Raw genomic sequence first — 56,345 nt, 5'->3', positions numbered from 1 at the left:
GGCAGCTTCTACAGGGAACGCAGAAGCTTCCAGAGGCTGCGATCTTTTGATTTTTAAAGAATGGCCGCGTTACTGCGCTGTGCCTGCTTGAGGTAGGCGGTCAACTCACGCGCCGGCAGCGGTTTGCTGTAGTGGTAACCCTGACCTTCATGACAGCCTTCGGAGATGATGTAAGTCTCCTGCTCGGCGGTTTCCACGCCTTCGGCAATCACCTGCATGCCAAGGCTCTTGCCCAGTTGAATGATTGCCCGAACGATGGTCGCGTCGTCGTCGTCATCGAGCAGATCCTGGACGAAGCTCTTGTCGATCTTGATCTTGTCCAGCGGCAGGCTTTTCAGATAACTCAGCGATGAATAGCCGGTGCCGAAGTCGTCGATGGCAATCAGCGCGCCGGAGCGACGCAGGCTCAGCAAGTGCTGGGCGGCGGTGCTGATGTCTTCCATCAGGCCGGTTTCGGTGACTTCCAGCTCCAGGCTGCGCGGTGGCAGGCGATACATCTGCAACAGATTGTTGACCACTCGCGGCAGCTCGGCGTGGTGCAGTTGCACGGTCGACAGGTTGACCGCCATGCGCAGGTCGACGAAGCCTTGATCGTGCCAGTCGCGCAGCTGTTTGCAGGCCTGATCAAGCACCCATTCGCCGATGGCGATGATCGTACCGTTCTGCTCGGCCAGCGGAATGAACAGGTCCGGCGGCACCAGACCGTGCTCCGGGTGTTGCCAGCGAATCAGCGCTTCGACGCCGACCACGCGGTGATCGCGATAGCTGATCTGCGGCTGGTAGACGAGGTAGAACTGATCGCGCAGCAAGGCATCGCGCAGGTCTTTTTCCAGTTCGCGACGGCGGCGCATCTCGCTGTCGACGCTGGCGATATAGAACTGATAGCGGTTGCGCGAGCGGGTCTTGGCCAGCGTCATGGTCTGCTCGGCTTTCTGCAGCAGCTTTTCAGTGCTGTCGCCGTCCTCCGGAAACAGGGTGATGCCGATGGTCGCGCGCAGGCGGATTTCCTGATGATCGAGGGCAAACGCCGCTTCCAGGTCATCGAGAATGCTTTGTGCCAGTTCGGCGGCTTCGTACGGCTGCTCGATGTCCGCCTGCACCAGCGCAAACTGGTCGCCACCCAGACGGGCGAGGGCGCCGAGGCGGCCGCTGTGGGCACGCAGGCGATCGGCCAAGGCCAGCAATAACTGGTCGCCGGTCTGGTAACTGAACTGCTCGTTGATGCCTTTGAAATCGTCCAGCCCGACGCACAAGACCGCGACCCGGCGCTGTAACTTGCCGGCATCGACCAGAATCTTGTCCAGTTGCTGCTGCAATTGCTGGCGGTTCGGCAGGCCGGTGAGGAAATCGTACTGGGCCATGCGCAGCAGGCTGTTTTCCGCTTCGTGGCGCAGATGGGTATTGCGCTCGATGGATTCGAGCAACTGGTTGGCCGTGTTGATCCATAGACCGAGCTCGTTCTTTTCGTGGCCCTTGAGCTGGGGGATTTTGTGTTCGCTGGGGCGGTCCGGGTTGATTTCGGTCAGGTGCTCGATGATCCGCGACAGCGGTTTGGTCAGCAGCCAGTGATAAACCAGGTACAACACCAGACCCATGGCCAGGGCCCGCAGAACGCCGGAAATGAAGATGATTACCGAGCTGACGATAAAACCTTCGCCATAAGTCGCGGTGTCGAGGGTGATGCTCAGGTCGCCGTAATACTCGCTGTACGGGCCACGGCCCACCAGTTGCGTGGTGAACGTGCGCTCCTGGCCGAGGATCAGGTCGGTCAGCCAGCGGCTGTTGGAATGCTGCAAGTCGCGGGATTTTTGCGCGAGCATGGCTTCGTTGGGGTGGCCAATGGAGGCCTGGCGCACGGCGTCGTCCTGGAACAGGCCTTCGATCACCTGCATGCCCATCTCGCGATCCAGGCTGTAGACCGCCTGGGTGGAGGGATCGCGGAACATGTCGAGGATCCGTTCGGCGTCGTTGGCAACGGCCTGACGGGTTTTGTAGGCATCGAAAACAATCTGCGCGCAGCTCAAGACCACGCCGACGATCAATGCCGACAGGAGCACGACCCGGAGCAACTTCACCGACAAGCTGTTCTTGAGTTCCAGCTTCAAAGGGTTATTCCTTGTTCCGTGCGGGTAGCATCAAGTTGCCATGAGTATTGGCAATCCCGAGTTGGCAGTCAAAGGGACAATCAGGCCCAGGATCATTTGCCTTTAGCCTTGGCCAAAATGCTGCTGTCTGGAGTATTAGCCCTAATTGTACTGTGTCGGTAGTTTTGGCCCTCAACTTGAGCGGCGCGGAACAATTTTCCCAATGTTTTGATGTTAGCCCTCCGTAGCAAGGCAGCAAGCGGCTTGAAGCTGCATTTTCTGTGGGAGTAACGCCATCCCGATGTAGGAGCTGCCGTAGGCTGCGATCTTTTGCTTTTGATCGTTCCCACGCTCAGCGTGGGAATGCCTCAAGGGACGCTCTGCGTCCAGTGACGCGGAGCGTTCACGGTATGCATTCCCACGCAGGAGCGTGGGAACGATCATCAAAAAATCGCAGGCATAAAAAAACCCGGCAATGCCGGGTTTTTTGACTGGCGCGTAGCTTAAGCGGTGAAGGTTTTGCCTTCGAACTGCTCAGCAACAAACTTCCAGTTGACCAGGTTCCAGAACGCTTCGACATACTTCGGACGAACGTTGCGGTAGTCTATGTAGTAAGCGTGTTCCCAGACGTCGCAGGTCAGCAGCGGGGTGTCGCCGCTGGTCAGCGGGTTGCCGGCGCCGATGGTGCTGGCCAGAGCCAGGGAGCCGTCAGCCTTTTTCACCAGCCAGCCCCAGCCGGAACCGAAGGTGCCGATCGAGGTTTTGCTGAACTCTTCCTTGAACTTGTCGAACGAACCGAAGGCTGCGTTGATGGCTTCAGCCAGCGCGCCGGTAGGTTGACCGCCGGCGTTTGGCGCCAGGCAGTTCCAGTAGAAAGTGTGGTTCCAGACCTGAGCGGCGTTGTTGAAGATGCCACCCGAAGAAGTCTTGACGATTTCTTCCAGGGTCTTGCCTTCGAACTCGGTGCCTGGCACCAGGTTGTTCAGGTTCACGACGTAGGTGTTGTGGTGCTTGTCGTGGTGAAATTCCAGGGTTTCCTTGGAAATGTGCGGCTGCAGGGCATCGTGTGCGTAAGGCAGCGGCGGCAATTCGAAAGCCATGATGATTCTCCTAATCAGGTCTGTTGCGGTGAGCGCAAGGCCGATCACGGGCGGCCAGAAATGCACCGGCGAGTTTTTACTCTTTGCGGCGCAGGGTTCGGATCATAGCACCGGGGTTGCGGCTTAACCACGCAACAACTGTGTGGGATAGAGGTTCCAGAGCCGTTTGGAATAAATCAACTCGCGATAATAAGTTGTCCCGCTACGGTAAACATCATCAGCGCGACCACCAGATCGAGAATCCGCCAGGTACTCGGGCGAGCCAGCCAGGGCGCCAGCCATGCCGCGCCCAGCGCCAGAGTGAAAAACCACAACAGCGAAGCGCTCGCAGCGCCCACCACATACGCGCCCGGCACCGATTGTTGCGCGCCCAGCGAGCCGATCAGCAGCACGGTGTCCAGATAAACGTGCGGGTTAAGCAGAGTCACCGCCAAGGCACTGAGCATCACGGCACGCAAAGAGCGCACGGTCTGGTTTTCACCCTGATCCAGACTCTGTTTCGAGAATGCTCGGCGCAGCGCCTGGCTGCCGTACCAGATCAGAAACACTGCACCACCCCAGCGAGCCACCGCCAGCAGTGTCGGGTTATGCGCCAGCACCGTTGCAAGGCCGAACACTCCGGCGGCTACCAGCAGTGCATCACAGACCACGCACAGCGCGGCAACCGGCAGGTGATGCTCGCGACGCAGGCTCTGCGCCAACACAAAAGCGTTTTGCGTACCGATCGCCATGATCAGCCCGAACGCCACCAGCAGGCCGTTCACATAGCTTTGCCACATAAGGTTTACTCCGCGTTGGCTGCGAGATCGAGCAGCACATGCATGGCGCGTTCGGCGTCGGCCTGACCGACAAACAGATGATCGTGGTAGTAACCGGCAATCACGTTGCAGCTGATCCCGGCCTTGCCCAGTGCGCTGGCGAATGCCGCAGTGAGGCCGACCGCATCCAGCGCCGAATGCACGTTGAGGGTGATCCAAGCAGCGACGTAATCGAAACTGAAACCGGCCTGTTCGGCGTGGGAACGTTCGAGAATCACCGTCAGACCTTCCTGCTCGCGGAAGCTGCCGACAATCTCCAGCCCGCTCGGCATCTGACCGTCGTGCAAGGTGCAGAACACGTATTCGCCGGCATTGAGTTGCGGGCTCATGCTGCGCAACAGGGTCGTGAGTGAAGTTTCGCCAGCCATGAAGGTATTCCTGAACAGAGAGGGTGCTTGCTGGCTATTCTCCGGTTGAACGCTGTATAAGAAAAACCAATAGTGCTGATCGCTCATTAGGAAAACTGATGTTCGACTACAAATTGCTTTCCGCTCTGGCCGCCGTGGTCGAGCAGGCCGGATTCGAACGCGCCGCGCAGGTGCTGGGCTTGTCGCAGTCGGCGATTTCGCAGCGGATCAAACTGCTCGAAGCGCGGGTCGGCCAACCGGTGCTGGTGCGCGGCACGCCACCGTCGCCCACTGAAATCGGCCGGCGTCTGCTCAACCATGTGCAGCAGGTACGTCTGCTTGAGCGTGACTTGCAGACCCTGGTGCCGGCATTGGACGAAGAGGGTGTGCCGGAGCGCCTGCGCATCGCGTTGAACGCCGACAGCCTGGCCACGTGGTGGGCGCAAGCGGTGGGGGATTTCTGCGCCGAACAGCATTTGTTGCTCGATCTGATCGTCGAAGACCAGACCGTGGGCCTTAAACGCATGCGCGCCGGTGAAGTGGCCGCATGCCTATGCGCCAGTGAACGGCCGGTGGCCGGCGCGCGCAGTATGTTGCTCGGCGCGATGCGTTATCGCGCGCTGGCCAGCCCGGCGTTCATCGCGCGGCATTTCCCCGATGGCGTGCGCGCCGAGCAACTGCCGCGCACGCCGGCGCTGGTGTTCGGCCCGGACGACTTTCTGCAGCATCGTTACCTGGCGTCGCTCGGCGTCGATGGCGGTTTCGAGCACCATTTATGCCCGTCTTCCGAAGGTTTTATCCGCCTGACCGAAGCCGGCCTGGGCTGGGGCCTGGTACCGGAACTGCAAGTGCGCGAGCAATTACAGCGCGGTGAGTTATGCGAGCTGTTGCCAGATAAACCGATCGATGTGCCGCTGTACTGGCATCATTGGCGCAATGGCGGTCAGTTGCTGGGCTTGCTGACCGAGCAACTGGTGCGTTCTTCGGCGCAATGGCTGGTGCCCTGGAAGCAGCTGTGAGCGTCAAGCTGCAGGCGGCAAGTCAAGCGCTGTGCGCCGTTTTAAACTTGCAGCTAGAAGCTTGACGCTAGTAGCTGCTTTTTGTTGGAGCTATACATGAAAATTCTGGTCACCGGCGCAAGCGGCTTCATTGGCGGACGCTTTGCGCGTTTCGCTCTGGAGCAGGGCCTGGACGTGCGGGTCAATGGTCGCCGGGCCGAGAGCGTTGAGCATCTGGTGCGCCGTGGCGCTGAATTCGTCCCCGGCGATCTGACGGACCCGGACCTGGTGCGCGAACTCTGCAGCGACGTTGAAGCCGTGGTGCATTGCGCTGGCGCCGTCGGGCTGTGGGGTCGTTATCAGGACTTTCATCAGGGCAACGTGCAAGTCACCGAAAATGTCGTCGAAGCCTGTTTGAAGCAACGCGTGCGGCGGCTGGTACATCTGTCGTCGCCGTCGATCTATTTCGATGGCCGCGACCACCTCAACCTGACCGAAGAACAAGTGCCAAAACGCTTCAAGCATCACTACGCGGCGACCAAGTATCTGGCCGAGCAGAAGGTCTTCGGTGCGCAGGAATTCGGTCTCGAAACCATTGCGCTGCGCCCGCGTTTCGTCACCGGTGCCGGCGACATGAGCATCTTCCCGCGGCTGCTCAACATGCAGCGCAAGGGGCGGCTGGCGATCATCGGCAATGGCCTGAACAAGGTCGATTTCACCAGCGTGCAGAACCTCAACGAAGCCATGCTCAGCAGTCTGCTGGCCGCCGGTTCCGCGCTGGGCAAGGCCTACAACATCAGCAACGGCGCGCCGGTGCCGCTGTGGGATGTGGTCAATTACGTGATGCGCAAGATGGAAGTCCCACAGGTCACCAAGTACCGTTCCTACGGACTGGCCTACAGCGTCGCGGCGCTCAACGAAGGCGCGTGCAAACTCTGGCCCGGGCGCCCGGAGCCGACGCTGTCGCGCTTGGGCATGCAAGTGATGAAGAAAAATTTCACCCTCGATATCAGTCGCGCCCGGCATTATCTGGACTACGATCCGAAAGTCAGCCTCTGGTCGGCGCTGGATGAGTTCTGCAGCTGGTGGAAAGCTCAGGACATTCGTTGAAACGAATCGGCCGGCCGGCAATGAACCGCACCGCAGGTTGAGGGTCAATCCCTGCGGCTGTGGGGTTTATACTTCGCGCCAATCTGCCATCACCGCGTTCCACAAAGGTTGCCTCAATGTCCATGCGTAATGATGCCCACGACGATTTCGACGATGTCCCGAGCCTGCGTGCCGACACCTTCGACGACGATGACATTCCGACCACCGCCCGCACCTCCGTGCACTCGCGCACACCGCCTGTGGTCAAGGTCAAGGCAGCGAGCACCGGGCCATTGTGGGCGCTGGTCGGTGCCTTGTTTTTTGCCTTCATCGGCCTTGCCTGGTGGAGCTTTCAGCAGATTTCGCTGATGGAGCAGCAACTGGTTGCGACCCAGGAAAGTTTCGCGCGCATCAGCGAAGAAGCAGCGGGGCGCTTGCAGGACATTTCCGGCAAGGTCGTCGCCAGTCAGACCAACGTCAGCAGTGACAGCGAAGCCTTGAAGCTGCAGATCAAACAACTGGAAGGCAAGCTGCTGGATCAGAGCAAACAGCAGCAGGGCGTCGCCGGTCAGGCCAGTGATCTCGACAAGCGTCTGGCGCAGATGACGGCGCAGACCACCGAACAGCAGAACGCCAATAACCAGTTGCAGGCGCAGGTCAAAGCCTTGAGCGCGGAGTTGGCGGCGGTGAAAAGCACGTCGGGCGACACCAGCAAGGTCGACGCTCAGCTCAAGGGCTTCGATGCGCAGTTCAAGAGCCTCGGCGCCGATATCGCCGCGTTGAAGAAACAGGGCAACCCGAGCGCGGCGATTGATCGTCTGGAACAGGACATCGTCGTCCTGAAAAGTCAGCAGGACAATCGTCCGGCGGCCCCGCAGGGCGGTGGCAATACGGCTGAGTTCGATGCGTTCCGCGGGCAGATGACCCGCAACATCAACACGCTTCAGGCGCAGATCCAGAACTTGCAGCAGCAGATCAATTCGCGCCCATAAACGCCGATCTGTCACCGAGTGCGCCATCGTGGTGAGGGGATTTATCCCCGTTGGAGTGCGAAGCGCTCCCCAGCATATCTACAGTGCTACCGAGTACTCAGGTTTTGGGGGCTGCTTCGCAACCCAACGGGGATAAATCCCCTCACCACAGGAAAGCGACTAGCCACAGGGTTCTGCAATCCCCTGCATCATTCTGAATATCCATACATCCGCGCATCCCGTCTACGCTCTTGAAACACCAACAAGAACGAGGGATGCGTCATGGGGTTTTTGCACAAAATAGCCTGGCTTGGCGTGATGTTATTGGCCGGTTTCGGTCAGGCCAGCGCCGCCACAACAACCAAAGATGACAGCCAGGCCGCCATTGCCTTGCTGGAAAAAGCGCTGGCCTACTACCACGACAATGGCGACAAGGCGTTCGCCGCGTTCAGTCGCCAGGGCGAGTTCGTCGATAAGGATCGCTACGTGTTCGTGGTCGATACCAAAGGCGTGATGCTCGCCAGCGGCGGGCCTTCATCAGCGTTGATCGGCCGCGACGTCACTGAAGTGCTCGGGCCGGACTTGCAGAAAGCGTTCAAGGAAGCGCTGCTGGTGCCCGAAGGCAATGGCATTCAGCAAGCCGAGTACCGCTGGCAGAACCAGGCGGACGGCAAGGTCGAGCGCAAGCATGTGTTCTACCAACGCATCGGTCAGCGAATTCTGGCGGTCGGTTATTACCTGCCGCGCGCCTCCGCTGAACAAGCCAAAGCCCTGCTGGACAAAGCAGCGACCGATCTGACCAAGGATGAAAAGGCCACGCTGACCGCGATCAACTCGCTCAAGGGCGGGTATTTGCAGGATGATCTGTACGTGTTCGTGGTCGATCTGGACACCCAGCGCTACGTCGCCCATGGCACCAATTTGCGTTTGATCAACACCGACTTCGGCAAGGTCAAGGACCCGGAGGGCAAACCGGTGGGCGAGCCGATTCTGGCGCTGATCGCCAAGCAGGACGCCGGTGAATACGAGTACCGCTGGAAGAACCCGGTGACCGGCAAGATCGAGGATAAACATGCCTACCTGAAGAAGGTCGGGCATTTCCTGGTGGCGGTGGGTTACTACAGCCCTTGAAGATCAAAAGATCGCAGCCTGCGGCAGCTCCTGCATGACTGTTCCCCTGTAGATACCGTCTTGCCCCTCATCGGGCAAGTGCAAATTTCGGGTCAAATGGTTGGCCCGATTTTAGAACGGCGTAAACGAAATGCAGCAGCTTGCGCATCGCTGCACAGATGATCTGCTTGGGAGCCTTGCCGTTGGCCTTCAGGCGATCCTTCATGGCGATTATCGCTTCGTTGTGCTTCAGCGCCACCAAGCCTGGCATGTACAGACCAGCCCGAACCCGTGCCGAGCCGATCTTCGAAATCACAGTTCGCCCCTTGAGCACCCCTGAGTCCTGAAGCTTTGGGTTCAACCCAGCGGCAGCGACCAGTTTGCGAGGATCGTCATATTTGCGCAGGTCGCCCAGTTCGGCCAGCAGCCGTTCAAGCGTTTTCTGTCCGATGCCGTCGATGGTGACGATCAAGTCACGCATCTGGCGCATGTCCGGGTCATCGTCGATGTGTTTTTTGATCGCCTTGTGCGTTTCAGCGATCTCTTTTTCGATGTGGCGCAGCACAGAGTTGATCGAGTCTTTGACCTTCTCGTCGGACACATCCAGTCGATTGAGCTCCATTCGCTCCATCTCCTGAAGGTCGTCCAACCGCCGCACCATCGCCTTTAGCTGGCGATACTTCAACGGCTCCGGCGCCCACAGTTGAAGCTTCTCAGCCTTTTCCCGAGCAAAGTCAGCGATCAGTTTGGCGTCGCTTTTGTCGGTTTTGATCCGGCGTAACTCGCTGCCGGCGTAAGCGCTGGTCGTGGACGGATTTACAACACAGACCCGGTAGCCCCTGTTGTAAACAAACTCGGCAAGTTCCAGGTGATACACGCTGGTGGCTTCCATCACGATCAGGGACGAAGGCTCGACCTGCTTGTTCAGCCAAGCTTCAAACTCTTTGAAACCCTTCGGGTCGTTGGCCAGTTTGGCTTTGGTTTTGTGTTTACCGTTTGGCAGGTGAGTGGCGATATCAAAGGTGTTTTTAGCGATATCGACGCCGACGAAATTGGACATGACTGTCTCTCCATTGATCCGTTTTCGATCATCACTGCACTCTGTCCAACCTTGCGAATGCGGGCTCTCGCCAAAGACGGGCCCAAGATACCGTTCGAACTATATGAGTGAGTGTGGAGGGCAGGAGCACGATCTACATCACAGGCAAAAAGCCTAAGGAGCTGCACGGCTTCCAAGTCCCTCCCTCGATGATCAGTCGAGAACTATCGCTCCTGACGGAGCGATAGTCGAGATACAAGGAGCTGCCGCAGGCTGCGATCTTTTGCGGTTTTATTTGGCGCCGTGTTCACGCCCGCGCAGCAGGCTGTTGGGCATCGCAATCGCGGCCGCCAGCCCGAGCAACGACACCGCCGCACTGACCCATAGCAGATGCCGGAACGTTACCGCGAGTTCCGCACGCAAGGCGTTCTGCGCATCCCCCGGTGCCGCGTTCAAACCATCAAGCAAAACGTTGCCCGAATGCCCCTCGCTCATCAGCGAACTGCTCGCCAAGTGAGCAAAACTCGAATCCTGCAACAACGCCAGCAACAGCGCCGACATCAACGCGACACCGACCGCACCGCCCAGCGAGCGGAACAGGTTGGTGGTGCTGGTGGCCACGCCGATGTCGCGCTGCTCCACCGAATTCTGCGTACCAACCAATGAGGTCGGAAACTGCATGCCGCTGGAGATGCCGCTGAGCAACATGAACAACCCGCTGACCAGCGTCGCCTCCGGTGGGCTGAACGCCATGCCGAGAATCGAAATCGGCATCAGCATCGCACCGGTCAGAATCTGCGGCTTGTAGCGCCCGGTGATCGAGGTGCGGCGGCCCGCGAAAAAGGCGCCGATCGGCAACCCGATCGCCAACGGCAGCAAGTGCAGTGCCGCACTGTCGGCGCCGCCACCGGTGACACTCTGAAAGCGCAGCGGCATCAGCACGATCAACGAAATCGCCTGGAAACTGGTGAAGAAAATCGTGCACCAGCACAGCAAGGCGTTGCGGTTGGCGAACAGGTGCATCGGCAGCAACGGCTCGCGCGCGCGGCGTTCATGCCAGACAAACACCGCCAGCACTGCGACAGCGCCGGCCAGCAGACCGAGCACTTCACCGCTGCGCCAGGAATGGCCCTGACCGACCTGCGTGATGCCGAGCAACAACGCCGTCAGGCCGATGATCATCAGTACGGTGCCGAGGTAATCGATGATCGGTTTACGATTGGGAATCGGCAGCCCGCGCAAATTGCGCTGGGCGACCCACCAGGCGCCAAGACCCAGCGGCAGGTTGATCAGAAACACCCAGCGCCACGACAGATATTCCGTCATGTAGCCGCCGAGCACCGGGCCGGCGACGCTGGCCATCGCATACATGCTGCTGAAATAACCCTGGTAGCGACCCCGTTCGCGCGGCGGCACGATATCGCCGATGATCGCTTGGCTGACGGAAATCATCCCGCCTGCGCCGATGCCCTGAACGATTCGCGCCAGCACCAGTTGTTCCATGTTCTGCGCCATGCCACAGAACAGTGAGGCCAGGGTGAACAGGCCCATGCCGAACAGCATCAATTTGCGTCGCCCGTACAGATCACCGAGTTTGCCGTAGATCGGCACCGCCACGGTCATCGCCACCATGTACCCGGAAATCACCCAGGCCAGCAGGCTGACATCTTTGAACTGTGCGGAGATGGCCGGCATCGACACGGCGACGATGGTCTGATCCAGCGCGCCAAGAAAGATCGCCATCATCAGCGCGACCAGCACGCTGCGAATGGCCGGTTTGGGCGTTTCGGGGTGATTGAGATTGGTCACGGGCAAGCCTGCGGGCAGTGATTGACCCGCACAGCCAGGGCGCGCGGGTAGGTGCTCGCCAGTGTAAGTCGGTAGCAGGCTATTCGATAGCCTCATAAGGAAGTCCGACGTAATTTTCTGCAATGGTTTTTCGGCCCGCTTCTGAACTGACGAAGTAGTCCAGTTCGGAGGCGCTGATGCGCTGGCTGAAATCATCCTGATCGTCGAAGCGATGCAGCATTGACGTCATCCACCAGGAAAAGCGCTCGGCTTTCCAGACTCGGCGCAGGCAGATCTCGGAGTATTTCTCCAACAGATCGGTGCGGCCGTCGCGATAGGTCTTCAACAGAATATTGAACAATGTGCTGACGTCACTGGCCGCCAGATTCAGGCCCTTGGCGCCGGTGGGCGGGACGATGTGGGCGGCGTCGCCGACGAGAAACATGCGCCCGTACTGCATCGGTTCGACGACAAAGCTGCGCAGCGGCGCGATGCTTTTTTCGATGGAAGGGCCGGTCACCAGTTTTTCTGCGAGCTGCGCAGGCAAGCGGCTTCTCAGTTCATCCCAGAAACGCTGATCACTCCAGGCGTCGACGTTTTCATCTGCCGGCACCTGTAAATAGTAACGCGTGCGCGTCGCTGAACGCATGCTGCACAAGGCAAAACCACGTGCATGACGGGCGTAGACCAACTCCTCATGCACCGGCGGCGTGTCGGCGAGAATCCCTAACCAGCCAAACGGATAAACCCGCTCGAATACCTTCAGACAGTCCGCCGGAATCGACTGCCGCGCCACACCGTGGAAGCCATCGCAACCGGCGATGTAATCGCAATCGACGCGCCAGGTTTCGCCGTCCTTTTCGAAGGTGACAAAAGCTTCGTCGCTTTTCATGCCGTGAGGAACGACATCACTCGCTTGATAAATAGTCACTGCACCGGCCTCCCGACGAGCGGCCATCAGGTCGCGAGTGACCTCTGTCTGGCCGTAGATCATCACGCTCTTGCCGCCGGTCAATGCGTGCAGATCGATGTGTACCTGACGCCCGTCGAGGGCCAGATCGAAGCCGCCGTGAACCAGACCTTCGGTGTCCATGCGCTGACTCACGCCAGCCTGACGCAACAGCTCTACCATGCCTTGTTCAAGCACCCCGGCGCGGATGCGGCCGAGCACATAATCGGGCGTCTGGCGTTCGAGGATGAGGGTGTCGATGCCGGCGTTGTGCAGCAACTGACCGAGGAGCAAACCGGAGGGGCCGGCGCCAATGATGGCGACTTGGGTTTTCAGCGTTTTCATTGTTTTTATGACTCGCAAGCTTCACGCGGCAAATGCCGGCGAATGTTTTTTATGGATCGAGTGCTTGCATTTTTCCCTTGCGGGTCTGTCAATTGAAGGTGAAAACTGAGCCGATACCTGTACATTCTGCCAATCGGTGCGATTATCGCCCGCAACCTTCGAGGCCTGGATGAAGTGATGAACAAGCCCGAGCTGCCTTCCATTCCGGTGTTCAAGCTTTACGGTGAAAGCCTGGACTGGCCGACCCCTGACTTGCTGCACTGTGAAACCATTTCCTCACGCAGTCGCGAACATCAATGGGAAATCAAACCCCACCGTCACGCCGATTTATGCCAGCTGCTCTTCGTCCTCAAAGGTCAGGCAGAGCTTGAGATTGAAGGTCAGCGCACACAACTCCAGACCCCCGCTATTCAAGTCCTGCCACCGTTATCGGTGCATGGCTTTCGCTTTTCCGAAGACGTCGAAGGATTTGTCGTCACGCTCGCAACGCCACTGATCAACCACTTGCAGGCGCAACTGGGCGATGCGGTGCATGCGCTCGCCAGAGCCGAAAGCTATCCGGCAGGCCATGACGGCGATTACCTGAACAGTCTTTTTTCAGCGTTGCAGGCTGAGTACAACGGCCATCAACCGGCGCGGGAAATGCTCATGCACTCGCTGGTCAGCGTGATCATGGTCTGGGTCAGTCGGCAGGCCATCGTGCGCCATAACGCCAGCCAACGGCCGCAACGTCAGCGCGAATACCTCAACGGTTTCATTCAATTGGTGGAGGAGACTTACCGCCAGCATGTGAAGGTCGAGGATCTGGCCCATCGGCTGGGGATTTCGGTCTCGCACCTCAACGGCACGTGCCGTGAACTGGCCGGGCAACCGGCGTTACAGATCATGCACGAGCGTCAGTTGCTCGAAGCCAAGCGTTTGCTGACGTACACCAGCATGACCATTTACGAGATGTCGGAATTGCTGGGGTTTTCCGATCCGACCAACTTCACGCGCCTGTTTCGGCGTCGGGTGGGGATCTCGCCAAAGGCGTTCCGCGATCGTCTGAAGACCGAGCAGTAACCTCAAATCACCGCTGAGCCCTGCAAGTCAACGCAGGGCATTCAGCGTGGCGTTGTGCGGAATGCAGCGCTCGAAGTTACAGCTCGCGTATTCACGCGGCAGTTGTCGCAGTTGCTCGACCCGCCAGGCAGCGGTGCCGTACAGCGCCAGCGTGGCGGCGCAGGTGATGAAAATCGCGAAGTACCTTCTTGTTTTGATGTTCATGGCGTTCACCTCTGAACGAAATACCCTGCGGTATTACTTTCAGCATAGGCCAGCGCCGGGGAGTTGCCAGCGAGTACGCCTGAGGATGTACCCCGCCATTCAGAACATTGATGAACCCTTGCAGGAGCAGAGCTTGCTCGCGAAGGCGGTGTGTCATTCAGAGCATGTGCTGACCGACCCGCCGCCTTCGCGAGCAAGCTCTGCTCCTACAGAAGGCAGGGTGTTTACAGATCTGCGTTCCACTCCGGGTTCGCGAGCAAGCTCTGCTCCTACAGAAGGCGGGGGGGTTATAGATCTGCGTCCCACTCCGGGTTTTCGGGGAATCGAAGTACCAGAAAATCCAGCATGCTGCGTAACGCCGCCGGCATGTGTTTGCGTGAGGCGTACACCGCGTAGATGTTCATCTGCCGTGGCTCGGCATCCGGCAGTAATCGAATCAACTCTCCCGAATGGATATGCACACCGGCCTGATAGGTCGGCAGCATGGCCACCCCTGCGCCGGCCAACGTTGCGCGCAATAACGTACTGGCTTCGTTAGCGCTGATATTGCCCTGCACCGGCACTGATACCGGCTCGCCGTCCTCTTCGAAATGCCAAAGGCTCTTGCCGAAATACGAGTGAGTCAGGCAGTTATGCCGGCTCAGTTCCTCAACCCGTTGCGGCGCGGGATGTTCATCGAGATAGGCCGGCGAAGCGCAGACGACCGAGCGGCAAACGGTCAGACGCCGGGCGATCAGGTTTGGATCGAGGTCATTGCTGGTGCGGATCGCCAGATCGATCCGTTCATCCACCAGATTCACCGTGCGATCAAGCATCTGCAGGTCGATGCTCACGCCGGGGTAGCGCTTGACGTACGCCGCCATCGCATCGGCCAGTTGCGCTTGACCGAACGAAGTGCTGACGCTGATCCGCAGCAATCCGCGCGGTGCATCGTGGGGTTCGCTGACGGCGGCCTGCATGTCGCTGGACAGTTCGATCATCTGCCGACAGCGCGGGAGGATTTCACTGCCGGCGGCAGTCAGGCTCAACTTGCGCGTAGTGCGGTGCATCAGACGTGCGCCGACCCAGTCTTCGAGCTCCGCCAGATAGCGCGAAACCACTGGCCGTGACAGGTCGAGGTGATCGGCGGCGGCCGATTGACTGCCCAGGTCCACCACGGTGACAAACACCCGCATTGCTTGGAGACGATCCATGATTTGCCCGCTTTCAGAAACAAACTATGTCCAAGCATCGCATTTTTTGTACTGAGTCAGGCAACTAAGCTCTGTCCCATCGCCAAACACGGCAAACGGACACCGGAGCAACCCATGATCGGCTTCACCACCCTCAAACGCGTTCTACTCGCCACCGCCTCCCTCGGATTCGCCGCGCATGCGGCCGCTGCCAACCTGACGCTCGATGTCTACAACCCAGGTACCAACGCGATTTTTCCGGTGACGTCGGTACTGGTCAGCGGTAAGAAGGACGCGATTCTCGTCGACGCGCAATTCGGTAAATCGCAGGCTGAGCAGGTGGTGCAAAAGATCCGCGCCAGCGGCAAACAATTGACCACCATCTACATCAGTCACGGTGATCCGGATTACTACTTCGGCCTCGACACGCTGACCAAAGCTTTCCCCGACGCCAAGGTGCTCGCCTCGCAGCCGACCGTCGATCACATCAACAAAACCGTTGCCGGAAAACTGGCTTTCTGGGGCCCGAAAATGGGCGCCGACGTACCGGCGAAAACCATTGTGCCGGGCGTGCTCAAGGGCGACAGCCTGATGCTGGAAGGGCAGAAGTTGCAGGTGGTCGGGCTTGAAGGCAAGCAGCCGGATCGCAGCTTCGTGTGGATTCCATCGCTCAAGGCTGTGGTCGGTGGCGTGGTAGTTGCCGAGAACATTCACGTGTGGATGGCCGACACCCAGAGCGCGCAGTCCCACGCCGACTGGCTGGAGACCTTGCATTCGATTGAAACCTTGAAGCCGACAACCGTGGTGCCGGGTCACTACCTCGGTGACAGCAGCCGCTCGTTGGCCAGCGTAAAATTCACCGCCGACTACATTAAAGCTTTCGACGAGGAAACCGCGAAGGCCAAGGATTCTGCTGCGCTGATCGCGGCGATGAAAAAGCGCTACCCGAAGCTGGGTGAAGAGAGCTCGCTGGAACTGAGCGCGAAAGTCGCCAAGGGTGAAATGAAGTGGTAATCCGCCGTTTCTAATGATGGGGAAGCGCTGTTGTGACTCGCTAAATCCCCTCGCCACAAAGTTTCCTCAGCACAGGGAAATATCTTCACTCAATAGATTTGTGCCTCATTTGAAACACTCAAGCCAACTGGAGAACGTCATGAGCAAGATCGCAATCATTGGTGCCACCGGCCGTGCCGGTAGCCAGCTGCTGGAAGAAGCCCTGCGTCGCGGCCATAGCGTTACCGCTATCGCTCGCGATACCTCGAAGCTCGCCGCCCGTGCCGGTGTGGTCAGCAAGAATGTCGACGTGCTGGATTCGGCAGCGCTGCAAGATGCGGTGGCCGGTCACGACGTGGTGATCACCGCCGCACATTTCGCCACTGTTCCGGCGAGCGCAATCGTCGGGCCGGTGAAGCAGGCCGGGGTGAAGCGCTTGTTGGTGGTCGGCGGTGCGGGTTCGCTATTGCTGCCGGACGACACGCGAGTGATCGACAGCGCGGGTTTCCCGGCCGAGTACAAAACCGAGGCCAGCGCCGGTGCTGCGTTTCTTGATGCATTGCGTCAGGAGAAGGATCTGGACTGGACCTTCCTCTCGCCATCGGCGGAATTCGTTGAAGGTGAGCGCACGGGCAAATTCCGCGTCGGCAAGGACCATTTGCTGGTGAGCGCCGAGGGCCGTAGCTGGATCACCTTTGCCGACTATGCGATTGCGCTGATCGACGAAGTGGAAACACCCAAGCACTCGCGCCAACGCTACACCGTCGGCTACTGATGCACCCCCTGTAGGAGCTGCCGCGGGCTGCGATCTTTTGATTTTGTCTTTAAAAGCAAAATCAAAACATCGCAGCCTGCGGCAGCTCCTACTGGGGCATTTGTGTTCAGCGGGTGTGGGCTTGTTCTACCAGCCAGATCATCAGCTCTTCGAGCGGTGGCGACGGCTCGACTGCTGGCGGTAAAACCAGGTAATACGCCAACCCTGTCTTCACCTTCAAATCAAACGGCATCACCAGCCGCCCCGCGCGCAAGTCATCGCCAATCAACGACCAATCGCCAATGGCGACTCCCGTCCCGTGCGACGCCATCGACATCGCCTGATCTAGCGTTTCGAAATGCTGGCCGCTGCTGATGTTGTTCAACTGCAGCTCGGCAGCGTTCAGCCACACCGACCAGTCCTGAATATCGTGAGTCGGGTGCAATAACAGATGCTGTTGCAGGTCCGCGGGCGTATTCAGCGTTGGCGTACCTTTGAGCAGCAGCGGCGAACACACCGGCGTCAATTGCTCATCAAACAGGTGCAATGCCCCCGGTGCGTTGTCCGGCGGCGGGCCGTAGATCACCGCCGCGTCGAACTGCTCGCGCTGGAAATCGACACCGTGTTGTAACGACGCCGTGAGTTTGACCGGCACGTCGGGGCGTTCCTTTTGCCATTGCAGCAAACGCGGTAACAGCCAGCGCATCACGCAGCTCGGTGCCTTGAGTTGCAGGGTTTCACGCTTGAGACCGATCTGCTCGGTCGCTTCGCTGATCAGAGCGAAGACCTGCTGCACTCGCGGCAGCCACTCACGACCTTCGGCCGTCAGCGCCAGACCTCGCGCCAGACGAATGAACAACGGATAACCGAGATGCTCCTCCAGCCCGGCGATCTGGCGGCTCACCGCACCTTGAGTGATGTGCAGTTGCTCGGCAGCGCGGGTGAAGTTGCAGCACTGCGCGGTAATCCAGAACGTGTGCAGAGCGGGTAGGGGAGGCAGGCGCTTCATGTGGATCCAAGGTATGACGTGAGGACATGGCTAGTATGACTTTTAATCGATTGTTGCGGCTACCTGGCAACCGTTCAATGAACCCATGAAGGGCTTTTAAGTAGGAGTGAGCCTGCTCGCGATGGCGTCATCACATCCAGCATTCGCAGTGACTGATCTACCGCTATCGCGAGCAGGCTCACTCCTACACAAAGCCTTGTGTCTTCAATGAATATGCAAGGGCAATCGACATGGCGACGTGTGGCGAAGTACTGGTCAAGTTACTTGAAGGTTATGGGGTCGAGCAGGTGTTCGGCATTCCTGGCGTACATACCGTGGAGCTGTATCGCGGGCTGGCCCGTTCGAGCATTCGTCATGTCACGCCCCGGCATGAGCAGGGCGCCGGTTTCATGGCCGACGGTTACGCGCGCACCAGCGGTAAACCGGGCGTGTGCTTCATCATCACCGGCCCGGGGATGACCAACATCACCACCGCCATGGGCCAGGCCTACGCCGATTCGATCCCGATGCTGGTGATTTCCAGCGTGCAGTCGCGCAGTCAGTTGGGCGGCGGTCGCGGCAAGCTGCATGAATTGCCGAACCAGAGTGCGTTGGTTGGCGGTGTCGCAGCGTTTTCTCACACGCTGATGTCGGCGGCTGAATTGCCGGCGGTGTTGGCTCGCGCGTTTGCGCTGTTCCAGGCCGGCCGTCCGCGTCCGGTGCACATCGAAATTCCGTTGGACGTGTTGGTCGAAAACGCCGATGAGTTGCTCGCCAGTGTCCCGGTCAACATTGACCGCGCCGGTGCTGCACCGAGTGCCGTCAAACGCATGAGCGAGCTGCTGGCCGAGGCCAAACGTCCACTGATTCTGGCGGGCGGCGGTGCCATCGACGCAGCGCCGGAATTGACCCGACTTGCCGAGCTGCTCGACGCGCCGGTGGCGCTGACCATCAATGCCAAAGGCATGCTGCCGGGCAACCATCCGCTGCTGATCGGCTCGACCCAGACACTGGTCGCAACCCGCGCGCTGGTCGCTGATGCCGACGTGGTGCTGGCCATCGGCACCGAACTGGCCGAGACCGATTACGACGTGACCTTCGCCGGCGGTTTCGAGATTCCCGGCAAACTGCTGCGCATCGATATCGACGCCGACCAGACCGTGCGCAACTACCCGCCGCACCTGGCGCTGGTGGCCGATGCACGCAACGCTGCACAAGCCTTGCTGAACACGCTGTCCCAGGAAAAACTCAATGAGCGCAGCAGCGATTGGGGTCAGGCCCGCGCCGGCAAATTGCGCGCTGAACTGGCCGCGAGCTGGGACGTACCGACCCTCGCGCAAACCCGTTTCCTCGACACCGTGCTCGATGAACTGCCGAACGCGGTGTTCGTCGGCGACTCCACGCAACCGGTGTACACCGGCAACCTGACCTTCAACCCCGATCACCCGCGTCGCTGGTTCAACGCCTCGACCGGTTACGGCACCCTCGGTTACGCCTTGCCCGCTGCGATTGGCGCCTGGCTCGGTGGCCAACTCGACAAAGGCGCGCGCCCGCCGGTGGTGTGCCTGATCGGCGACGGCGGCTTGCAATTCACCCTCCCGGAACTGGCCAGCGCCGTCGAAGCGCGGGTACCGGTGATCGTCCTGCTGTGGAATAACCAGGGCTACGAAGAAATCAAAAAGTACATGGTCAACCGCGCCATCGAACCGGTCGGCGTCGACATCTACACCCCGGATTTTGTCGCTGTGGCCAAGGGCCTCGGTTGCGCGGCCGAAGCCATCAGCAGCATCGAACAACTGCGCAGCGCCTTGCGTTGTGCAACCGATCGGCAGGGCCCGACCCTGATTGAAATCGACCAGACCCAATGGATGAAGGCGGTGGCGCAATGATCAATTTCCCAACCACACTCGATGGCCTCTACATCAACGGCCAATGGTCTGCCGGTCGCGAGCATCTGCGCGTGATCAACCCGGCCACCGAAGCGCTGCTGACCACCGTCAATGGCGGTGACGAGCAAGCGGTCGACCAAGCCATCGCGGCTGCCAGCGAGGCGTTCAAGCGCTGGTCGCAAACCACGGGCGCTGAGCGCGGCGCGATCCTGCGCAACATCGCCAACGGCGTGCGCGACGGTCGCGAGCATTTGATGAAGTTGCAGTCGAGCAACAACGGCAAACCGCAATTCGAAGCGGCTATCGACGTCGACGATGTCATCGCCACGTTCGAGTATTACGCCGAACTCGCTGAAGGCCTCGACGCGAAACAGGACAGCAACGTGCCGCTGCCCAGCGATGATTTCAGCGCACGCCTTCGCCGTGAGCCGTGCGGTGTGGTCGGGCTGATCGTGCCGTGGAATTTCCCCATGGTCACCACCGCGTGGAAACTGGCGCCAGCGCTGGCGGCGGGTTGCTGCGTGGTGCTCAAGCCTTCGGAAGTCACGCCGCTGCCGGAGCTGGAACTGGCGGCGATCATCGCTGAATCGGGTCTGCCCAATGGCGTGTTCAATCTGGTTTGCGGCACGGGGCTGGCGGTGGGTGCGCCGTTGTCGGCGGACCCGCGTGTCGCCAGGATTTCCTTTACCGGCAGCAACGCAGTCGGCGTGCAGGTGATGCAGCGCGCGGCGGAAACGGTGAAGGGCGTGAGCCTGGAACTGGGCGGCAAATCCTCGCTGCTGGTGCTGGCGGATGCGGACATCGATTTGGCGGTTGAGCTGGCCTGCGGCGGCGCCTTTTTCAACGCCGGGCAGATGTGCTCGGCCACCAGTCGTGTGTTGGTTGCTGATGAGCTGGAAGAGGAGTTTCTGCGTCGGCTACAGAAGCGTGCGCAGGCCATTCGTGTCGCCGATCCGTTCGATGCTGACGTGGAAATGGGCGCGCTGGTCAATCAGGCGCAGTACCAGCGAGTGCTCGGGCACATTGACCGTGGACTGAGTGCCGGTGCGCGATTGATCTGCGGCGGCAATCGCCCGACAGATCTGCCACGCGGCTACTTCTTGCAGCCGACGGTGTTCACCGACGTGCCGCTGGACAGTGCGCTGTGGTGTGAAGAGATTTTCGGCCCGGTGGTTTGCGTGCGCAGTTTCAGCAGTGAGGCCAAGGCGATTGTGCTGGCCAATGACACGCCGTTTGGTTTGGTGGCGAGTGTGGTGACGGCTGATGCTGTAGCGGCGGATCGTGTGGCCAATGCGTTACAGGCGGGGCTGGTGTGGGTCAATGCACCGCAAGTGATTTTCCCGCAGGCGGCGTGGGGCGGGTACAAGCAGAGCAGCATTGGCCGCGAACTGGGGCCTTGGGGGTTGGCAGCGTTTCAGGAGATCAAGCATGTGATCCGGGCGGTCTGATCACAGAGATGTATGGGCTGGACTGGCCTCATCGCGAGCAAGCTATGCTCCTACGGGAATTTATGTTGTTCACATAACTTTGTAGGAGCCGAGCTTGCTCGCGAAGAGGCCTTCAGCCGCCATAAAAATTCCGGATCAGACAGACAGACGCAACCGCGCCAAATCCCTTAACGGCGGCGCCCCAAACAACCGGCTGTACTCGCGGCTGAATTGCGACGGACTTTCATACCCCACCCGATACCCCGCTGCCGACGCTTCCAGCCCTTCGGCGAGCATCAACCGCCGCGCCTCTTGCAGGCGCAACTGCTTCTGATACTGCAACGGACTCATTGCCGTCATCGCCTTGAACCGGTGATGCAGCGTCGACACGCTCAGATTCACTTCTTTGGCCAAATCATCAATACGCAGCGGCTGTTCAAAGTTGCCGTTGAGCCATTTGATCGCCTGGCTGATGCGATGGCTCTGGCTGTTGGCAATCGCAATCTCATACAAACGATGGCCCTGCGGGCTGCGCAGCAGACGGTAGAGAATCTCCCGGCGAATCAGCGGCGCGAGCATGGCGATGTCTTTCGGCGCATCGAGCAGGCGCGCCAGACGCAGCACCGCATCGAGCATCGAACTGTCGATCTGCTCGACATACAAACCACGCCCGGTCGGGCGCGTCGGCACGCCCATGGGGCCGGCGTCGGCGATCAGCGCGGTGATTTCTGCCGGGTCGATGTCCAGGCGCACGGCGAGGATCGGATTCTCCGGCGACACGTTAACCACGCGCCCGCTCAGCGGCATCGAAACCGACACCACCAGATAATTCAACGGATCGTAATTGAAGTACTCATCGGCCAGCCGCACCTCTTTGCGACCTTGCGCCATGATGCACAGCGCCGGTTGCGCGAGCACCGGGGCAAAGTCGTGGGATTGGGTGTGGCGTGACATGTACAGCGAACCGATGGCGGTCGCGTAGCTGCCATCGTCCGTGGTGTTGCGGCGGATGATCGCCGCCAGTTCCGCGCGCTGCTTTTCCATGTCAGCAGTGGGTTCGGCTTGAAAACGATCGAATGACGTCATGCACGGCATCCTCGGCAGGGGAGGTGGAATGGGGCAGAGCATATGTTTGTGCAAGCGCAAGCGGTAGACACATCCTGCGAAATGCTTGCCTGATTCTGCACCGCGCTATTGCTCAACATCGACGCGACGCCCACCTGTAGGAGCTGCCGAAGGCTGCGATCCTTTGATTTTTGTCTTTAAGGTCAAAAGATCGCAGCCTGCGGCAGCGCCTACATGGGATGTGTGTCAAATCAGGTTCAGGCAAGTCTCGCAGGATTGTGCAACGCGGCGGCAGGAATCGACTAACGGCGCCTGGCGCGCGGCCCTTAACCTTGGATCCTGTCGCAGCCTCCACCCGGCTGCCACGCGACTCCCTGGGAGGGTTGAACATGTCCAAGCAGATTCCCGTCAGTCATATGGCCTTCGTCCGAGCGCGCGCCGGGCGTTCGGCGGAACTCGGTGTGCGCCTGAGCGCATTGATCGATCCGTCTCGCGCCGCCCCCGGTTGCCTGAGTTTTGCCTTGCAGCATTCGCAGTGTGATCCCGAGTTGTGGCTGGTCTCCGGGTTCTGGAGCAGTCAGCAGATGATGACCAACTACTTCAACAGCCCGTCGATGGAAATTTTCGCCGAGCTGGTGCAGGAACTGGTGGTCAACAGCCTCGACTTCCACACCTTCAAGGACGTGTCGGCCGCGCAAGCCCTCGGTCAATGCCCGGCGCCGGTACACAAACTCGCCGGTTGAGGGTTTAATGTCCGGCTTATTTGTCTGAGCCGGGATCTGTGACATGGCACGTAAAGAGTTCGAACACTTCGAAGCAGTCTCCGCAGTCGTCCCCGTCGAGTTGGGCGGCAACAAGGGTTATCACGCGGCAATCGCGGTCAAGGCCCTGGTCGATGGCGGTGCACCACGCTTTCACAAACTGCTGAATGATCAGATCTTCCCCGGCGCCATCGCCGCCGATGAAGCTGCCACCCAAGAGCTGGACCGTTTGCAGGGCGTCACTGCTGACGCCGAGTTGATCTGGTAACGCCTTACTCGTTTGCGCCCGGACGCCACATCTTGAACAGGGCCTCGGGCCCCAGCTGGAAATAGTCCGCCGGCCCGCCGCCGCGCAGAATCGGTTCTGCCGCGGCGGTGTCGTAGATGCCGTCCTTCAACAGCCATTTGGCGATATGCACGGCGACCACTTCACCGAGGATCAACCAGCTCGGCACGGTTTCGCCATCGGCGCGCTGCAACTGAATGATCTGCGTGACCTTGCATTCAAAGGACACCGGGCTTTCGGCGACCCGTGGCACCGAAATCACTTTTGACGCGACGGTCGTCAATCCCGCCAATTCAAATTCGTTGACCTCAGGCGCGACCATCGCGCAGCTCTGGTTCATCTGCTCGGCCAATGGGCGAGTGGCGAGGTTCCAGGCGAATTCGCCGGTCTGCTCGATGTTGTTCAGGCTGTCTTTGCGCCCGACGCTGGAAAAACCAATGATCGGCGGAATGTAGTTGAAGGCGTTGAAGAAGCTGTACGGCGCCAGATTGAGCTGGCCATTGGCATCCTGCGAAGAGATCCAGCCAATAGGGCGCGGGCCGACGATGGCGTTGAACGGATCGTGGGGCAGGCCGTGGCCATTGGCGGGTTCGTAGAAGTGGATGTCATCGGGCATGGCTGGGGCTCTTGGAGATGGCTGGATCAGGTGGCCAATAGTGCAAGCACGATCAAACAATTTCCAGTCAGGCACTGATATTCCATCCAATCAAAACCCTGTGGGAGCTGGCTTGCCAGCGATGGCATGTTTTCAGCCGATGTAAATGTCGACTGACAGATCGCCATCGCTGGCAAGCCAGCTCCCACAGGTCTTTGTGCTGAGCTAAAAAATATCATTCCCCCAGAAATGACTAAGCCCGGCCGAAGCCGGGCTGTGCGTTTTTAAGCAGGGGGTTAGCTGATGGCAGCGGATTGCGTGCGGTCATAACCGTCGGCGGCGAAAGTTGCGGAGCCGGTGCGATCGTAGCCATCTTCAGCGAAAGTTGCGGAGCCGGTACGGTCATAGCCGTCTTCAGCGACAGTGGCGGAACCGGTGCGGTCATAACCATCGGCGGCAACGGCGGAACCGGTGCGGTCGTAACCGTCTGCGGCGAAGGTGTTGGCAGCCAGTACCGACAGGGCGAAAGCGAGGATCAGTTTGGTTTTCATGTTCGTGACTCCAGATTCGTTGGCGGGTGTGTCTTGCATGGGTTTTATGCTACGCCAACTAAATTGATTGAAAAGCGCAAAATAATGCTAAAAACAATCGATTAACTTGATATTAAGGGCGGCGTATTTAATTCGCTTTCGTCGTTGGAGCGAACGTCGCGCAGGTCATCGATCAGGTAGGTGCAGGATGCCGCGCGAGCATTAATTCGCGATTAATCGCGGTTTCGCCGCGTGTGACAGATTTTTCATGCTTTGCCGACCGCTTTTTCACCGCCACAACGCCAGTCTGCCCTCGGCCAGAAAACCAACAACCGGCCGTCACACACTGGAGCGTTACCTGCGATGAATAAACTTCCTCAAATCACCCTGGCCTTCTGGGTCATGAAAATCTGCGCGACGACTCTCGGGGAAACCGCGGGGGATTTGTTGTCGATGACGCTCAATGTCGGTTACGCGATCAGTTCGCTGATTCTGATCAGCGTGTTCGTGCTGACGCTGATCACGCAATTGATGGCCAAGACTTACAAGCCGCTGCTGTACTGGATCGTGATCCTCTCGACCAGCACCGCCGGCACCACCATGTCGGACTTCATGGATCGTACCCTTGGCCTGGGTTACGCCACCGGTTCGATGATTCTCATCGCCATTCTGCTGGCGATCTTCGCCGCGTGGCGCCTGAGTGGCGATTCGCTGAATGTCAGCAAGGTGCAGAGCTTTCGTGGGGAGATGTTCTATTGGATGGCGATTCTGTTTTCCAACACCCTCGGCACGGCGCTGGGTGATTATCTGGCCGATGATTCAGGGCTGGGTTTTGCCGGTGGCGCGCTGCTGATTGGCTCGACCATCGCGGTGGTCGTGCTGCTCAAATACTTCACGAAGATTTCGACGGTGCTGTTGTTCTGGCTGGCGTTCGTGCTGACCCGGCCGTTTGGCGCGACCCTGGGCGACCTGATGACCAAGCCCCATGAAAAGGGCGGGCTGGACTTTGGCACCATTGGATCGTCAGCGGTGCTGGCGGGGATTCTGCTGGTGATGGTCGTTGGCGCTTCGTATGCGCAGAAGCGCTACGGCAAGCAGGCGACGTCCTCCGCACTGAGCTGATATCGCGTTGGCCGCATCGCGAGCAAGCTTTGCTCCTACAAGGGATGTGTCGTTCTCAGATTCATGTAGGAGCCGAGCTTGCTCGCGAAGAGGCCATCACAGCCACCGTTGCAGTGGCTGTGAAAACCCGATCAGTCAGTCACGATGCGCGAATGCTTCTGGGTGTCCTTCATGGTCACGTACACCAGCAACGACACGGCAATACAAGCCGTGACATACCAGTAGTAACCGGTTTCCATGCCGATGCTCTTGAACCACAGCGCGATGTATTCGGCAGTACCGCCGAAGATCGACACGGTCAGCGCGTACGGCAGGCCAACGCCCAGTGCGCGGATTTCGGTCGGGAACAGTTCAGCCTTCACCACGGCATTGATCGAGGTGTAACCGCTGACGATGATCAGCGCCGCCATGATCAGGAAGAACGCACCCCACCAGGTCTGAATGGTGTGCAGGGTCATCAGGATCGGCACGGTGAAAATCGTTCCCAGCACGCCGAAGGCGATCAGGATCGGGCGACGACCGATCTTGTCCGACAGGCCACCGATGATCGGTTGCAGGCACATGAACAGGAACAGCGTGGCAGCGGAAATGGTGGTCGAGTCGGAGATGCTCATGCCGACGGTGTTCACCAGATACTTTTGCATGTACGTGGTGTAGGTGTAGAACGCCAGGGTGCCACCCATGGTCAGGCCGACCACGGTCAGCAACTCTTTCGGGTGACGCAGCAAGGTGCGCATCGCGCTTTCCTTGGACTTCTCTTTCTTGGTGAACGACTCGGTTTCTTCCATGCCGCGACGCAGATACAGCGCCACGACTGCGCACAGCGCGCCGATCGCAAACGGAATACGCCAGCCCCACGCGTACAGCTCTTCGGTGGTGAGGAAGTTCTGCAGCACGATCAGCACGCCCAGCGCGATGAGCTGCCCGGAGATCAATGTCACGTACTGGAAGCTGGAGAAGAAGCCGCGACGCTCTTTGGTCGCCATCTCCGAGAGATAGGTTGCCGAGGTGCCGTATTCGCCGCCGACCGACAGGCCCTGCAGCAGTCGCGCAAACACCAGCAGGACTGGCGCGCCGACACCGATGGTTTCGTAACCAGGGCTCAGCGCGATGATCAGCGAGCCGAAGCACATCAGGTAAACCGAGGCCATCAGGGCTTTCTTGCGGCCGACCTTGTCAGCGTACAAGCCCATCAGCCAGCCGCCGATCGGACGCATCAGGAAACCCACGGCGAAAATCGCAGCGGTGTTCAGCAGTTGGGCGGTTGTGTCGCCTTTAGGGAAAAAGGCTTTGGCGAAGTACAGCGAGAAGGCGGCATAAACGTACCAGTCGTACCACTCGACCATGTTGCCGACGGAGCCGCTGAAGATCGATTTGATTCGGTTGGCGGTGGTTCTTTCTTTGGCGGGCACGGCAGCCGACCCAAGGGGCAGGGCGTTGGAGTTATCCATTGAAGGATCCTTCGTTTAATTGTTTTTGTGGAGCGCGTAGAAACGCAGCCTGTGGGGGCTATAGCAGGAGCTGTGCCAACGGGGAGAAGGCCGGTTTAGAGGGGGTGAGGGAGTTTGCTGAGCGGAAATCCGCTTATGGGGCACTACTGGTGAGCGGAAATTTGCTTATGCATCTGAGCATTTGCGGGGATCTGCTGACGTCTTCGCGAGCAGGCTCGCTCCCACAGGGAAATGCATTTCCAAGGTGGGAGCGAGCCTGTTCGCGAAGACGCCGGATAATGCGCTGAAAAACTCAGCTGCCTGAAACAAACATCTCCCGACTCAACCCATGCCGCTGCATCTTTTCATTGAAGGTCCGGCGCGGCAGTTGCAGTTCTTCAAGCACCGCTTTCACATCGCCCTTGTGCCGCGTCAGCGCCGCGCGCAAGCACTGCGCTTCAAATGCCTCCTGCTGCGCCGCGAGCGACTGGCCGGGATCAATCCCTGGCGACGGCTCATCCAGCCCCAGCACCTGGCGTTCGGCGACGTTGGCCAGTTCACGCACGTTGCCCGGCCAGTCATGGCTGAGCAGATGACTCAACTGCGCGCCCGTTAGCGGCGGGAAAGTCCGGCCGAGGCGCTGCGCCGCACTCTGGGCAAAGTTCTCGAACAGCAACGGAATGTCTTCACGCCGCTCCCGCAGCGGCGGCAAACGCAGTTCGGCGACGTTCAGTCGATACGCCAGATCCTCACGAAAGCGTCCGGCGCGGGCTTCGTCGAGCAAGTCGGGTTTGGTCGCCGCGACGATCCGCAGGTCCACGCGAATACTCTGATTCGAGCCCAATCGCTCAAGTTTCTGTTCTTGCAATACCCGCAGCAGTTTCACTTGCTGGGCCAGCGGCATGCTTTCGATTTCGTCGAGAAACAGTGTGCCGCCATCGGCGTATTCGAGTTTGCCGATGCGCTTGCCGGAGGCGCCGGTAAAGGCGCCACTCTCATGTCCGAACAACTCGGCCTCGAACAATTGCTCAGGGATCGCCGCACAGTTCAGCGCCACAAAGGGCTTGTCCGCCCGTGGACCGAAATCATGCAGACAACGGGCAACCAGTTCCTTGCCGCTGCCGGTCTCGCCACGGATCAGCACATTGACCGGCAGCCCCGCCAGATCCAGCACCTGCCGACGCAGCGTCTGCAAGCCACGGGAAACCCCCAGCAGCGTCGTGTCGAGTTTGGCGCGGTTGTCGGCCTGCTCGTGCAGGGCACGGTTTTCCAGGACCAGGCGGCGTTTGTCGAGGGCCCGGCGCAAGCTGCCCAGCAGGGTTTGCGGGCTGAACGGTTTTTCCAGGAAGTCGTAGGCGCCATCTCGCATCGCTTCGACCGCCATCGGCACATCGCCGTGGCCAGTGAGCAGAATCACCGGCAGATCGGCGTCGCGCTTGTGCACTTCAGCCAACAACGCCAGCCCGCCGATACCGGGCATGCGCACGTCGCTGAGGATCACCCCGGCATAGTGCGCGGGCAGGGCGGCGAGGCATTCTTCAGCGCGACTGAACAACTGCACCTCGAACCCCGACAGGCTCAGCCACTGCTCTACCGCGTTGCGAATGCTGCTTTCGTCATCGACCACCATCACCGAATTGAGCATCAGATATGCGCCTCCAGATCGATCGGCAAGGTCAGGCTGAACACCGCGCCACTGTCGCCATTCTCTGCGCTTAAGCGCCCGCCGGATTCATGCACGATAGCGAAGGATACCGCCAGCCCAAGACCCAGGCCGTCGCCTACCGGTTTGGTGGTGAAGAACGGATCAAACACCTGGTTCAGATGTTCTTCGGCGATGCCGCCGCCATTGTCGCTGACGCTCAGTCGCCATAGTTGCTCGTCGGCCTCCAGACGTATTTCCAGACGTTTGCACGGCTTGCCCTGCAAGGCGTCGAGGGCGTTGCGCAGCAGATTGATCAGCACCTGTTCGAGGCGAATCGCGTCCCCGCGCACCCACGCCGGACGCGTCAGGTGCAGCACCAGGCTGACTTGTTCATCGCGCATCCGCGCGTCGAGCAGTTGCAGGGATTGATCGACTACCGTCGCCAGATCCAGACGCTCGCGCAATCCGCTTGGGCTCTTGCGGGCGAAGGTTTTCAGATGGCCGGTGAGGGCTGCCATCCGCGTGAGCATGTCATCTACCGGTTTCAACGCCTTGTAGGCATCGTCGACGCGGCCATGATCGAGCAGCAGGCGCAGGGTCGCCAGTTGCATGCGCTGCGCGGTCAGCGGTTGATTGATCTCGTGGGCCAGCGCCGCGGACATTTGCCCCAGCGCCGCGAGTTTGGCCGATTGCACCAGACCGTCCTGCGCCGTGCGCAAATCGCGGGTGCGTTCTTCGACCAGTTGCTCCAGCTCTTCACGGCTGCGCTGGCGCAGCTTCGCCAGACGCCAGCGCTGGTTGAGGAACAGCAACAGAAACACCAGCGCCAGCCACACGCCGGCAGCGGCGAGCCCGGCGTTGCGCAAGTCTTCGAAGGCCACCTGCGGATGCCGCAGCAGATGCAACGTCCAGCCTTCGGCGGTCAGCGGCAATGATTCCCACAGGTAATCCGCCGTGCCTTCAGGGCCTTCGACGCGACGCAGATCGCTGTTGTCATCGAAGCGGCGCAACGACAGATGCGTCAAAGGGGCCAACGCTTGTTTGTCGTACTGCCGCGTGGCTTTGATGTCGGCATGATCGGCGGCGCTCAACGGGCGCAGCAGGCGATAGCGCCAACCGGGCTGATTGGCGATAAAGATAATGCCGCGCGCATCGCTGACCAGCAGGGTGTCGCTGCCCTGGCTCCACTCACGTTCCAGCTCGGGGAATTCCAGCTTGACTACCATCGCCCCGAGGAACTCGTCGTGGTCGCCGAGCACCGCGCTGGAGAGAAAATAACCGGGAATCCCACTCGTCACGCCCACGGCATAAAAACGCCCGGAACCCTGAGTGCGGGTCTGGCTGAAATACGGGCGGAAGCCATAGTTGTGACCGACGTAACTGCTCGGCAAACGCCAGTTGCTCGCCGCCACGGCCAGGCCGGTGTGATCGAGCAGTTCAAGGGTCGAGGACTGCGCCGCGCCGTTGATCTTTTCCAGTTTCAGATTGAGTGCCGCTTGCTGCTCTGCATCGACCGGGCCGGCCAACGCTGCTCGCAATTGCGGGTCCAGCGCGAGTACGGCGGGGAGGGCGCGGTAGCGATCAATCAGGGTGTGCAGCGAGTTGGCATACAACGCCAGTTGCTGGTTGGCGCGAGCCGCGTCCTCGACCATCGCCTGACGCTCGGCGTGGCGGATGGCAAGCGTGGCGGCAAGGGCCGCACCGGCGATGATCAGCAGGGTATACAACGACAGGCGCAAGGTACGGGAAGTCGCAGGCATGGCGTGATAGGCAGTCGAAAATTCGAGCGCGCACCATAGCATGCCATCGTGCGCGGACAGTGTGGGCCTTACGAAAAACTCACTCGCTTATACCTAAAACCGCGAAATGGGTATGAACGCGACATAACAATTTAATTTGATGAATTAAAAAGGCCGGAACACCTTTCAATGTACCGGCCTTATTTGCAGAGTAAGCGCTTACTGCACTTCTACCGCCAGGCTTTCGCTGATCTTCTGCTGCCAGATCGCCGGGCCGGTGATGTGTACCGACTCACCTTTGCTGTCCACCGCAACGGTGACCGGCATGTCCTTGACCTCGAACTCGTAGATCGCTTCCATGCCCAGTTCGGCAAACGCCAGCACTTTCGACTTCTTGATCGCTTGCGCGACCAGGTAAGCAGCGCCGCCGACGGCCATCAGGTACACGGCTTTGTTGTCCTTGATCGCTTCGATCGCGGTCGGGCCGCGCTCGGATTTGCCGATCATGCCCAGCAAGCCGGTTTGCTCAAGGATCTGACGGGTGAACTTGTCCATCCGCGTCGCGGTGGTCGGGCCTGCCGGGCCCACCACTTCGTCACCGACCGGATCAACCGGGCCGACGTAGTAGATGAAGCGACCTTTGAGGTCTACCGGCAGGGTTTCACCCTTGTTGAGCATCTCGACCATGCGCTTGTGCGCAGCGTCGCGACCGGTGAGCATTTTGCCGTTGAGCAGGACGGTTTCGCCCGGCTTCCAGCTCTGCACGTCTTCCGGGGTCAGGGTGTCGAGGTTGACGCGACGGGCCGATGGGCCGGCTTCCCAGACGATTTCCGGGTAGGCGTCCAGCGGTGGCGCTTCCAGCGAGGCCGGGCCGGAACCGTCGAGCACAAAGTGCGCGTGACGGGTGGCGGCGCAGTTCGGGATCATGCACACCGGCAGCGAGGCTGCGTGGGTCGGGTAATCCATGATCTTCACGTCGAGCACGGTGGTCAGGCCACCGAGGCCCTGGGCGCCGATGCCCAACTGGTTGACCTTCTCGAACAGCTCCAGACGCATTTCTTCGATGCGGTTCTGTGGGCCACGGGCTTTCAGCTCGTGAATGTCGATGGATTCCATCAACACTTCTTTGGCCATCACTGCAGCTTTCTCGGCGGTGCCGCCGATGCCAATACCGAGCATGCCCGGTGGGCACCAGCCGGCACCCATGGTCGGAACGGTTTTCAGCACCCAGTCGACGATCGAGTCGGACGGGTTGAGCATGGCCATTTTCGACTTGTTCTCGGAACCGCCGCCCTTGGCCGCCACGTCCACTTCCACGGTGTTGCCCGGGACGATGGAGTAGTGAATGACGGCCGGGGTGTTGTCCTTGGTGTTTTTACGAGCGCCCGCCGGGTCGGCGAGGATCGAGGCACGCAGGACGTTTTCCGGCAGGTTGTAGGCGCGACGCACGCCTTCGTTGATCATGTCGTCCAGGCCCATGGTGGCGCCATCCCAACGCACGTCCATGCCGACGCGCACGAACACGGTAACGATACCGGTGTCCTGGCAGATCGGGCGATGGCCGGTGGCACACATGCGCGAGTTGATCAGGATTTGCGCCATCGAGTCACGGGCTGCTGGCGATTCTTCGCGCAGGTAGGCTTCGTGCATCGCCTGGATGAAATCCACGGGGTGGTAATAGGAAATGAACTGCAGGGCGTCGGCAACGCTCTGAATCAGGTCGTCTTGCTTGATCACGGTCATGAGTCGCGCTCCTCTAAAAGACGGGAACATTCTATGGGGCAGCTTTGAGCATCAAGCTTTGAGCGGCAAGTTGAAGCAGTACGCGGACTGCTTGAGCTGGCGGCTTGGAGCTTGCAACTTGAAGCTGGCCCTTTGGGCCGGGCACGCCGGGGCTGCTGGCGCGACGCTAAAAAGGCGCGGCAGTATACCGCGCCTCGGTGAGGCATACACGCGCCGGCAGTCATTCGTTGGTCGCATGGGTGGGCGAATATCGGACGTCGGGTTTGCAGTTCAAGATCTTCCCCCTCACCCCAGCCCTCTCCCCCAAGGGGGCGAGGGGGAAAGGGAGCCGATCTTCATGCCGTTCAAACCTGAGTTCGACGCGGTATTTCAGGTCGGTGTACATCGGATAAACAACACGGTCAGTCCCCTCTCCCTCCGGGAGAGGGCTAGGGTGAGGGGCTTTGCAGCCGCACTTTTGACGTCAAATTTCGAGCCCGAAAATCGGTGGTCATTTATCGACTACGCCACTAAAGTGGCAGCCGGTCTGTAGAGTAGGACACTCGGTCAGCCTCCTATCGCACGGTGAGTCAACGATTGACCCATAACGCTATTCAACGTCTTCTGCTCAAACGTTTTGCCCTTGCTGCGGCCACCTACGGATTGGCTCTGCTGCTGCTGTGGCTGGCGTTTTTTACCGGGCATTACGACCAGACCCTCAGTGCTGTGGCCATCGGCAGCGCACTGGTGGTGATCACTCAGGCGGCCCTGTTTGTGATGTTCTGGACCGGCCGCAACCAACGTTACGCCGACCCGAGTCTGACCGAAGTGCAAGTACTGCTCGGCCTCGGCTGGCAGACCTGGCTGATCGCTCATCTGGATGAGGCGCGCGGCGCTTTTCTGGTTTTTTATGTACTTATCCTGCTGTTTGGCCTGTTTCACCTCAGTCGACGCGCGTTCATTCGCTGCGCGCTGATGGTGTTTTTCAGTTTCTGCGCGATCACGCTCTGGGACGGTTACCACTTTCTTCTGCCAGAGCCGGCGCTGGCTGCGTTGCAGGTGGGCATTCTGGCGATGGTGCTGGCGTGGCTGGTGCTTTACGCGCGCTTTGTACAGACCTCGCGGCAACGCATGCGCCAGCGCCGGTTTGCCTTGCAGGCGCATCAGGACACGCTGCGCGGGATGATGCGCCAACTCGAAGACCTGGTCGCCACTGACGAACTGACCGGGCTGTTCAATCGCCGGCACTTTCTGCGCCTGGCCTCACGTGAGCTGAATGCGCTGGACAGCGATGTGGTGCATGGCCTGGCGTTGATCGACCTCGACCATTTCAAGCGCATCAACGACCTGCACGGCCATGCCGCCGGAGACCAGGTGTTGCAGGCGTTCGCCGCTGTCGCGCAGGCGTGTCTGCGCGATGGCGACGTGCTGGCGCGTTATGGTGGTGAAGAATTTGTCGTATTGCTGCCTGATTGCGACGCCGAACGCTTGACCGCTTGCTGTGAGCGTTTGCGAATAGCCTTCACCGATGTTGAGTTGATTGGCCTTAGTGTGCGCAATCTCAGCCTGTCGGCCGGTATGACGCTGTTGGCCTTGGGTGATGATCTGGACGACGCTTTGCAGCGCGCCGATCAGGCGCTGTATCGGGCCAAGCGTGACGGGCGCAATCGCTGTGCGGCCGCGTGGGAGAACGTCGATGCCTGAACTTCGCGTCGGTGAGCGGCTGTGGTCGGTGGCGCCGGGCAGCAATCTGCTCGATGCCCTCAATCAAAACGGCGTGGCCGTGCCATACAGCTGCCGCGCCGGCAGTTGCCACGCGTGTCTGGTGCAGTGCGTACAAGGCTTGCCGGCAGACAATCGTCCGGATGCCTTGAACGCCGAGCAGCGGCAGCAGGGCTGGCGCCTGGCCTGTCAGTGTCAGGTGGTTGAAGATTTGCACGTGCACACCTTTGACCCGGTCGCCGATGGTCGCCCGGCGGTGGTCGAAGCACTGGACTGGCTCAGCGACAACGTCCTGCGTCTGCGCCTGACCCCACAACGGCCATTGCGCTACAGCGCCGGGCAACATCTGGTGCTGTGGATCAACCACATCGCCCGGCCTTATTCGTTGGCGAGCTTGCCGGAAGAAGACCGCTTTCTTGAGTTCCACCTCGATTGCCGCGAGCCGGGTGAGTTCAGCGATGCGGCGCGGCGGTTGCAGATCGGCGACCCGGTCCGCCTCGGCGAACTGCGTGGCGGCGCATTGCATTACGACCCGGACTGGCACACCCGACCGCTGTGGCTGCTGGCGGCGGGCACCGGATTGGGCCCATTGTTCGGGGTGTTGCGCGAAGCTCTGCGCCAGGATCACCAAGGCGCGATACGCATCATTCACCTGGCTCATGATGCGCGCGAGCACTATCTGGCCAAACCCCTTGCGGCACTGGCCGCCCAGCGCGAAAACCTGAGTGTCGATCTATGGACGGCGGCCGAGTCAGCCGCCGCTTTGGCGCAACTGCGCCTTGTCTCCCGACAAACCCTGGCCTTAGTCTGCGGTTCGACCGCCAGTGTCGACGCCTTTGCCAAGCGCCTGTACCTGGCCGGACTGCCGCGCAATCAACTGCTGGCCGATGTGTTCCTCAGTCGTGGTTGAACGCTGAAACTACTGTGTGGCGAGGCGATTCATCCCCGTTTGAGTGCGCAGCGCTCACAAAATATTGGGGCCGCTGCGCAGCCCAGCGGGGATAAATCCCCTCGCCACTGAACTTTGTCAGCCTGGAATGTTGAGTGACGCTTGTGACCGAAGCCATCCTGCTGGAACGCCAACGCTGGCCGATGTGTTCCTCAGTCGTGGTTGAACGCTGAAACTACTGTGTGGCGAGGGGATTCATCCCCGTTTGAGTGCGCAGCGCTCACAAAATGTTGGGGCCGCTGCGCAGCCCAGCGGGGATAAATCCCCTCGCCACTAAACTTTGTCAGCCTGGAATGTTGAGTGACGCTCATGACCGAAGCCATCCTGCTGGAACGCCAACGCTGGCCGATGTGTTCCTCAGTCGTGGTTGAACGCTGAAACTACTGTGTGGCGAGGGGATTCATCCCCGTTTGAGTGCGCAGCGCTCACAAAATGTTGGGGCCGCTGTGCAGCCCAGCGGGGATAAATCCCCTCGCCACTAAACTATGTCAGCCTGGAATGTTGAGTGACGCTTATGACCGAAGCCATCCTGCTGGAACGCGAATGCTGGCCGATGTGTTCCTCAGTCGTGGTTGAACGCTGAAACTACTCTGTGGCGAGGGGATTCATCCCCGTTTGAGTGCGCAGCGCTCACAAAATGTTGGGGCCGCTGCGCAGCCCAGCGGGGATAAATCCCCTCGCCACTGAACTTTGTCAGCCTGGAATGTTGAGTGACGCTTATGACCGAAGCCATCCTGCCGGAACGCGAACGCTGGCCGATGTGTTCCTCAGTCGTGGTTGAACGCTGAAACTACTGTGTGGCGAGGGGATTCATCCCCGTTTGAGTGCGCAGCGCTCACAAAATATTGGGGCCGCTGTGCAGCCCAGCGGGGATAAATCCCCTCGCCACTGAACTTTGTCAGCCTGGAATGTTGCGTGACGCTTATGACCGAAGCCATCCTGTTGGAACGCCAACGCTGGCCAATGTGTTCCTCGGTCGTGGTTGAACGCTGAAACTACTCTGTGGCGAGGGGATTCATCCCCGTTTGAGTGCGCAGCGCTCACAAAATGTTGGGGCCGCTGCGCAGCCCAGCGGGGATAAATCCCCTCGCCACTAAACTTTGTCAGCCTGGAATGTTGATTGACGCTTATGACCGAAGCCATGCTGCTGGAACGCGAACGCTGGCCGATGTGTTCCTCAGTCGCGGTTGAACGCTGAAACTACTGTGTGGCGAGGGGATTCATCCCCGTTTGAGTGCGCAGCGCTCACAAAATGTTGGGGCCGCTGCGCAGCCCAGCGGGGATAAATCCCCTCGCCACTAAACTTTGTCAGCCTGGAATGTTGAGTGACGCTTATGACCGAAGCCATCCTGCTGGAACGCCAACGCGGTTTGCTCACCCTGCGCCTCAACCGCCCCGACAAGAAAAACGCCCTGACCCGCGCCATGTACAGCCGCCTCGCCGAGGCGCTGAAGCAGGCCGACAGTGACCCCGAAATCAACGCTGTGCTGATCACCGGAAGCGCCGAGTGCTTCACCGCTGGCAACGACATCGCTGATTTCATCCAGCAACCGCCAAGCGACCTCGACAGCCCGGTGTTTCATTTCATGCTCAACCTGCTTGAATGCCGCAAACCGGTGATCGCCGCCGTGGCCGGCGCGGCGGTGGGCATCGGCACCACGTTGTTGCTGCATTGCGATCTGGTCTACGTGGCCCGCGATGCACGGTTGCGCATGCCGTTCGTCAATCTTGGTTTGTGCCCGGAGTTTGGTTCCAGTCTGATCCTGCCGCGCTTGCTCGGGCATGCCAAAGCGGCGGAGTTGTTGTTGCTCGGTGAAGGCTTCAGCGGTGAACAGGCTGCGCAGTGGGGGATTGCGACCGAGGCGCTGGGCAGCGGCGCTGCTGCGTTGAGCAAGGCGCGGGAAATGGCATTGCGTTTCGACGAGTTACCAGCCGAAGCAGTGCGCATCAGCAAACAACTGATGAAGACGCCGGATCGCGAACTGATCCGCAAAGTGATCGAAGAGGAGGGCGTGCTGTTCACCCAGCGCCTGAAATCGCCGGAAGCATTGGCGGCGTTGACCGGATTCATCAAGCGGCATTGAGAGGTTCGCTGACTGGATTGACACCATCGCGAGCAGGCTCACTCCTATCGTTGAAATGCGTCCCCCTGTAGGAGTGAGCCTGCTCGCGATGGCGTCGAATCAGTCGACACATTCTTTGGAGCAGAAAACAAAAAGCCCCGGCATTCACATGCCGGGGCTTTTGTTTTTCAGCGGTCGATCACTCAGACCTGCGGGTCGCCTACGTGCAGGATCTTCATGCCGTTGGTGCCACCGGTGGTGTGGTAGCTGTCGCCTTTGGTCAGGATGACCCAGTCGCCTTTCTCCACAACGCCGCGCTTGACCAGCTCGTCGATCGCTTTCTGGCTGACTTCGTGCGGCGGCAGCGATGCCGGGTCGAACGGCACGGTGTACACGCCTCGGAACATCGCCGCGCGCGCTTGAGTCTCGCGGTGCGGGGAGAACGCGTAGATCGGCACCGACGAACGGATGCGCGACATGATCAACGGCGTGTAGCCACTTTCGGTCAGTGCGATGATCGCCTTCACACCCGGGAAGTGGTTGGCGGTATACATGGCCGCCAGCGCGATGCTCTGGTCGCAGCTTTCGAAGACTTTGCCGATACGGTGGCTGGACGTCTTGCCGGTCGGGTGCTTTTCAGCGCCGACGCAGATGCGCGCCATCGCTTGCACAGCTTCCAGTGGGTACAGACCCGCAGCGGATTCAGCCGAGAGCATCACGGCGTCGGTGTAGTCGAGCACGGCGTTGGCCACGTCGGACACTTCGGCGCGGGTTGGCATCGGGTTCTGGATCATCGACTCCATCATCTGGGTCGCGACGATCACAGCCTTGTTGTGGCGGCGTGCGTGCAGAATGATTTTCTTCTGAATGCCCACCAGTTCGGCGTCGCCGATTTCCACACCCAGGTCACCACGGGCAACCATCACCGCGTCGGAAGCCTGGATCAGACCGTCGAGGGTTTCGTCGTCGGCCACGGCTTCAGCGCGTTCGATCTTCGCCACCAGCCAGGCAGTACCGCCGGCTTCGTCGCGCAGTTGACGGGCGTAGTTCATGTCGGCAGCGTCACGCGGGAAGGACACAGCGAGGTAGTCGACTTCCATTTCCGCGGCGAGCTTGATGTCGGCCTTGTCTTTTTCAGTCAGGGCCGGAGCGGTCAGACCGCCGCCGCGACGGTTGATGCCTTTGTGGTCGGACAGCGGGCCGCCGATGGTCACGGTGCAATGCAATGCGTCGTCAGTTTGGGTATCAACGCGCATGACCACACGACCGTCGTCGAGCAGCAGCTCGTCGCCCACGCCGCAGTCCTTGACCAGATCCGGGTAGTCGATGCCGACCACTTGCTGGTTGCCTTCGGTCAACGGATGGCTGGTGGAGAAGGTGAACTTGTCACCGATCTTCAGCTCGATCTTCTTGTTGGCGAATTTGGCGATACGAATTTTCGGGCCTTGCAGGTCACCCAACAGGGCAACGAAGCGGCCGTGCTTGGCAGCAATGTCACGCACCAGCTTCGCGCGAGCCTTGTGCTCGTCGGGGGTGCCGTGGGAGAAGTTCAGACGGGCGACGTCCAGACCAGCCAGAATCAGCTGTTCGAGAACTTCCGGCGAGTTACTGGCCGGGCCAAGGGTAGCGACGATTTTGGTACGACGGACGGACATGCAAAGACTCCTGAGTTCAAGCGCTAGCAGAGGCTACTATGCTCCGTTGGTGTAGTCATTGTTCGTTTGCACTACTTATTGTTTTCTTTATTGAACGCGACGACCACACCGACGCGATAATCGGTGCAAACGGTTCTGAAGATTTTCGACGCAGGGTCGATACAGAGCTCAAGACAGGAGAACCCTCATGCGATTCGTACCCATTGCCGCCCTTGCCCTCAGCGTCCTCGCCGTCACGGGCTGCACCCGTTGGTCGATGAACCATCATTTGAACAACGCCTACAGCGCTTATGATCGCGGCAACTGCGAGCAGGTCATGCTCGAACTGTCCAAGGTCGAGCGCGCCAGCCGTGCCCGCCCGTATGTGTGGCCGGAAGTGTCGATGATGCGCGGCCAGTGCCTTGAGCGGCAGAAAATGTTTGTCGATGCTGCGCAGACCTATCAGTTCATCATGGCCTCGTACCCCAATAGCGAATATGCCTACCGCGCCCGTGCCCGCCTGGAAACCTTGCAGAGCCTGGGTCATTACCCAACGCGCAGTGCTGCTGCGGTGGTCAGCCCGACGCGTTTCTGATGGCAGTTGTCATACAAACGCTGTCTGTGTGTACAAGCTGAGCTATAGTCGAATCATCCCGTTTTAGAGCCTGGCCTCTAAACCGGGGCAACACCTGCGACTGGCAGCAGTCAGGTGACGGCGTCATGGCGACCGTCATACCGGAAGCGGGGAGAGCGTACCTGCAACACAGGTTCGTTCCGAAGCACAGTGCGGCTCTGTGATGGAGCCCTGCATGGCGAACCGCGCATGTTTACCCACCGCCGAATCGAACGGCATCAATTGCCGTACTTTCTCAGAGTGTTCAACAGCGTCACCGACAAACCGATCGGCTTTCTCGGCAACGTGTCTGAAGACGGGTTGATGCTCATCAGTCAGTTGCCGATGATGACCGGTGTCGATTTCACCCTGCGTCTGAAAATTCCCATGGATGAAGGCTGCCAACAGGTCATCGACCTGACGGCCTGTTGCCTGTGGTGCCATGAAGACGCGACTCCGCAACATTACGACGCGGGTTTCAGCCTGCACCGGCCGCCGCCGGAGTATGGGCAACTGGTGCAGGCCTTGAAGCAATACTTCAGTTTTCAGCCGCTGCCGGCCTCGGCCTGATTTCTGCGGCGCGTTCACTATTGCCATCGCGAGCAGGCTCGCTCCTTCATTGGTTGATCGTTGGTGACCACCCATAATGGGTTCACCGCTGATCCATTGTGGGAGCGAGCTTGCTCGCGATGGCGTCGTGGCAAGACAACGCCTGCCTGAAGGTCAGGCCAGCGCAATCGCCCGTTCACTGTCCAGCGTCTTCTCCGCCAGCAACAACCCCATCTCGCTCAAGTGATAAATCGCCATCGCCAGATGCCGCGGCTTGTCTTCCAGGCTGTCCGCCAGATCCAGCAACAGAATGCTCACCGACGAAAACGTTTCGTAGGTCTGGATGGCGATGGCTTCGGAGTTGATGTCGGGGGCGACCATGAACATCTGCATGGCGCGATCGACGGAGTTGCGGGAGGGCGGTTCGGGTTTTAGGTAGTGGTCGAGGGCGCGTTCTGCGGCTTCATGGAGTTTTTTTGAGTCGGGAGAAGCGTAGGGGGATGTATCGGCGGAATCTATCTCAGGGGGGCTTATGGATGCCTTTTGCATTGCCTTGTTTCCTTTTATTGGGCGCTGCCTCCGCTTCGCGACTAAATGAAGGGAGGCAGCTATGCGCAGGTTAGTCGACCGGTGGAAACAAGGTTTTCCGGCGCACCCGAAGGTGCCCTGCACACAGCCACCATCAAGTACGGAAGTAGAAAATCCGACCGGATGAAGCCTTGCACCTTGTCTCATGTCAGGCGACTAAACCTGGCCGCTGATTGTCAGCGACAATGTCTAATCTAAGCGGCATCTCTTAGAGTGTCAGTCAGCCCATTCCGGTGACTGCGTAGGCATTGGCACCAAACTTTGTAGTCTTAATTCCCGAAAGCCAAGGGACGTTTTCTAATTCCCGAAAACTGTCGGACCTTTTGGCTACGAGGATTTACTAGATGTGCTTAAAAGTAGACAGGCCTCGCACATTTTCTGAAGTCGTGTCAGGCGGTTTTTTTTATTGAGGACACTGGGGTCAAATCTCTAGAAAAATTTTTATCTAGTGGTTCCCTCGAATGGCCCCAGCCGAAGTTTGAACACGTAGCTAATCCATTTATTTGAGGTTTCTTCCTCTGAGCTTAGCCATGCCTTGCTTGATGTAGCCAGCATTTTCACCAACCCTACATAGCGCACCTCGGACGTTTTCACCTACCTCAGTAAAGCCTTCTTTTTCTACTTGTAATGTTAGCTCCATAAGGGCCGCCTCTAACCCAAGCTGATTCTCATACATCCTGTCCAGTACATCAGATAACGAATATTCAAGTGACATAGATTCGACTCCTTTCGAAAAAATAAAAGCATAGCATCGGTTTTTGGGGAGGTTGGAAAGCATTGAAGGAGTTGAGGTACTCGATTGATTACGATTTTCAGCGATTTTTTATACGAAGGGGGGAGTGGTGTCTTGTCCCACCTCTATCACCCGAATACGATTTCTATCTCTGTTGAGCGTTGATGGGATGGGATTGAATGTTCAAAACGAGCCAGCCTTCTTCCAGCTCAAATAGCGTGTTACCAGCTCAGTCCCCAATTCCTGAGGCTGTGCATCCAGCGTAGTAACGCCATTAGCGATCAGATGTTCATGACACTCGTTGCGGGCATTCAAATAGTCAACAGTCCCGCAATATGCCAGCGCCTCATCCAAGGTTTGAATGGGCGTCTGCTGCAACTGGTCAATCGCTGATTCGCGCAGACTTGCTACTAGCACCCGATGTTGCTTTCTCAGGCGCTTGACCGCGCTCAGCAGTTCTTCATCGTCCTCCTCGCGCACATTGGTCACCAGCACTACCAGTGCCCGGCGCTTCTGCCGGGCGATCAGTGGACGGATCGCAGCCTGATAGTCCGCCGGGTGTTGACTGCTTTCGAGGTCGTAAACGCTATTGAGCAACACATTGAGCTGGGCGCTGCCTTTGACCGGGGCGATAAACCGCGGCTGATCGCTGGCGAAGGTCATCAACCCCACCGCGTCACCCTGACGCAACGCCACATAACTGAGCAGCAGACAGGCATTCAGTGCATGGTCAAAGTGCGACAGTTCATCGTCCTGACTGCGCATATTCCGGCCGCAATCGAGCATGAAGATGATTTGTTGATCACGTTCGTCCTGATACTCACGGGCGATCGGTGTGCGTTGCCGCGCGGTGGCTTTCCAGTCGATCTGGCGCAGGCTGTCGCCTTCACGGAATTCGCGCAGTTGATGAAATTCCAGACCCTGACCACGGCGCTGTTTTTGCCGCACGCCGAGCTGGCTGAGCCAGTTGTCCACCGCCAACAATTCACCGCCGTAGAACCGGGCGAAATCCGGGTAGACGCGAGTGTGGTCGGTGACGTCGAGCAGGCGTTTGCCTGACCATAAACCGAGCGGACTCGGCAGGTTTAGTTCGCAGTGTTCAAAGCTGAAGTGCCCGCGTTTGAGGGGGCGCAAGCGGTAGCCCACGTGGCTGATCCGGCCAGCTTGCAGCTCGATGCCTAGCGGCAGATTTTCAAAGCTCAGGCCATCCGGAACGTGATCAAAAAGCTGTATTTCCAGTGGTTCGCTGAAGTCGTGTTCGATCTCCAGCCGTATTTCACCCCAGCGACCGAGCGCGAGGCTGCCGGGCATTTGCCGTTTGACTCGTATGGCAGGCAGGCGCTTGAGGCGCAGCGCGTCGATTGTCGCCAGGGCCAACAGGGCCAGCAGCAAACCCCAGTTGATCGACAGCAGACTCGGCGGAATGTCGATATCGAGTGCCTGCAAGGTGCCGAGGGCAATGCCGATGGCCAGCAGCAGTGTCAGCCAGATCAATAGGAGTTTTGAGGGTTTCATGGCGTGGCACCGGACTGTCTGCTGAAAAGATCGCAGCCTGCGCCAGCTCCTGCATGGCACACCTGTAGGAGCTGGCGAAGGCTGCGATCTTTTCTGCTCAAAACGGGTTTCATAGGCGCGGCGCCGGGACTTGGTCGAGCAATTGCTGCAACACCTGATCGACCTGCAGCCCTTCGATGTCCAGCTCCGGCGCGACGCGCACGCGATGGCGCAGCACGGCCAGCGCGCAGCCCTTGATGTCGTCGGGAATCACGAACTCGCCACCGCGCAACAACGCTCGGGCGCGGGCGCAGCGCACCAGTGCAATAGAGGCGCGCGGCCCGGCGCCCAACGTCAGGCCCGGCCACGTGCGGGTGCTGCGCGCCAGGCGTACGGCATAATCGAGCACCTGATCATCCAGCGGCAGATCACTGGCGATGCGCTGCAATGCTTGCACATCTTTGGCTTGCAACACGGTGCGCAGCGGCTGCACATCAAGCATGTCGGCGCGGGTCGAGCGGCTGACCTGACGCACCATGTTCAGTTCTTGTTCGGCGTCGGGGTAATCCATGCGCACCTTGAGCATGAAGCGGTCGAGTTCAGCTTCCGGCAGTGGATAGGTGCCTTCCTGTTCGATCGGGTTCTGCGTCGCCAGCACCATGAACGGCTGAGCGATCGGCAAGGCACGACCTTCGAGTGTCACTTGGCGCTCCTGCATGGCTTCGAGCAGCGCCGCCTGAGTTTTTGCCGGGGCGCGGTTGATTTCGTCGGCCAGCAACAGATTGGTGAACAGTGGGCCTTTGCGCAGCTTGAACTGTTCGGTCTGCAGGTCGTACACGGCGTGACCGGTGACGTCGCTGGGCATCAGGTCCGGGGTGAACTGAATCCGCGCGAATTCGCCGCCAAAGCAACGGGCCAATGCTCGCACCAGCAAGGTTTTACCCAGCCCCGGCACGCCTTCAAGCAGCACGTGACCGCCAGCGATCAACGCGGTGAGCACGTCGTCGATCACCTCGCTCTGGCCGATCACGGCTTTGTGCAATTCGCTGCGAACCGCTTGCGCCAGTTGACTGGCGCGCTGGCGTTGCTGGGCGGCGTGGCTGGCGCTGCCGGGCTCGGTCTGTTCACTCATAGCGTATTCCTCAAGGTTTGCAGGTGGGCGACCTGACGGCAGAACTCGGCGCTGGACAAGCGTTGGTTCGGCACAGGGCTCAGGGCCTGGCTGATGGCGCGGGTCGGCTGACGGGTCAGGCGCGACAGCGCCAACCATTGTTCGGCAACGTTCAATCGATCAAAACCGGGATGGCGACGGCGCGCACGGCGCAACACGTCTTGTTGCAAGGCTTGCAACAGTGCTTGCTGACCGTTGTGGCGCAGGAGGAAATCGGCGCTGGCGCGCAAGTGTTCCTGCAACTGCCGACGCCCGCTCGGGGCCGGTGCCTGAAGCGGGCCATGGCGCACGCCGACATGCCACAGCCACAGGCCGATCAAGGCGAGCAGGGCGACGATGGCCTGCGGGAAATAGCGCCAGAGCAAGGTCAGCAACCCGTCGTGCTCAGTGCTGTAGATCAACGTGACGTTGGTGTCGGCGCTCAGGTACCAGAGCAACCAGGCGTTGTCGTATTGATCGATGGCTTTGTTTTTCCACAGATCGGCGTCGGTGACCACCGTGACCGAGCCGAGGCTGTAGGGCAGTTGCATCATGTGCGTGGCCTTGGCGCTGTTGGCCCAGGCCTGAGCGAGATTCTTTGGGTCGTCGAGGTGGAAATCGGTGTCGAAGCCGGCGTAGGCCGGTGCGTCCTCGTCTTCCAGATAGAGCTTGGTCAGCTTGGGGAAGCGGTCCTGTTCTAGGTCGGCGGGCGGCTCTTTGAGATCCTTGCTCAAGGATTGATGCAGTTGCACCCGATCGAGCAGCAGGTCGTTACTTTGTTTGGTCTGCTCATCCCACAGCGATTCGGCGACGAACACCAGGCGCCCGCCGGCGCGTGTCCAGTTCAACACTTGATCGACCTGACGCGGGGTCATCCGTGAGCGGTCGTTGAACAGCAGCAAAGTGTGTCGGCGCGGATCGATATCCGGCAGCACCGCGAGGCTCTCGGCGTGGCTGACGTTGAGGCCGCGTTCACGCAAAAACAGTTCCGCCGCCAGATACGGATTGGCTTGTGCATCAGGCGAGGGGCCGTGATCGATTTCTTCCTGATAGGGCTTGGCCTTGAGGAAAAGGAAAATGCTCAACGCCGCCAGCAGAGCGACGATCAATGCGCCGACGCACCACAGGGTACGGCGACTCAACGGGTGGCTCCGTGGCCGAACAAGGCGCGCCAGCCCTCGCATAATTCCTGTTGCAGGTGCGCCGCCGGGACCCGATGCCCGTAGGCCATGTGTTGCCAATGCGTGGTCAGGTGGCGACTGAAGGTGAGCAGTTCGGGGCGCTGCATGTGCTCGATGCGCGCGAGTACCTGACTTTCAGTGTCGGCGGGTTTCAGCGTCAGATCAAAATCGTGGAGCAAATGGCTGAGCAAGCCTCGATAGAGCAGGCTCAACGCCGCACGTGGCTGGGTGGGCCAGAGTTGCTCGGCGTTGGCGGCGATGTCGTCGGGCAACGTGTCGCGGTTCAAGTCCAGGCCGAAGGCTTGTTGCGGCAGCGTGCGTTGTGGCTTGGCCGGCAGTCGCGGCCGTCGGCTGACAAACGCTTGCAGAAATTCGCGGTAGCGCCAGAGCAACCAGCCGAACGCGGCAATCACGATGCCCCACAGCAGCACCTCAATGAGCTTGGCCAGACCGTCGAGGTGCTGGCCGTCTAGCCAGCCCAGCAGGGTTTTCAGCCATGGCGGTGCTTCGCCGGGTTTTGTCTCTTTGGCCTGCGCTGCCGGGTCGTCACCGAAGCGATAACGGGTGACGGATTCCTTGTTCTTGAACGGCGGCTGTTCGAGCAGGGCTTTGATGTTGTCGCGTGAGGCCTGGCTGGTCAGCGGCTGATTCAACAAGCGCGGTGCATTGGGGCCTGTATCGGCTTCGGCGGCCCAGACCGAGGGCACGTTCGGCAGTACCAGACAGACCGCCAGCAGCAGACCGAGTACGCCGTTGTTCAGGCGTTGGCGCAAGCGGCGGAAGACCAGTTCAATGTCCCAGGCTTCCAGTTGCGTGCGTCGATTCAGATAAAGGCTGAAGCCGCAGGCGACGTAAATCGGTTCCCAGACCACCAGCACCAACGCGTAAAAGGCATTGGTCAGGTGTTCGAGCCAGCGCCAGTCCTGATCCGCCGCGAGGATCAGTGACTGCCAATCCCAATCGGTTTCTACCTGCTGCGGCAGCAACAGGTAGAACAGCACCATCAGGCCGATCCACAGCGCCGTTTCCAGGTGTACGCCGATGAGGGTCAGCCATTGCGCGGCGCCGGCATTGCGCTGCAGCAGAACGTTCAGGCGTTGTTGGCGGGCACTGCCATCGAGGCCTTCGAGTTGCACCACCGGCATCAGGAAGCTGCGGCTCAAACTCAGGCGGCGCCAGGTCAGGCTGGCCAGCAGTTGCGGTTTGAGCAAGCGTGGCCACTCGCGCAACGCTTGTTTGAGCGTCGGTGTTTCGCCGAACAGGGCTTTCGACAGGATGTACAGCGGCAGGCGTTCGTACGCCGGTTTTAGCCACCAGAAAATAAACACCGCCAGCGACGGTGAGTCCCAGAACACCATGCTCAGCAGAGCGAACAGCGGCAGGGTGACGATCGCCCAACTGGTCATCAGCAGGCGTCGATGCTGCTGGCTCATGAGCACGCCCAGGTCCATGGCTTCCCAGGTGGTGCGCGGCCGCAGCACGACAGTGGCGTCACTCAGGCGCATGGCGCGTCCTTCCGGCGAACAGCAGATAAGCCGCCACCAAACCCCAGAGTCCGGCGCCGACCAGATATTGGGTCTGCGGTGCCAGACTGTTTTTCGACGACCAATAGGCTTCAATGAACGCCGCGATGAGCAGGAACAGCATGACCCCGCAGATCAGCAATACGCTCTTGCGCGCAGCGTGTTTCAACGCCTCGGCGCGGGTCAGGCGCCCAGGGGCGATCAAGGCCCAACCCAGTTTCAGACCGGCCGCGCCAGCAAGGGCGATGGCCGTCAGTTCGAAGGCGCCATGGCCGATGACGAATGGCCAGAAAGTCTGGCCGAAACCGATTTCGGTCAGGTGCCCGGCGACGGCGCCGATGACCAGCCCGTTGTAAAACAGAAAGAACGCGCTGCCCACGCCCATCAGCAAGCCACTGGCGAAGGTCTGAAAGGCGATGCCGATGTTGTGCATCACGTAGTAACCGAACATCACCCAGTCTTCGCTCGCGGCGCGGTCGGCGGGGCGCCCCAGGTGGCCGGCGACGGGGTCGTACATGCCTTGCATCTCGCGCACTTGATCGGCGGGTATCAGGTTGTAGACCAGTTCGGGAAACACATAGACCAACACAGCGACGCCGAGCAGGCTGCCGAAGAACAGCAGGCCGGCGACGAGTACAAACGGCCATTCGGCACGCACCAGTCGCGGGAGGTCGGCGAGGATGAAACTCAGCAGATTGGCGCCGAGGCGGCTGCGATGACGGTACAGCTGCTGATGACCGCGTAGCACTTGCTGCTGCAACGAGTCGATCAGGAAACTGCTGTAGCCGCGTTCCTGCGCCAGCGCCAAATGCTGGCAAAGTCGGCGATAGGCTTTGGGGAAAGCGGCGACCTGCGAGGTGTCCTTGCCGCGCTCAAGGCGTTCGAGGGCCAGCGCAAAACGCTCCCATTCGGCCTTGTGGCGACTTTCGAAAAGGCTTTGCTTCATGTCGGCCCCAACAAACCGCGAGCGATAGCGTTGAGTTCAGCCACGGCTTTCGGCGCGCTGATATGCAGCGGCTGAGCGAGCAGGGCGGCCAGTTCGTTGACCCGCGCCGGTGACAATTCGCCCTGACGCTCGGCGAAACCGAGCACGGCGCGTTGCTCGCTGAGCGTGAGGATGACGGGCGAGCGCCGAGATTCGACTTCGGGCAGTTGCGGCCGGGTCAGCGGACGTTCGCTGTACACGACAAGGGTGCCGGCAGCGATGTCGCCGAGGCGTTTGAAGGCCGGATGGTGCAGGCAACTGAGGGTGCCGAGGAAGTAACCGAACGGCAGCAGATCGACGAAGCGCAGCAGGTTGCGCAGTAACGATGCCGACCAACCCACGGGTGTGCCGTCATCGTGCACCACGCGCAGGCCCATCCACTGTTTACCCGGCGAGCGGCCCTGACGTAGCACTTCGAACAGCACCATGTACCACCAACTGATCGCGAACAGCAGCAGCGACCCAAGGCCCATGCCGAGCTTGCCGAGAAACGCCAGCACGATAAACAGTACGGCCATGATCACGCCGCGAATGCCCAGGTCGATGCTGAACGCCACGGCCCGCACCATCAACCCGGCGGGACGCAAAGGCAGGTCGATGCCTTCCGGCGTTTCGACCTGATGCCGCGTGTCCAGCGGCGGGGTCAGCGGTGCTTTCCTTGGCGGTGCTGTGGGCTCGAGCATGGGCTACCTGATGTTCGCCTGTTCTGAGTGCAAGTGCGTCCGATGCTAGCAGCCTCTCGGGGGGAAACGACATAACTATGTATTGCACCGCGTGTGAAGCAACGTACTGAAATGACGCGAGGCTGGCCGCGACAAGGGTTGAGCGCCTAGACTTTGCCGATCTTCAGTTCAGGAACCGCCCGTGACTTCCATCTTCTGGTACGACTACGAAACCACTGGCATCAATCCGCGTTGCGACCGCCCGCTGCAGGTCGCCGGGATTCGCACCGACCATGAGCTCAACGAAATCGACGAGCCGGTCAACCTCTACTGCCAACCCAGCGAAGACATCCTGCCGCACCCGGCGGCGTGTGCAATTACCGGCATCACCCCCAGCCAGCTCGCCGAAAAAGGTTTGAGCGAGGCCGATTTCATGACCCGGGTACACGCACAGCTGGCCGCGCCCGGCACCTGTGGCGCCGGGTACAACACTTTGCGTTTCGATGACGAGATGACGCGTTACAGCCTCTATCGCAATTTCTTCGATCCCTACGCGCGTGAATGGCAGGGCGGCAACAGTCGCTGGGATCTGATCGATGTGGTGCGCGCCGCTTATGCATTGCGCCCGGACGGCCTGGTCTGGCCGACCGATGACGAGGGCCGGGTGACGCTCAAGCTCGAACGCCTGACCGCCGCCAACAATATTGATCACGGGCACGCCCACGAAGCCTTGTCGGATGTGCGCGCGACCATCGCGCTGGCAAAACTGATTCGCGAAAAGCAGCCGAAGCTCTATGACTGGCTGTTTCAGTTGCGCAGCAAACAGAAGGTGATGGATCAGATTCGCCTGTTGCAGCCTATGGTGCACATCTCCGGGCGTTTCTCGGCGGCGCGCAGTTATGTCGGTGTGGTCATGCCTTTGGCCTGGCACCCGAAAAACCGCAATGCGCTGATTGTCTGCGACCTGCACCTTGATCCGCAGGGCTTGCTCGATCTGGACGCCCAGACGCTGCGCCAGCGCCTCTACACGCGCCGCGATGATTTGCTGGAAGGCGAATTGCCGGTGCCGCTCAAACTGATTCACATCAACCGTTGCCCGGTTGTTGCGCCGCTGTCGGTATTGCGTGCACAAGATCAACAGCGACTGGGCCTGGACATGGCGCTGTATGAGGAACGCGCACTGCGGCTAACTGCCGCACAACAAGTTTTGAAAGATAAAGTCGCAGCGATTTATGCCAGCGAAGATTTCACCCCGAGCGAAGACCCGGAGCAACAGTTGTACGACGGATTTATCGGTGATCGAGATCGGCGCCTGTGCGAGCAAGTGAGATCGGCTGACCCGGCACAATTAGCACAAGAGCAATGGCCTTTCGATGATGAACGTTTGCCTGAATTACTCTTTCGATATCGAGCGCGTAACTTTCCCGAGACGTTGAGTTTTGAAGAGCAAGAGCGCTGGAGAATATTTTGCCGGCAGCGATTGTCGGCGCCGGAGTGGGGCGCGCCAAATACCGTGTCATCTTTTATCGAAACCGCAGAGCAATGGCTGCAAAGTGCGACGCCGATGCAGAGCGCGGTGCTCAATGAATGGCAGAGTTATGTCCAGACATTGCGCAAACGTTTGGACGTTTGAAATCGAACATGTTCAGCGCAAATGGCGCGCATAAAAAAACGCCAGCATTTGCTGGCGTTTCTTTTTTTGTCACTGATCGGTCAGCGACGGGCGTTGCGGCTTAGCCCAGCAGGGTAGCCCAGCCTTCAACCACGTCACCGCCCCACTTGGCTTTCCACTCTTTCAGAGTTTTGTGGTTGCCACCTTTGGTTTCGATGACTTCGCCGTTGTGCGGGTTTTTGTATTGTTTAACTTTGCGAGCACGCTTGGTGCCAGTAGTTTTTACTGCGCCGCCACGGGGTGCTTTGGTTTTCGATTCTGGATCCAGCAGCGCGATGATGTCACGCAGCGACTTGGAGTATTCGCCCATCAGGGTGCGCAGTTTGCCTTCGAATTCCAGCTCGGTTTGCAGTTTGTCGTCTTGAGACAGGTTCTTCAAACGGGCTTGCAGCTCTTTGATTGCTTCTTCGGTGGCGCGATATTCGTTGATCAAGGACATGTGAACTACCTTACGTGGAGGTGTTGAATGGCAGGGGACAGTGTCGCAATAATAGTCAGGCTGTTTCATCAAGTAAACATTTAACCGGACTTTTTATTTAAATTAGTTGCGGGAAATAGCCGTAAATTGATTGTTCAGTTAAATAGTGTGATGCAGTCATCACCCATATTCACAATTATGTGTTGAGTAGGTGCCATTACGGCGCCATCACATTGACGTTTATCGCCGTCAAAAAGCCGTGTTCTGACGCGCGAGCCAGGCCGGCGCTCATCAATACTGCAGTTTTTCCGCGCAGTCGCTAGAATGGCGGCCTTTGCGAAGTTCTGGAGTTTCCCCCTCATGCGCACTTTTCGGCTGGTGATTTCTTGCCCGGACCGCGTTGGCATCGTTGCCAAAGTCAGTAATTTTCTGGCAGCCCACAATGGCTGGATCACCGAAGCGAGCCACCACTCGGATAATCAGGTCGGCTGGTTCTTCATGCGTCACGAGATTCGTGCCGATTCGTTGCCTTTCGGTATTGAAGAATTACGCGAGAAGTTTGCCCCGATCGCTGAAGAGTTCTCGATGGACTGGCGCATTACCGACACCGAGCAGAAGAAGCGCGTGGTGTTGATGGCCAGTCGCGAATCCCACTGCCTGGCGGATTTGCTGCACCGCTGGCACAGCGATGAGCTGGACTGCGAAATTTCCTGCGTGATTTCCAACCACGATGACCTGCGCAGCATGGTCGAGTGGCACGGCATTCCTTATTACCACGTCCCGGTCAATCCGCAGGACAAGCAACCGGCGTTCAACGAAGTGTCGCGTCTGGTCAAACAGCACGATGCTGAAGTGGTGGTGCTGGCGCGCTACATGCAAATCCTGCCGCCGGACATGTGCCGCGAATACGCGCACAAGGTCATCAACATTCACCACAGCTTCCTGCCGTCGTTCGTCGGCGCCAAGCCGTACCACCAGGCTTCCCTGCGTGGCGTGAAACTGATCGGTGCGACTTGCCACTACGTCACCGAAGAGCTGGATGCCGGCCCGATCATCGAGCAGGACGTGGTGCGTGTCAGCCACAGCGACAGCATTGAAGACATGGTGCGTTTCGGCCGTGATGTCGAGAAGATGGTGCTGGCCCGCGGCTTGCGTTATCACCTCGAGGATCGCGTGCTGGTGCACGGCAACAAGACTGTGGTGTTCTGATCGAACCTGCGCGAGCTTGAAAAACGAAGGGTCTGGGCGTTCAATCGCTCCAGGCCCTTCGCCGTTTCTACCCAGAGGAAAAGCCTGATGAGCGATCCACTCGACAAAGCCACTTCCAAGGCTCCCGCTACGTTGGGCGAAGGGTGTTTGAGTCGCTACGACCCGGAGGACATGAGCCCGGAGGATGGCACCGAGTTTCCCGGTGCGGCCGAGTTGTGGGAACAATTGCAAGATAAGTCCGACGACAAGGGCGACGATGCCTGAACCGAGACCCTGTAGGCGCTGAGGGAGGCTGCGATCTTTTAAGCCTGGCCCACCTTCATCAGTTTCCGCAACAGCGGCCGCCCCAGCATCAATAGGAACACCGGGCCACCGACCAGCAGGTAAAAGTAATACGTCACCACCCGCCAGATCAGAATCGCCGCCGCTGCCGTCGATTTCCCCACCATCGGCGCCAACAGGGCCGCCGAAGTCAATTCCGCCGCCCCCGCACCGCCCGGCAACAAACTGAACTGCCCGGCGCCCAGCGAAAGCATCTGCACCAGAAAACTCCACGCCCACTGCAAGTCCGCGCCCAACCCGCGCAGCGCCAGATACAGCACGCTGTAGCGCAGCAGCCAATGCACGCAGGTCAGGGCGAACACCTTGACCAAGGTTTGCCAGGGCAATTTCAACGTGTCGGTAAACGCTGCGAGAAAGTGCAGCAGCTTGCGCGCCCAACGGCGCCGGGTGCCGGCCTTGACGTTCATCCTCGCCAACAGTCGCCCGCTCAGACGGATCAGGGCGCGGTGATAACGTGCCAGCAACACGCAACTGAACAGCCCGCCGAACAACGACACGGCGCTGACCATCAGGAGCCATTCGAGGCGGTCACTGAGGTGCTGAAACAGCGCGTAAATCAGAATCCCGCTCAGCGCACAGAGAAAGAACAGCAGATCGCTGAGCTGGTCCATGGCAAACACCGCACTGCCGCGCGCCGGGCGTACACCGCTGCGTGCCAGCAATGCCATGATCGTCAGTGGGCCACCACTGCCTCCGGGGGTGGCGCAATAGGCAAATTCAGCGGCCATGACCACGCCGAGACTTTTCATCGGTGTCACCCGATCGCGCTGATCGCCGAGCAACAAACGTAAACGCAACGTATTGATGCCCCAGCAGAGCAGGATCATGCCGAACATGATCAGCAGCCATTGCAGCGGAAAACTTTGCAGACGAGCCCACGTGTCGCCGCCGCCCAGCACAACAGGGATCAGCACGGCCGCGAGCAAGCCGATCAGTAACAGAATGCCGCGACTCATGCGGCGCGTCCCGCTTGACCGCGCTGTTGGCTCAGCCAGTTGATTTTGCTCATCGGTACGCGTCCATCCGCCAGCAGTTGTTGAAGGGTGTGCAGCCAGTAATCACGGGAAAAGCGGTGACGCATGTCTACGGGGTGCAAGCCTAGCCGAATCACCGGCGCCTGGCGCCAGCGCTGTTGCCGCTGATCGCTGACAATTTTTGACAGGCCTCGGCGCCAAGCGCTGCGGGCGCTCCAGACCAGACCGGGGGCGGCTATGGGGGTAAAGTCCGGTAGACGATAAAGATGTTGCGGATCGCTGGTGTAACTCAGTGGCAACTGGCGCAAGGCTTGCCGGGTGCCGTCGCTCATCAGCCACGCCGGGGCGACAAAACCGTGCAGTGGCCAGTCGTGGCGCCGGAACACTTCCATGCCGGCGTGCAGGCGGGCAAGGGCGGCGTCACGGGACAATCGATAGAACTCGCCTTCATGGGTATAGACGCGGCGGATGAACCAGTCGCGTGGGGTGTGCGGGCCGGGTTCCTGATCGTCATGGTAAAAACCATGCAGCGCCAGCTCGTCACCGAGGGCAACGCGTTCGCTGAGCATTCGACAAAACGCCGGGTGAGCGTCGAGCGTGTCGTGGCGGTGGAAGTCCGGTACGACGAGCCACGTCATCGGCACGTTGCCCAAGGCGTCGATCGCTTCGACAAACGGCTGGTAATCCGCCCACGTCGAAGGCGCCACATCGTGCAGCACCAGCAACACGGCGGGTTTGGCGAGGGGCTCAGCCATTGGCAACCTTGGGCCGTGAGTGACCGAGCACGGCGTGATAGTGACCCAGCAGGCTGTCGACCACTGTGTCCCAGGCGTAATGCTGTTCGACGTGTTGCCGCGCTTGTTCGCCAAGCCGGGTGCTGCCGCGACTGAACAGTTCACGCACGGCATTGGCCATCGCCTGCGGATTATTTGGCGTGCAGAGCAGGCCACAGGATTGCTCGACGATTTCTTTGAAAGCGCCAGCCGCCACCGCCACCACCGGAATACCGCAGGCCATGGCTTCAAGGATCACCAGCCCGAAGGTTTCCTGGTCGCCGGCATGCAGCAGCGCATCGGCGCTGGCCATCAATTGCGCAACCCTGTGCGCCGGGCAGAATTCATTGATCACACTGACGTTGTCCGGCACCACGGCGGGCATCGACGACCCGACCAGCAACAGGTGATAACGCGGGCCCAGACGCTGCATGCATTTGAGCAGCACCGGCAGGTTTTTCTCTTTTGAACCACGCCCGGCGAAGATCAGCAGCCGGGTGTCGTCGGTTAGGCCGAGCTCCGCGCGCAGCTGCGAGTTGCGCGCCGCGGGGTGAAATGTATGCAGATCCACGCCCAGTGGCTGTACGTAAACATTGCGCACGCCGAGGCTGCTGAGTTTGTCGGCCATGATCTGGCTGGGCGCGAGCACCCGGTCGAAGTTGCCATAGAGCTTGGTGACGTACGCTTCGACATTCGGCGTGAGCCAATGGCCCATGCGATTACCGACCAGCAGCGGCAGGTCCGAGTGATAGAAGCCGATCACTGGCACGTCCAGTTGCCGGCGCGCATCCAGTGCGGCCCACGCGGTGAGGTATGGATCGCCGACTTCGATCAGATCGGGCTGTAAACCTTGCAGGACGTTTCGCCAGGGGGCGAGCCGAAGCGGGAAGCGATAACCCTTGCCAAAGGGCAGGGCGGGGGCGGGAACCGTGTAAACGCCGTTGTCTTCGCCCAAATGCGCACCGGGGATCAACAGGCTGTGGCGAATGCCGGGTTTGACGAGCAGTCGGCGATGTTTGGCATCCAGATATGTCCGTACGCCGCCGCTGGCCGGGGCGTAGAACATGGTGATGTCGGCGATGTGCACGGTGATCAACCCTCCGCTGCGTGGTTCTCCCTTGGTTGACCTTTATCCGGAATAGATGTTCGGTCGGGATTACGACGCAGGGGCAGGAGTAAATAGATCGCAACCTGCGGCTGTATCCCTGTAGGAACTGCCGCAGGCTGCGATCTTTTGATCTTAAATGCGGAAACTACCCACCAACTGCTTCAACCGCGAAGCCTGCTGCTCCAGATCCGAACACGCACGCAAAGTCGCATGCAAGTTCTCCACGCCTTCCTGGTTCAGCGTATTGATTTCGGTGATATCGACGTTGATCGACTCAACGACCGCCGTCTGTTCCTCGGTCGCCGTCGCTACCGACTGATTCATGCCATCGATCTCGCCGATCCGCTGCGTCACGCTGTTCAGGCGCTCCCCGGCAAGGTTGGCAATCTCCACGCTGTCCTGACTGTGACGCTGGCTGTCGCTCATGGTGCTCACCGACTCACGAGCGCCCACTTGCAGCTCCTCGATCATCGTCTGCACCTGCTGTGCCGACTCCTGCGTGCGGTGCGCCAGGTTGCGCACTTCGTCCGCGACCACTGCAAAACCACGACCGGCTTCACCCGCGCGCGCTGCTTCAATCGCCGCGTTGAGTGCCAGCAAGTTGGTTTGCTGGGAAATGCTGGTGATCACTTCGAGGATCTGGCCGATGTTCACGGTTTTGCTGTTCAGCGACTCGATGTTGCTGCTCGACGCGCTGAGCATGCTCGACAGTTGATTCATCGCCTTGATGCTGCGATCCACCACTTGTTGGCCGTCTTCGGCGAGACCACGCGCGTCACTGGCCTGGCTCGAAGCCTGAGCGGCGTTGCGGGCGATTTCCTGAGCGGCGGCGCCGAGTTCATTGATCGCGGCGGCCACGCTGCTGGTGCGCGAAGCTTGCTGATCCGAGTTGTACATCGACGAGTTCGACGCAGCGACCACGCGCAGCGCGACCTCGTTGACCTGGCCGGTCGCCGACGACACTTCGCGGATCGAGCCGTGAATACGTTCGACAAAACGGTTGAACGCGGTGCCGAGGATGCCGAACTCATCGTTATTGACGATGGTCAGGCGTTTGGTCAGGTCGCCTTCACCGTCGGCGATGTCTTCCATGGCGCGGGTCATCACGTGCAGCGGCTGGATCAGCAGACGGATCAGCATGCCGAGCAGCGCGATGATGATCGCCACGGCAATCACTGTCGCAATGACTGCCGAGGTGCGGAACTGGCTGAGCATCGCAAACGCCTGATCCTTGTCCACCGACAAACCGATGTACCAGTTCACCGACGGCAGGCCTTTGATCGGCGCGAAGGTGACGATGCGGGTCTTGCCATCGACGGTGACTTCACTGAAGTCGCTGCTGATGCGCGGGGTGTCCTGTGGATAGGCTTCCTTGAGTGACTTCATCACCAATGCCTTGTCCGGGTGCACGAGGATTTTGCCGTCGGCGCTGACCAGGAACACATAACCCATGCCATCGAAATCACGCGCGGCAAGAGTGTCGACCAGCGATTGCAGGCTCAGGTCGCCGCCCACCACGCCGACGCTCTGGCCGGCCTTTTTTGAGGCGGTGGCGATGGAGATGATCAATTGGCCGGTGGCGGCGTCGATGTAGGGTTCGGTCAGGGTCGAGGTGCTGCTGCTCTCGGCACCTTTATACCAAGGGCGTACGCGGGGATCGAAACCGTCGGGCATTTTCGTGTCCGGGCGGATGGTGAAGTGCCCGGTGGCGTCGCCCAGATAGGTGGCCATGAACGTCGAGGTCAGGGTTTTCTGTTCCAGCAGACTGGCGACGTTGGCAGGTTCGGGGTTGATGGCGATGTTCTGGGCGGCGTTCTCGACCAGCAGAATGCGTCCGCTGAGCCAGGTCTGGATATTACCGGCAGTGACCTCGCCCATCTCGTTGAGATAGTTGTGCAGGTCATCGCGGATCGCGTTGCGCTGTAACCAGTCGTTGTACAGGGTAAACGAGGCGAAAGCGGCGATGACGATGAGGGCGGCG

The 56,345-nt window shown here is 59.7% G+C and carries 51 protein-coding genes (1 of these 51 only partly in view); 20 read left to right on the top strand and 31 right to left on the bottom strand.

The annotated features are described in order from the left end of the window. Positions 1–53: 53 nt before the first annotated feature. From JFT81_RS17585 to JFT81_RS17570, 4 genes are all read right to left on the bottom strand, one after another. On the bottom strand, positions 54–2,105 hold the full coding sequence (locus JFT81_RS17585; protein ID WP_201228309.1) for a bifunctional diguanylate cyclase/phosphodiesterase: 2,052 nt from the start codon (positions 2,103–2,105) through the stop codon (positions 54–56). A gap of 482 nt (positions 2,106–2,587) precedes the next feature. Continuing rightward, the gene (locus JFT81_RS17580) at positions 2,588–3,184 is read right to left on the bottom strand and encodes a Fe-Mn family superoxide dismutase (protein WP_042560704.1); all 597 of its coding nucleotides are present in this window, start codon (positions 3,182–3,184) and stop codon (positions 2,588–2,590) included. Between the two features lie 176 nt (positions 3,185–3,360). Beyond that, positions 3,361–3,963, bottom strand: coding sequence for a LysE/ArgO family amino acid transporter (locus JFT81_RS17575; RefSeq protein WP_201228308.1), 603 nt, complete (start codon positions 3,961–3,963; stop codon positions 3,361–3,363). A gap of 5 nt (positions 3,964–3,968) precedes the next feature. Further along, positions 3,969–4,370, bottom strand: coding sequence for an ACT domain-containing protein (locus JFT81_RS17570; protein ID WP_201228307.1), 402 nt, complete (start codon positions 4,368–4,370; stop codon positions 3,969–3,971). A gap of 98 nt (positions 4,371–4,468) precedes the next feature. On the opposite strand from JFT81_RS17570, the gene JFT81_RS17565 reads away from it, so the two are divergent. The 4 genes from JFT81_RS17565 (at position 4,469) to JFT81_RS17550 (ending at position 8,538) form a co-directional block, all read left to right on the top strand. Next, positions 4,469–5,368, top strand: a complete 900-nt coding sequence (locus JFT81_RS17565) for a LysR family transcriptional regulator ArgP (protein ID WP_201228306.1) — start codon at positions 4,469–4,471, stop codon at positions 5,366–5,368. A 96-nt stretch (positions 5,369–5,464) separates the two neighbouring features. Continuing rightward, complete coding sequence (locus JFT81_RS17560) at positions 5,465–6,457, top strand: NAD(P)-dependent oxidoreductase (protein ID WP_201228305.1); 993 nt, start codon at positions 5,465–5,467, stop codon at positions 6,455–6,457. A 116-nt stretch (positions 6,458–6,573) separates the two neighbouring features. Further along, positions 6,574–7,428: an ATPase gene (locus JFT81_RS17555; protein ID WP_201228304.1), complete on the top strand. Its 855-nt coding sequence runs from the start codon at positions 6,574–6,576 to the stop codon at positions 7,426–7,428. A 261-nt stretch (positions 7,429–7,689) separates the two neighbouring features. Continuing rightward, positions 7,690–8,538: a cache domain-containing protein gene (locus JFT81_RS17550; RefSeq protein WP_201228303.1), complete on the top strand. Its 849-nt coding sequence runs from the start codon at positions 7,690–7,692 to the stop codon at positions 8,536–8,538. A 67-nt stretch (positions 8,539–8,605) separates the two neighbouring features. Here the strand turns inward: JFT81_RS17550 and JFT81_RS17545 are convergent, their stop codons facing one another. From JFT81_RS17545 to pobA, 3 genes are all read right to left on the bottom strand, one after another. Further along, positions 8,606–9,577, bottom strand: a complete 972-nt coding sequence (locus JFT81_RS17545; RefSeq protein WP_201228302.1) for an IS110 family transposase — start codon at positions 9,575–9,577, stop codon at positions 8,606–8,608. A gap of 270 nt (positions 9,578–9,847) precedes the next feature. Further along, positions 9,848–11,365 carry an MDR family MFS transporter gene (locus JFT81_RS17540; RefSeq protein WP_201228301.1) on the bottom strand — a complete coding sequence of 506 codons (1,518 nt, stop codon included), beginning with the start codon at positions 11,363–11,365 and terminating at the stop codon, positions 9,848–9,850. 79 nt (positions 11,366–11,444) lie between these two features. Further along, positions 11,445–12,638, bottom strand: a complete 1,194-nt coding sequence (pobA, locus tag JFT81_RS17535) for a 4-hydroxybenzoate 3-monooxygenase (RefSeq protein ID WP_201228300.1) — start codon at positions 12,636–12,638, stop codon at positions 11,445–11,447. 177 nt (positions 12,639–12,815) lie between these two features. On the opposite strand from pobA, the gene JFT81_RS17530 reads away from it, so the two are divergent. Then, positions 12,816–13,700, top strand: a complete 885-nt coding sequence (locus tag JFT81_RS17530; RefSeq protein ID WP_201228299.1) for a helix-turn-helix domain-containing protein — start codon at positions 12,816–12,818, stop codon at positions 13,698–13,700. 27 nt (positions 13,701–13,727) lie between these two features. Here JFT81_RS17530 and JFT81_RS17525 read toward each other — a convergent pair whose 3' ends face one another. Beyond that, positions 13,728–13,904, bottom strand: coding sequence for a hypothetical protein (locus JFT81_RS17525; RefSeq protein ID WP_008085463.1), 177 nt, complete (start codon positions 13,902–13,904; stop codon positions 13,728–13,730). A gap of 287 nt (positions 13,905–14,191) precedes the next feature. Next, on the bottom strand, positions 14,192–15,097 hold the full coding sequence (locus JFT81_RS17520) for a LysR family transcriptional regulator (protein ID WP_207199909.1): 906 nt from the start codon (positions 15,095–15,097) through the stop codon (positions 14,192–14,194). A gap of 114 nt (positions 15,098–15,211) precedes the next feature. On the opposite strand from JFT81_RS17520, the gene JFT81_RS17515 reads away from it, so the two are divergent. Next, on the top strand, positions 15,212–16,090 hold the full coding sequence (locus tag JFT81_RS17515) for an MBL fold metallo-hydrolase (protein WP_201228298.1): 879 nt from the start codon (positions 15,212–15,214) through the stop codon (positions 16,088–16,090). 139 nt (positions 16,091–16,229) lie between these two features. Beyond that, the gene (locus JFT81_RS17510) at positions 16,230–16,844 is read left to right on the top strand and encodes an NAD(P)-dependent oxidoreductase (RefSeq protein ID WP_201228297.1); all 615 of its coding nucleotides are present in this window, start codon (positions 16,230–16,232) and stop codon (positions 16,842–16,844) included. Between the two features lie 106 nt (positions 16,845–16,950). Here JFT81_RS17510 and JFT81_RS17505 read toward each other — a convergent pair whose 3' ends face one another. Next, positions 16,951–17,832, bottom strand: coding sequence for a LysR substrate-binding domain-containing protein (locus tag JFT81_RS17505; RefSeq protein WP_201228296.1), 882 nt, complete (start codon positions 17,830–17,832; stop codon positions 16,951–16,953). A gap of 230 nt (positions 17,833–18,062) precedes the next feature. Here JFT81_RS17505 and JFT81_RS17500 point away from each other — a divergent pair, with 230 nt between their 5' ends. Together JFT81_RS17500 and JFT81_RS17495 are read left to right on the top strand one after the other, a co-directional pair. Beyond that, positions 18,063–19,700 (top strand): 5-guanidino-2-oxopentanoate decarboxylase, encoded by a 1,638-nt coding sequence (locus JFT81_RS17500; protein ID WP_201228295.1) that lies wholly within the window; start codon positions 18,063–18,065, stop codon positions 19,698–19,700. Further along, positions 19,700–21,148 carry an aldehyde dehydrogenase family protein gene (locus JFT81_RS17495; protein ID WP_201230576.1) on the top strand — a complete coding sequence of 483 codons (1,449 nt, stop codon included), beginning with the start codon at positions 19,700–19,702 and terminating at the stop codon, positions 21,146–21,148. Before JFT81_RS17500 ends, JFT81_RS17495 begins: the two co-directional genes overlap by 1 nt. Before the next feature lie 135 nt (positions 21,149–21,283). Here the strand turns inward: JFT81_RS17495 and JFT81_RS17490 are convergent, their stop codons facing one another. Further along, positions 21,284–22,213: an AraC family transcriptional regulator gene (locus tag JFT81_RS17490; RefSeq protein WP_201228294.1), complete on the bottom strand. Its 930-nt coding sequence runs from the start codon at positions 22,211–22,213 to the stop codon at positions 21,284–21,286. A gap of 368 nt (positions 22,214–22,581) precedes the next feature. Between JFT81_RS17490 and JFT81_RS17485 the strand changes: the two genes are divergently transcribed. After that, complete coding sequence (locus JFT81_RS17485) at positions 22,582–22,935, top strand: antibiotic biosynthesis monooxygenase family protein (protein WP_201228293.1); 354 nt, start codon at positions 22,582–22,584, stop codon at positions 22,933–22,935. 43 nt (positions 22,936–22,978) lie between these two features. Then, on the top strand, positions 22,979–23,221 hold the full coding sequence (locus JFT81_RS17480; protein ID WP_201228292.1) for a hypothetical protein: 243 nt from the start codon (positions 22,979–22,981) through the stop codon (positions 23,219–23,221). Positions 23,222–23,225: 4 nt separating this feature from the next. Here the strand turns inward: JFT81_RS17480 and JFT81_RS17475 are convergent, their stop codons facing one another. Then, the gene (locus JFT81_RS17475; RefSeq protein ID WP_201228291.1) at positions 23,226–23,855 is read right to left on the bottom strand and encodes a flavin reductase family protein; all 630 of its coding nucleotides are present in this window, start codon (positions 23,853–23,855) and stop codon (positions 23,226–23,228) included. Positions 23,856–24,130: 275 nt separating this feature from the next. Continuing rightward, positions 24,131–24,385: a hypothetical protein gene (locus JFT81_RS17470; RefSeq protein ID WP_008080444.1), complete on the bottom strand. Its 255-nt coding sequence runs from the start codon at positions 24,383–24,385 to the stop codon at positions 24,131–24,133. 342 nt (positions 24,386–24,727) lie between these two features. On the opposite strand from JFT81_RS17470, the gene JFT81_RS17465 reads away from it, so the two are divergent. After that, positions 24,728–25,486 (top strand): hypothetical protein, encoded by a 759-nt coding sequence (locus JFT81_RS17465; protein ID WP_201228290.1) that lies wholly within the window; start codon positions 24,728–24,730, stop codon positions 25,484–25,486. Between the two features lie 131 nt (positions 25,487–25,617). Here JFT81_RS17465 and JFT81_RS17460 read toward each other — a convergent pair whose 3' ends face one another. The 4 genes from JFT81_RS17460 to JFT81_RS17445 all read right to left on the bottom strand — a co-directional run bounded on the left by JFT81_RS17460 (position 25,618) and on the right by JFT81_RS17445 (position 32,043). Further along, positions 25,618–26,937, bottom strand: a complete 1,320-nt coding sequence (locus JFT81_RS17460) for an MFS transporter (protein ID WP_201228289.1) — start codon at positions 26,935–26,937, stop codon at positions 25,618–25,620. 292 nt (positions 26,938–27,229) lie between these two features. Next, entirely contained in the window at positions 27,230–28,561 is a 1,332-nt protein-coding gene (locus JFT81_RS17455; RefSeq protein WP_201228288.1) for a sigma-54 dependent transcriptional regulator, read from the bottom strand. Beyond that, a complete protein-coding gene (locus tag JFT81_RS17450; RefSeq protein ID WP_201228287.1) occupies positions 28,561–30,321 on the bottom strand; it encodes an ATP-binding protein in 1,761 nt (586 codons plus the stop codon). Before JFT81_RS17450 ends, JFT81_RS17455 begins: the two co-directional genes overlap by 1 nt. Positions 30,322–30,519: 198 nt before the next feature. Further along, positions 30,520–32,043, bottom strand: coding sequence for a fumarate hydratase (locus tag JFT81_RS17445; RefSeq protein WP_007916251.1), 1,524 nt, complete (start codon positions 32,041–32,043; stop codon positions 30,520–30,522). A gap of 576 nt (positions 32,044–32,619) precedes the next feature. Between JFT81_RS17445 and JFT81_RS17440 the strand changes: the two genes are divergently transcribed. From JFT81_RS17440 to JFT81_RS17430, 3 genes are all read left to right on the top strand, one after another. After that, positions 32,620–33,726: a diguanylate cyclase gene (locus JFT81_RS17440; protein ID WP_201228286.1), complete on the top strand. Its 1,107-nt coding sequence runs from the start codon at positions 32,620–32,622 to the stop codon at positions 33,724–33,726. Continuing rightward, positions 33,719–34,654, top strand: a complete 936-nt coding sequence (locus JFT81_RS17435) for an iron-sulfur-binding ferredoxin reductase (protein WP_201228285.1) — start codon at positions 33,719–33,721, stop codon at positions 34,652–34,654. The genes JFT81_RS17440 and JFT81_RS17435 overlap by 8 nt, the downstream gene beginning before the upstream one ends. Positions 34,655–36,027: 1,373 nt before the next feature. Then, positions 36,028–36,777: an enoyl-CoA hydratase-related protein gene (locus tag JFT81_RS17430; protein WP_201230575.1), complete on the top strand. Its 750-nt coding sequence runs from the start codon at positions 36,028–36,030 to the stop codon at positions 36,775–36,777. 182 nt (positions 36,778–36,959) lie between these two features. Here the strand turns inward: JFT81_RS17430 and pyk are convergent, their stop codons facing one another. Further along, a complete protein-coding gene (gene pyk, locus JFT81_RS17425) occupies positions 36,960–38,411 on the bottom strand; it encodes a pyruvate kinase (protein WP_201228284.1) in 1,452 nt (483 codons plus the stop codon). 187 nt (positions 38,412–38,598) lie between these two features. Between pyk and JFT81_RS17420 the strand changes: the two genes are divergently transcribed. Both JFT81_RS17420 and JFT81_RS17415 read left to right on the top strand, forming a co-directional pair. Then, positions 38,599–38,985 carry a tetratricopeptide repeat protein gene (locus tag JFT81_RS17420; RefSeq protein ID WP_201228283.1) on the top strand — a complete coding sequence of 129 codons (387 nt, stop codon included), beginning with the start codon at positions 38,599–38,601 and terminating at the stop codon, positions 38,983–38,985. A gap of 228 nt (positions 38,986–39,213) precedes the next feature. Next, entirely contained in the window at positions 39,214–39,573 is a 360-nt protein-coding gene (locus tag JFT81_RS17415; protein WP_201228282.1) for a PilZ domain-containing protein, read from the top strand. 153 nt (positions 39,574–39,726) lie between these two features. Here the strand turns inward: JFT81_RS17415 and JFT81_RS17410 are convergent, their stop codons facing one another. From JFT81_RS17410 to JFT81_RS17375, 8 genes are all read right to left on the bottom strand, one after another. Further along, on the bottom strand, positions 39,727–40,101 hold the full coding sequence (locus JFT81_RS17410; RefSeq protein WP_201228281.1) for a DUF6124 family protein: 375 nt from the start codon (positions 40,099–40,101) through the stop codon (positions 39,727–39,729). 538 nt (positions 40,102–40,639) lie between these two features. Beyond that, on the bottom strand, positions 40,640–40,855 hold the full coding sequence (locus JFT81_RS17405; RefSeq protein WP_201228280.1) for a hypothetical protein: 216 nt from the start codon (positions 40,853–40,855) through the stop codon (positions 40,640–40,642). Between the two features lie 201 nt (positions 40,856–41,056). Further along, positions 41,057–42,388 carry a DUF58 domain-containing protein gene (locus JFT81_RS17400; protein WP_201228279.1) on the bottom strand — a complete coding sequence of 444 codons (1,332 nt, stop codon included), beginning with the start codon at positions 42,386–42,388 and terminating at the stop codon, positions 41,057–41,059. Positions 42,389–42,497: 109 nt separating this feature from the next. Then, positions 42,498–43,499: a MoxR family ATPase gene (locus tag JFT81_RS17395; RefSeq protein WP_201228278.1), complete on the bottom strand. Its 1,002-nt coding sequence runs from the start codon at positions 43,497–43,499 to the stop codon at positions 42,498–42,500. Next, positions 43,496–44,659, bottom strand: coding sequence for a DUF4350 domain-containing protein (locus JFT81_RS17390; protein ID WP_201228277.1), 1,164 nt, complete (start codon positions 44,657–44,659; stop codon positions 43,496–43,498). The genes JFT81_RS17395 and JFT81_RS17390 overlap by 4 nt, the downstream gene beginning before the upstream one ends. After that, on the bottom strand, positions 44,656–46,203 hold the full coding sequence (locus JFT81_RS17385; RefSeq protein ID WP_201228276.1) for a DUF4129 domain-containing protein: 1,548 nt from the start codon (positions 46,201–46,203) through the stop codon (positions 44,656–44,658). The genes JFT81_RS17390 and JFT81_RS17385 overlap by 4 nt, the downstream gene beginning before the upstream one ends. Continuing rightward, entirely contained in the window at positions 46,190–47,167 is a 978-nt protein-coding gene (locus JFT81_RS17380) for a stage II sporulation protein M (protein WP_201228275.1), read from the bottom strand. The genes JFT81_RS17385 and JFT81_RS17380 overlap by 14 nt, the downstream gene beginning before the upstream one ends. Continuing rightward, positions 47,164–47,889 carry an RDD family protein gene (locus tag JFT81_RS17375; RefSeq protein ID WP_201228274.1) on the bottom strand — a complete coding sequence of 242 codons (726 nt, stop codon included), beginning with the start codon at positions 47,887–47,889 and terminating at the stop codon, positions 47,164–47,166. Before JFT81_RS17375 ends, JFT81_RS17380 begins: the two co-directional genes overlap by 4 nt. 181 nt (positions 47,890–48,070) lie before the next feature. On the opposite strand from JFT81_RS17375, the gene sbcB reads away from it, so the two are divergent. Continuing rightward, positions 48,071–49,501: an exodeoxyribonuclease I gene (gene sbcB / locus JFT81_RS17370; protein ID WP_201228273.1), complete on the top strand. Its 1,431-nt coding sequence runs from the start codon at positions 48,071–48,073 to the stop codon at positions 49,499–49,501. A 100-nt stretch (positions 49,502–49,601) separates the two neighbouring features. On the opposite strand, the gene mvaT is transcribed toward sbcB, so the two are convergent. Next, positions 49,602–49,979, bottom strand: a complete 378-nt coding sequence (gene mvaT / locus JFT81_RS17365; protein WP_007933316.1) for a histone-like nucleoid-structuring protein MvaT — start codon at positions 49,977–49,979, stop codon at positions 49,602–49,604. A 339-nt stretch (positions 49,980–50,318) separates the two neighbouring features. Here mvaT and purU point away from each other — a divergent pair, with 339 nt between their 5' ends. After that, the gene (gene purU, locus JFT81_RS17360) at positions 50,319–51,167 is read left to right on the top strand and encodes a formyltetrahydrofolate deformylase (RefSeq protein ID WP_201147048.1); all 849 of its coding nucleotides are present in this window, start codon (positions 50,319–50,321) and stop codon (positions 51,165–51,167) included. A gap of 87 nt (positions 51,168–51,254) precedes the next feature. Continuing rightward, positions 51,255–51,431 (top strand): hypothetical protein, encoded by a 177-nt coding sequence (locus JFT81_RS17355; RefSeq protein ID WP_201228272.1) that lies wholly within the window; start codon positions 51,255–51,257, stop codon positions 51,429–51,431. 38 nt (positions 51,432–51,469) lie between these two features. Here the strand turns inward: JFT81_RS17355 and JFT81_RS17350 are convergent, their stop codons facing one another. From JFT81_RS17350 to JFT81_RS17335, 4 genes are all read right to left on the bottom strand, one after another. Continuing rightward, positions 51,470–52,465: a lysylphosphatidylglycerol synthase transmembrane domain-containing protein gene (locus JFT81_RS17350; protein ID WP_201228271.1), complete on the bottom strand. Its 996-nt coding sequence runs from the start codon at positions 52,463–52,465 to the stop codon at positions 51,470–51,472. Then, positions 52,462–53,238 (bottom strand): polysaccharide deacetylase family protein, encoded by a 777-nt coding sequence (locus JFT81_RS17345; protein WP_201228270.1) that lies wholly within the window; start codon positions 53,236–53,238, stop codon positions 52,462–52,464. The genes JFT81_RS17350 and JFT81_RS17345 overlap by 4 nt, the downstream gene beginning before the upstream one ends. Beyond that, on the bottom strand, positions 53,231–54,322 hold the full coding sequence (locus JFT81_RS17340; RefSeq protein WP_201230574.1) for a glycosyltransferase family 1 protein: 1,092 nt from the start codon (positions 54,320–54,322) through the stop codon (positions 53,231–53,233). The genes JFT81_RS17345 and JFT81_RS17340 overlap by 8 nt, the downstream gene beginning before the upstream one ends. A 174-nt stretch (positions 54,323–54,496) precedes the next feature. Then, positions 54,497–56,345, bottom strand: the 3' portion of a protein-coding gene (locus JFT81_RS17335) for a methyl-accepting chemotaxis protein (RefSeq protein WP_201228269.1). It continues 41 nt past the right edge of the window; 1,849 of the gene's 1,890 nt are visible here — the last part of the coding sequence; its start codon lies off the right edge, out of view — the gene reads right to left on this strand; the stop codon is at positions 54,497–54,499.

This window comes from Pseudomonas sp. TH43 (assembly GCF_016650635.1).
Taxonomy (GTDB): domain Bacteria; phylum Pseudomonadota; class Gammaproteobacteria; order Pseudomonadales; family Pseudomonadaceae; genus Aquipseudomonas.
The sequence above is the reverse complement of the archived record's forward strand: the minus strand, read 5'-3'. Positions and strand labels throughout refer to the sequence as shown.

What these genes read in the sequence shown, in the direction of transcription:
- JFT81_RS17385 (WP_201228276.1), bottom strand. Translation starts at nt 46,203, where the DNA reads ATGCGCCTGAGTGACGCCACTGTCGTGCTGCGGCCGCGCACCACCTGG.
- JFT81_RS17405 (WP_201228280.1), bottom strand. Translation starts at nt 40,855, where the DNA reads ATGTCACTTGAATATTCGTTATCTGATGTACTGGACAGGATGTATGAG.
- JFT81_RS17510 (WP_201228297.1), top strand. Translation starts at nt 16,230, where the DNA reads ATGAGCAAGATCGCAATCATTGGTGCCACCGGCCGTGCCGGTAGCCAG.
- JFT81_RS17345 (WP_201228270.1), bottom strand. Translation starts at nt 53,238, where the DNA reads ATGGCTGAGCCCCTCGCCAAACCCGCCGTGTTGCTGGTGCTGCACGAT.
- JFT81_RS17375 (WP_201228274.1), bottom strand. Translation starts at nt 47,889, where the DNA reads ATGCTCGAGCCCACAGCACCGCCAAGGAAAGCACCGCTGACCCCGCCG.
- JFT81_RS17485 (WP_201228293.1), top strand. Translation starts at nt 22,582, where the DNA reads ATGTCCAAGCAGATTCCCGTCAGTCATATGGCCTTCGTCCGAGCGCGC.
- JFT81_RS17410 (WP_201228281.1), bottom strand. Translation starts at nt 40,101, where the DNA reads ATGCAAAAGGCATCCATAAGCCCCCCTGAGATAGATTCCGCCGATACA.
- JFT81_RS17580 (WP_042560704.1), bottom strand. Translation starts at nt 3,184, where the DNA reads ATGGCTTTCGAATTGCCGCCGCTGCCTTACGCACACGATGCCCTGCAG.
- JFT81_RS17350 (WP_201228271.1), bottom strand. Translation starts at nt 52,465, where the DNA reads ATGAGTCGCGGCATTCTGTTACTGATCGGCTTGCTCGCGGCCGTGCTG.
- JFT81_RS17515 (WP_201228298.1), top strand. Translation starts at nt 15,212, where the DNA reads ATGATCGGCTTCACCACCCTCAAACGCGTTCTACTCGCCACCGCCTCC.
- JFT81_RS17575 (WP_201228308.1), bottom strand. Translation starts at nt 3,963, where the DNA reads ATGTGGCAAAGCTATGTGAACGGCCTGCTGGTGGCGTTCGGGCTGATC.
- JFT81_RS17570 (WP_201228307.1), bottom strand. Translation starts at nt 4,370, where the DNA reads ATGGCTGGCGAAACTTCACTCACGACCCTGTTGCGCAGCATGAGCCCG.
- pobA (WP_201228300.1), bottom strand. Translation starts at nt 12,638, where the DNA reads ATGAAAACGCTGAAAACCCAAGTCGCCATCATTGGCGCCGGCCCCTCC.
- JFT81_RS17475 (WP_201228291.1), bottom strand. Translation starts at nt 23,855, where the DNA reads ATGCCCGATGACATCCACTTCTACGAACCCGCCAATGGCCACGGCCTG.
- JFT81_RS17490 (WP_201228294.1), bottom strand. Translation starts at nt 22,213, where the DNA reads ATGACGTCATTCGATCGTTTTCAAGCCGAACCCACTGCTGACATGGAA.
- purU (WP_201147048.1), top strand. Translation starts at nt 50,319, where the DNA reads ATGCGCACTTTTCGGCTGGTGATTTCTTGCCCGGACCGCGTTGGCATC.
- JFT81_RS17525 (WP_008085463.1), bottom strand. Translation starts at nt 13,904, where the DNA reads ATGAACATCAAAACAAGAAGGTACTTCGCGATTTTCATCACCTGCGCC.
- JFT81_RS17435 (WP_201228285.1), top strand. Translation starts at nt 33,719, where the DNA reads ATGCCTGAACTTCGCGTCGGTGAGCGGCTGTGGTCGGTGGCGCCGGGC.
- JFT81_RS17415 (WP_201228282.1), top strand. Translation starts at nt 39,214, where the DNA reads ATGTTTACCCACCGCCGAATCGAACGGCATCAATTGCCGTACTTTCTC.
- JFT81_RS17355 (WP_201228272.1), top strand. Translation starts at nt 51,255, where the DNA reads ATGAGCGATCCACTCGACAAAGCCACTTCCAAGGCTCCCGCTACGTTG.
- JFT81_RS17395 (WP_201228278.1), bottom strand. Translation starts at nt 43,499, where the DNA reads ATGAGTGAACAGACCGAGCCCGGCAGCGCCAGCCACGCCGCCCAGCAA.
- JFT81_RS17500 (WP_201228295.1), top strand. Translation starts at nt 18,063, where the DNA reads ATGGCGACGTGTGGCGAAGTACTGGTCAAGTTACTTGAAGGTTATGGG.
- JFT81_RS17420 (WP_201228283.1), top strand. Translation starts at nt 38,599, where the DNA reads ATGCGATTCGTACCCATTGCCGCCCTTGCCCTCAGCGTCCTCGCCGTC.
- JFT81_RS17530 (WP_201228299.1), top strand. Translation starts at nt 12,816, where the DNA reads ATGAACAAGCCCGAGCTGCCTTCCATTCCGGTGTTCAAGCTTTACGGT.
- JFT81_RS17445 (WP_007916251.1), bottom strand. Translation starts at nt 32,043, where the DNA reads ATGACCGTGATCAAGCAAGACGACCTGATTCAGAGCGTTGCCGACGCC.
- JFT81_RS17340 (WP_201230574.1), bottom strand. Translation starts at nt 54,322, where the DNA reads ATGTTCTACGCCCCGGCCAGCGGCGGCGTACGGACATATCTGGATGCC.
- JFT81_RS17400 (WP_201228279.1), bottom strand. Translation starts at nt 42,388, where the DNA reads ATGAAACCCTCAAAACTCCTATTGATCTGGCTGACACTGCTGCTGGCC.
- mvaT (WP_007933316.1), bottom strand. Translation starts at nt 49,979, where the DNA reads ATGTCCTTGATCAACGAATATCGCGCCACCGAAGAAGCAATCAAAGAG.
- JFT81_RS17480 (WP_201228292.1), top strand. Translation starts at nt 22,979, where the DNA reads ATGGCACGTAAAGAGTTCGAACACTTCGAAGCAGTCTCCGCAGTCGTC.
- JFT81_RS17545 (WP_201228302.1), bottom strand. Translation starts at nt 9,577, where the DNA reads ATGTCCAATTTCGTCGGCGTCGATATCGCTAAAAACACCTTTGATATC.
- JFT81_RS17520 (WP_207199909.1), bottom strand. Translation starts at nt 15,097, where the DNA reads ATGGATCGTCTCCAAGCAATGCGGGTGTTTGTCACCGTGGTGGACCTG.
- JFT81_RS17560 (WP_201228305.1), top strand. Translation starts at nt 5,465, where the DNA reads ATGAAAATTCTGGTCACCGGCGCAAGCGGCTTCATTGGCGGACGCTTT.
- JFT81_RS17430 (WP_201230575.1), top strand. Translation starts at nt 36,028, where the DNA reads ATGACCGAAGCCATCCTGCTGGAACGCCAACGCGGTTTGCTCACCCTG.
- JFT81_RS17450 (WP_201228287.1), bottom strand. Translation starts at nt 30,321, where the DNA reads ATGCCTGCGACTTCCCGTACCTTGCGCCTGTCGTTGTATACCCTGCTG.
- JFT81_RS17455 (WP_201228288.1), bottom strand. Translation starts at nt 28,561, where the DNA reads ATGCTCAATTCGGTGATGGTGGTCGATGACGAAAGCAGCATTCGCAAC.
- JFT81_RS17380 (WP_201228275.1), bottom strand. Translation starts at nt 47,167, where the DNA reads ATGAAGCAAAGCCTTTTCGAAAGTCGCCACAAGGCCGAATGGGAGCGT.
- JFT81_RS17465 (WP_201228290.1), top strand. Translation starts at nt 24,728, where the DNA reads ATGAATAAACTTCCTCAAATCACCCTGGCCTTCTGGGTCATGAAAATC.
- JFT81_RS17470 (WP_008080444.1), bottom strand. Translation starts at nt 24,385, where the DNA reads ATGAAAACCAAACTGATCCTCGCTTTCGCCCTGTCGGTACTGGCTGCC.
- JFT81_RS17460 (WP_201228289.1), bottom strand. Translation starts at nt 26,937, where the DNA reads ATGGATAACTCCAACGCCCTGCCCCTTGGGTCGGCTGCCGTGCCCGCC.
- JFT81_RS17565 (WP_201228306.1), top strand. Translation starts at nt 4,469, where the DNA reads ATGTTCGACTACAAATTGCTTTCCGCTCTGGCCGCCGTGGTCGAGCAG.
- JFT81_RS17505 (WP_201228296.1), bottom strand. Translation starts at nt 17,832, where the DNA reads ATGAAGCGCCTGCCTCCCCTACCCGCTCTGCACACGTTCTGGATTACC.
- pyk (WP_201228284.1), bottom strand. Translation starts at nt 38,411, where the DNA reads ATGTCCGTCCGTCGTACCAAAATCGTCGCTACCCTTGGCCCGGCCAGT.
- JFT81_RS17550 (WP_201228303.1), top strand. Translation starts at nt 7,690, where the DNA reads ATGGGGTTTTTGCACAAAATAGCCTGGCTTGGCGTGATGTTATTGGCC.
- JFT81_RS17555 (WP_201228304.1), top strand. Translation starts at nt 6,574, where the DNA reads ATGTCCATGCGTAATGATGCCCACGACGATTTCGACGATGTCCCGAGC.